General features: G+C 40.9%; 61 protein-coding genes, 1 riboswitch and 1 other annotated feature (2 of these 63 running past the window's edge). Of the genes, 24 read left to right on the forward strand and 37 right to left on the reverse strand.

Annotated features, from left to right (window positions below; translation table 11 throughout):
• Positions 1-656: the 5' portion of a type II pantothenate kinase gene (gene coaW, locus QMF37_RS06305; RefSeq protein ID WP_071153409.1), read on the reverse strand. The gene continues 160 nt to the left of window position 1, outside the view; only the first 656 of its 816 coding nucleotides appear in the window; its start codon is at positions 654-656; its stop codon lies off the left edge, out of view.
• Positions 657-870: 214 nt separating this feature from the next.
• Here coaW and QMF37_RS06310 point away from each other — a divergent pair, with 214 nt between their 5' ends.
• Positions 871-1,347, forward strand: coding sequence for a DUF948 domain-containing protein (locus QMF37_RS06310; RefSeq protein ID WP_283477286.1), 477 nt, complete (start codon positions 871-873; stop codon positions 1,345-1,347).
• Positions 1,348-1,591: 244 nt separating this feature from the next.
• Here the strand turns inward: QMF37_RS06310 and QMF37_RS06315 are convergent, their stop codons facing one another.
• Positions 1,592-2,440 (reverse strand): mechanosensitive ion channel family protein, encoded by an 849-nt coding sequence (locus tag QMF37_RS06315; RefSeq protein WP_283477288.1) that lies wholly within the window; start codon positions 2,438-2,440, stop codon positions 1,592-1,594.
• 774 nt (positions 2,441-3,214) lie between these two features.
• Between QMF37_RS06315 and QMF37_RS06320 the strand changes: the two genes are divergently transcribed.
• Complete coding sequence (locus QMF37_RS06320) at positions 3,215-5,239, forward strand: sensor domain-containing phosphodiesterase (protein ID WP_283477291.1); 2,025 nt, start codon at positions 3,215-3,217, stop codon at positions 5,237-5,239.
• Between the two features lie 138 nt (positions 5,240-5,377).
• Complete coding sequence (locus tag QMF37_RS06325; protein ID WP_283477293.1) at positions 5,378-6,199, forward strand: GGDEF domain-containing protein; 822 nt, start codon at positions 5,378-5,380, stop codon at positions 6,197-6,199.
• Between the two features lie 51 nt (positions 6,200-6,250).
• Here QMF37_RS06325 and QMF37_RS06330 read toward each other — a convergent pair whose 3' ends face one another.
• From QMF37_RS06330 to QMF37_RS06350, 5 genes are all read right to left on the reverse strand, one after another.
• The gene (locus QMF37_RS06330; protein ID WP_283477295.1) at positions 6,251-7,330 is read right to left on the reverse strand and encodes a M42 family metallopeptidase; all 1,080 of its coding nucleotides are present in this window, start codon (positions 7,328-7,330) and stop codon (positions 6,251-6,253) included.
• Positions 7,331-7,346: 16 nt separating this feature from the next.
• Positions 7,347-8,948 carry an ABC transporter substrate-binding protein gene (locus tag QMF37_RS06335; RefSeq protein WP_481861820.1) on the reverse strand — a complete coding sequence of 534 codons (1,602 nt, stop codon included), beginning with the start codon at positions 8,946-8,948 and terminating at the stop codon, positions 7,347-7,349.
• A 287-nt stretch (positions 8,949-9,235) separates the two neighbouring features.
• Positions 9,236-10,240 carry a S8 family peptidase gene (locus QMF37_RS06340; protein WP_071153404.1) on the reverse strand — a complete coding sequence of 335 codons (1,005 nt, stop codon included), beginning with the start codon at positions 10,238-10,240 and terminating at the stop codon, positions 9,236-9,238.
• A 118-nt stretch (positions 10,241-10,358) separates the two neighbouring features.
• The gene (locus QMF37_RS06345; RefSeq protein WP_058386587.1) at positions 10,359-11,894 is read right to left on the reverse strand and encodes a solute symporter family protein; all 1,536 of its coding nucleotides are present in this window, start codon (positions 11,892-11,894) and stop codon (positions 10,359-10,361) included.
• The gene (locus tag QMF37_RS06350; RefSeq protein ID WP_481861819.1) at positions 11,891-12,283 is read right to left on the reverse strand and encodes a DUF485 domain-containing protein; all 393 of its coding nucleotides are present in this window, start codon (positions 12,281-12,283) and stop codon (positions 11,891-11,893) included. The genes QMF37_RS06345 and QMF37_RS06350 overlap by 4 nt, the downstream gene beginning before the upstream one ends.
• Before the next feature lie 256 nt (positions 12,284-12,539).
• Here QMF37_RS06350 and QMF37_RS06355 point away from each other — a divergent pair, with 256 nt between their 5' ends.
• Entirely contained in the window at positions 12,540-13,601 is a 1,062-nt protein-coding gene (locus QMF37_RS06355) for a saccharopine dehydrogenase family protein (protein WP_283477299.1), read from the forward strand.
• Positions 13,602-13,649: 48 nt separating this feature from the next.
• On the opposite strand, the gene QMF37_RS06360 is transcribed toward QMF37_RS06355, so the two are convergent.
• From QMF37_RS06360 to QMF37_RS06370, 3 genes are all read right to left on the reverse strand, one after another.
• On the reverse strand, positions 13,650-14,399 hold the full coding sequence (locus QMF37_RS06360) for an ABC transporter permease (protein ID WP_283477302.1): 750 nt from the start codon (positions 14,397-14,399) through the stop codon (positions 13,650-13,652).
• Positions 14,396-15,127, reverse strand: coding sequence for an ABC transporter ATP-binding protein (locus QMF37_RS06365; protein WP_283477304.1), 732 nt, complete (start codon positions 15,125-15,127; stop codon positions 14,396-14,398). The genes QMF37_RS06360 and QMF37_RS06365 overlap by 4 nt, the downstream gene beginning before the upstream one ends.
• Positions 15,128-15,192: 65 nt before the next feature.
• Positions 15,193-15,690 (reverse strand): ferritin, encoded by a 498-nt coding sequence (locus QMF37_RS06370; protein WP_058386591.1) that lies wholly within the window; start codon positions 15,688-15,690, stop codon positions 15,193-15,195.
• Positions 15,691-15,926: 236 nt separating this feature from the next.
• On the opposite strand from QMF37_RS06370, the gene QMF37_RS06375 reads away from it, so the two are divergent.
• Genes QMF37_RS06375 through QMF37_RS06385 form a run of 3 tightly spaced genes read left to right on the forward strand, consistent with a single transcriptional unit; the run spans position 15,927 to position 18,347 of the window.
• Positions 15,927-16,688, forward strand: a complete 762-nt coding sequence (locus tag QMF37_RS06375; protein WP_058386592.1) for a GTP cyclohydrolase II — start codon at positions 15,927-15,929, stop codon at positions 16,686-16,688.
• Positions 16,675-17,778 carry a bifunctional diaminohydroxyphosphoribosylaminopyrimidine deaminase/5-amino-6-(5-phosphoribosylamino)uracil reductase RibD gene (gene ribD / locus QMF37_RS06380; RefSeq protein ID WP_283477307.1) on the forward strand — a complete coding sequence of 368 codons (1,104 nt, stop codon included), beginning with the start codon at positions 16,675-16,677 and terminating at the stop codon, positions 17,776-17,778. Before QMF37_RS06375 ends, ribD begins: the two co-directional genes overlap by 14 nt.
• Positions 17,775-18,347: a 5' nucleotidase, NT5C type gene (locus QMF37_RS06385; protein WP_078080073.1), complete on the forward strand. Its 573-nt coding sequence runs from the start codon at positions 17,775-17,777 to the stop codon at positions 18,345-18,347. Before ribD ends, QMF37_RS06385 begins: the two co-directional genes overlap by 4 nt.
• Before the next feature lie 312 nt (positions 18,348-18,659).
• Here QMF37_RS06385 and QMF37_RS06390 read toward each other — a convergent pair whose 3' ends face one another.
• The 3 genes from QMF37_RS06390 to hisC all read right to left on the reverse strand — a co-directional run bounded on the left by QMF37_RS06390 (position 18,660) and on the right by hisC (position 20,458).
• Positions 18,660-18,806 (reverse strand): hypothetical protein, encoded by a 147-nt coding sequence (locus QMF37_RS06390; RefSeq protein WP_283477309.1) that lies wholly within the window; start codon positions 18,804-18,806, stop codon positions 18,660-18,662.
• Between the two features lie 79 nt (positions 18,807-18,885).
• Positions 18,886-19,185, reverse strand: a complete 300-nt coding sequence (locus tag QMF37_RS06395) for a hypothetical protein (protein WP_071153401.1) — start codon at positions 19,183-19,185, stop codon at positions 18,886-18,888.
• A 163-nt stretch (positions 19,186-19,348) separates the two neighbouring features.
• A complete protein-coding gene (gene hisC, locus QMF37_RS06400) occupies positions 19,349-20,458 on the reverse strand; it encodes a histidinol-phosphate transaminase (protein WP_283477311.1) in 1,110 nt (369 codons plus the stop codon).
• A 266-nt stretch (positions 20,459-20,724) separates the two neighbouring features.
• Here hisC and QMF37_RS06405 point away from each other — a divergent pair, with 266 nt between their 5' ends.
• Complete coding sequence (locus QMF37_RS06405; protein ID WP_283477313.1) at positions 20,725-21,462, forward strand: SurA N-terminal domain-containing protein; 738 nt, start codon at positions 20,725-20,727, stop codon at positions 21,460-21,462.
• Between the two features lie 39 nt (positions 21,463-21,501).
• Here QMF37_RS06405 and QMF37_RS06410 read toward each other — a convergent pair whose 3' ends face one another.
• On the reverse strand, positions 21,502-21,783 hold the full coding sequence (locus QMF37_RS06410) for a DUF6509 family protein (RefSeq protein WP_058386598.1): 282 nt from the start codon (positions 21,781-21,783) through the stop codon (positions 21,502-21,504).
• Positions 21,784-21,915: 132 nt separating this feature from the next.
• Here QMF37_RS06410 and QMF37_RS06415 point away from each other — a divergent pair, with 132 nt between their 5' ends.
• Both QMF37_RS06415 and QMF37_RS06420 read left to right on the forward strand, forming a co-directional pair.
• Positions 21,916-22,563 (forward strand): SDR family oxidoreductase, encoded by a 648-nt coding sequence (locus tag QMF37_RS06415; RefSeq protein WP_283477316.1) that lies wholly within the window; start codon positions 21,916-21,918, stop codon positions 22,561-22,563.
• Positions 22,564-22,657: 94 nt separating this feature from the next.
• On the forward strand, positions 22,658-23,041 hold the full coding sequence (locus tag QMF37_RS06420) for a nucleotide excision repair endonuclease (protein WP_058386600.1): 384 nt from the start codon (positions 22,658-22,660) through the stop codon (positions 23,039-23,041).
• Positions 23,042-23,072: 31 nt separating this feature from the next.
• On the opposite strand, the gene QMF37_RS06425 is transcribed toward QMF37_RS06420, so the two are convergent.
• Entirely contained in the window at positions 23,073-23,507 is a 435-nt protein-coding gene (locus QMF37_RS06425) for a GNAT family N-acetyltransferase (protein ID WP_283477318.1), read from the reverse strand.
• A gap of 149 nt (positions 23,508-23,656) precedes the next feature.
• Between QMF37_RS06425 and QMF37_RS06430 the strand changes: the two genes are divergently transcribed.
• Positions 23,657-24,511: a dimethylarginine dimethylaminohydrolase family protein gene (locus tag QMF37_RS06430; protein WP_071153398.1), complete on the forward strand. Its 855-nt coding sequence runs from the start codon at positions 23,657-23,659 to the stop codon at positions 24,509-24,511.
• A gap of 528 nt (positions 24,512-25,039) precedes the next feature.
• Here QMF37_RS06430 and QMF37_RS06435 read toward each other — a convergent pair.
• From QMF37_RS06435 to QMF37_RS06460, 6 genes are all read right to left on the reverse strand, one after another.
• Complete coding sequence (locus QMF37_RS06435; protein WP_283477320.1) at positions 25,040-25,633, reverse strand: anthranilate synthase component II; 594 nt, start codon at positions 25,631-25,633, stop codon at positions 25,040-25,042.
• A complete protein-coding gene (gene trpE / locus QMF37_RS06440) occupies positions 25,630-26,982 on the reverse strand; it encodes an anthranilate synthase component I (protein ID WP_078080070.1) in 1,353 nt (450 codons plus the stop codon). Before trpE ends, QMF37_RS06435 begins: the two co-directional genes overlap by 4 nt.
• 97 nt (positions 26,983-27,079) lie before the next feature.
• Positions 27,080-27,290: a binding site (T-box leader), on the reverse strand.
• A gap of 443 nt (positions 27,291-27,733) precedes the next feature.
• Positions 27,734-28,165 (reverse strand): hypothetical protein, encoded by a 432-nt coding sequence (locus tag QMF37_RS06445; protein ID WP_058386606.1) that lies wholly within the window; start codon positions 28,163-28,165, stop codon positions 27,734-27,736.
• Positions 28,166-28,172: 7 nt separating this feature from the next.
• Positions 28,173-28,520, reverse strand: coding sequence for an ASCH domain-containing protein (locus tag QMF37_RS06450; protein WP_071153396.1), 348 nt, complete (start codon positions 28,518-28,520; stop codon positions 28,173-28,175).
• 102 nt (positions 28,521-28,622) lie between these two features.
• A complete protein-coding gene (locus QMF37_RS06455) occupies positions 28,623-29,246 on the reverse strand; it encodes a cell wall hydrolase (RefSeq protein ID WP_283477323.1) in 624 nt (207 codons plus the stop codon).
• A 253-nt stretch (positions 29,247-29,499) separates the two neighbouring features.
• A complete protein-coding gene (locus QMF37_RS06460) occupies positions 29,500-30,036 on the reverse strand; it encodes a dihydrofolate reductase family protein (protein ID WP_071153395.1) in 537 nt (178 codons plus the stop codon).
• A gap of 453 nt (positions 30,037-30,489) precedes the next feature.
• Here QMF37_RS06460 and QMF37_RS06465 point away from each other — a divergent pair, with 453 nt between their 5' ends.
• Positions 30,490-30,990, forward strand: a complete 501-nt coding sequence (locus QMF37_RS06465) for a metallophosphoesterase family protein (RefSeq protein ID WP_071153394.1) — start codon at positions 30,490-30,492, stop codon at positions 30,988-30,990.
• A 63-nt stretch (positions 30,991-31,053) separates the two neighbouring features.
• Here the strand turns inward: QMF37_RS06465 and QMF37_RS06470 are convergent, their stop codons facing one another.
• Positions 31,054-31,923, reverse strand: coding sequence for an STAS domain-containing protein (locus QMF37_RS06470; protein ID WP_071153393.1), 870 nt, complete (start codon positions 31,921-31,923; stop codon positions 31,054-31,056).
• Positions 31,924-32,081: 158 nt separating this feature from the next.
• Here QMF37_RS06470 and QMF37_RS06475 point away from each other — a divergent pair, with 158 nt between their 5' ends.
• Positions 32,082-33,272, forward strand: a complete 1,191-nt coding sequence (locus QMF37_RS06475) for a hypothetical protein (protein WP_078080069.1) — start codon at positions 32,082-32,084, stop codon at positions 33,270-33,272.
• A gap of 58 nt (positions 33,273-33,330) precedes the next feature.
• Here QMF37_RS06475 and QMF37_RS06480 read toward each other — a convergent pair whose 3' ends face one another.
• From QMF37_RS06480 to QMF37_RS06500, 5 genes are all read right to left on the reverse strand, one after another.
• On the reverse strand, positions 33,331-33,729 hold the full coding sequence (locus QMF37_RS06480) for a thiol-disulfide oxidoreductase DCC family protein (RefSeq protein ID WP_058386612.1): 399 nt from the start codon (positions 33,727-33,729) through the stop codon (positions 33,331-33,333).
• Between the two features lie 55 nt (positions 33,730-33,784).
• Positions 33,785-34,147, reverse strand: a complete 363-nt coding sequence (locus tag QMF37_RS06485; RefSeq protein ID WP_071153392.1) for a nuclear transport factor 2 family protein — start codon at positions 34,145-34,147, stop codon at positions 33,785-33,787.
• Positions 34,148-34,230: 83 nt separating this feature from the next.
• Positions 34,231-34,758: a TraR/DksA C4-type zinc finger protein gene (locus QMF37_RS06490; protein WP_058386614.1), complete on the reverse strand. Its 528-nt coding sequence runs from the start codon at positions 34,756-34,758 to the stop codon at positions 34,231-34,233.
• 93 nt (positions 34,759-34,851) lie between these two features.
• The gene (locus tag QMF37_RS06495) at positions 34,852-35,784 is read right to left on the reverse strand and encodes a phosphotransferase family protein (RefSeq protein WP_058386615.1); all 933 of its coding nucleotides are present in this window, start codon (positions 35,782-35,784) and stop codon (positions 34,852-34,854) included.
• A 107-nt stretch (positions 35,785-35,891) separates the two neighbouring features.
• On the reverse strand, positions 35,892-36,794 hold the full coding sequence (locus tag QMF37_RS06500; protein ID WP_058386616.1) for a cation diffusion facilitator family transporter: 903 nt from the start codon (positions 36,792-36,794) through the stop codon (positions 35,892-35,894).
• A 105-nt stretch (positions 36,795-36,899) separates the two neighbouring features.
• Positions 36,900-36,947: riboswitch (PreQ1 riboswitch) on the forward strand.
• A 97-nt stretch (positions 36,948-37,044) separates the two neighbouring features.
• On the opposite strand from QMF37_RS06500, the gene queF reads away from it, so the two are divergent.
• Both queF and QMF37_RS06510 read left to right on the forward strand, forming a co-directional pair.
• The gene (queF, locus tag QMF37_RS06505) at positions 37,045-37,539 is read left to right on the forward strand and encodes a preQ(1) synthase (RefSeq protein ID WP_283477333.1); all 495 of its coding nucleotides are present in this window, start codon (positions 37,045-37,047) and stop codon (positions 37,537-37,539) included.
• Positions 37,540-37,551: 12 nt separating this feature from the next.
• Positions 37,552-38,199: a queuosine precursor transporter gene (locus QMF37_RS06510; protein WP_283477335.1), complete on the forward strand. Its 648-nt coding sequence runs from the start codon at positions 37,552-37,554 to the stop codon at positions 38,197-38,199.
• Positions 38,200-38,245: 46 nt separating this feature from the next.
• On the opposite strand, the gene QMF37_RS06515 is transcribed toward QMF37_RS06510, so the two are convergent.
• The 5 genes from QMF37_RS06515 to QMF37_RS06535 all read right to left on the reverse strand — a co-directional run bounded on the left by QMF37_RS06515 (position 38,246) and on the right by QMF37_RS06535 (position 43,814).
• The gene (locus QMF37_RS06515; protein ID WP_071153390.1) at positions 38,246-39,085 is read right to left on the reverse strand and encodes an endonuclease/exonuclease/phosphatase family protein; all 840 of its coding nucleotides are present in this window, start codon (positions 39,083-39,085) and stop codon (positions 38,246-38,248) included.
• 356 nt (positions 39,086-39,441) lie between these two features.
• A complete protein-coding gene (locus QMF37_RS06520) occupies positions 39,442-40,206 on the reverse strand; it encodes a MerR family transcriptional regulator (protein ID WP_283477337.1) in 765 nt (254 codons plus the stop codon).
• A gap of 62 nt (positions 40,207-40,268) precedes the next feature.
• Positions 40,269-42,008 (reverse strand): ABC transporter ATP-binding protein, encoded by a 1,740-nt coding sequence (locus QMF37_RS06525; protein WP_283477339.1) that lies wholly within the window; start codon positions 42,006-42,008, stop codon positions 40,269-40,271.
• 136 nt (positions 42,009-42,144) lie between these two features.
• Entirely contained in the window at positions 42,145-42,456 is a 312-nt protein-coding gene (locus tag QMF37_RS06530) for a DUF3817 domain-containing protein (RefSeq protein WP_078080066.1), read from the reverse strand.
• 164 nt (positions 42,457-42,620) lie between these two features.
• The gene (locus tag QMF37_RS06535) at positions 42,621-43,814 is read right to left on the reverse strand and encodes a class I SAM-dependent rRNA methyltransferase (protein WP_078080065.1); all 1,194 of its coding nucleotides are present in this window, start codon (positions 43,812-43,814) and stop codon (positions 42,621-42,623) included.
• A gap of 118 nt (positions 43,815-43,932) precedes the next feature.
• Between QMF37_RS06535 and QMF37_RS06540 the strand changes: the two genes are divergently transcribed.
• Complete coding sequence (locus tag QMF37_RS06540; protein WP_058386624.1) at positions 43,933-44,136, forward strand: hypothetical protein; 204 nt, start codon at positions 43,933-43,935, stop codon at positions 44,134-44,136.
• 53 nt (positions 44,137-44,189) lie between these two features.
• On the opposite strand, the gene QMF37_RS06545 is transcribed toward QMF37_RS06540, so the two are convergent.
• Positions 44,190-44,546 carry a SpoIIAA family protein gene (locus QMF37_RS06545; protein ID WP_058386625.1) on the reverse strand — a complete coding sequence of 119 codons (357 nt, stop codon included), beginning with the start codon at positions 44,544-44,546 and terminating at the stop codon, positions 44,190-44,192.
• 183 nt (positions 44,547-44,729) lie between these two features.
• Here QMF37_RS06545 and QMF37_RS06550 point away from each other — a divergent pair, with 183 nt between their 5' ends.
• Entirely contained in the window at positions 44,730-45,392 is a 663-nt protein-coding gene (locus tag QMF37_RS06550) for a GntR family transcriptional regulator (protein ID WP_058386626.1), read from the forward strand.
• Between the two features lie 100 nt (positions 45,393-45,492).
• On the opposite strand, the gene brnQ is transcribed toward QMF37_RS06550, so the two are convergent.
• A complete protein-coding gene (brnQ, locus tag QMF37_RS06555; protein WP_078080064.1) occupies positions 45,493-46,863 on the reverse strand; it encodes a branched-chain amino acid transport system II carrier protein in 1,371 nt (456 codons plus the stop codon).
• 469 nt (positions 46,864-47,332) lie between these two features.
• Between brnQ and QMF37_RS06560 the strand changes: the two genes are divergently transcribed.
• Both QMF37_RS06560 and QMF37_RS06565 read left to right on the forward strand, forming a co-directional pair.
• The gene (locus tag QMF37_RS06560; protein WP_071154119.1) at positions 47,333-47,698 is read left to right on the forward strand and encodes a CidA/LrgA family protein; all 366 of its coding nucleotides are present in this window, start codon (positions 47,333-47,335) and stop codon (positions 47,696-47,698) included.
• The gene (locus QMF37_RS06565; protein WP_283477346.1) at positions 47,698-48,387 is read left to right on the forward strand and encodes an LrgB family protein; all 690 of its coding nucleotides are present in this window, start codon (positions 47,698-47,700) and stop codon (positions 48,385-48,387) included. Before QMF37_RS06560 ends, QMF37_RS06565 begins: the two co-directional genes overlap by 1 nt.
• Before the next feature lie 126 nt (positions 48,388-48,513).
• On the opposite strand, the gene QMF37_RS06570 is transcribed toward QMF37_RS06565, so the two are convergent.
• Positions 48,514-50,118, reverse strand: coding sequence for an ABC transporter permease (locus tag QMF37_RS06570; protein ID WP_283477347.1), 1,605 nt, complete (start codon positions 50,116-50,118; stop codon positions 48,514-48,516).
• The gene (locus QMF37_RS06575) at positions 50,118-51,029 is read right to left on the reverse strand and encodes an ABC transporter ATP-binding protein (protein WP_283477348.1); all 912 of its coding nucleotides are present in this window, start codon (positions 51,027-51,029) and stop codon (positions 50,118-50,120) included. Before QMF37_RS06575 ends, QMF37_RS06570 begins: the two co-directional genes overlap by 1 nt.
• A gap of 377 nt (positions 51,030-51,406) precedes the next feature.
• Here QMF37_RS06575 and QMF37_RS06580 point away from each other — a divergent pair, with 377 nt between their 5' ends.
• The 5 genes from QMF37_RS06580 (at position 51,407) to QMF37_RS06600 (ending at position 56,145) form a co-directional block, all read left to right on the forward strand.
• On the forward strand, positions 51,407-52,255 hold the full coding sequence (locus QMF37_RS06580; protein WP_071154117.1) for a transporter substrate-binding domain-containing protein: 849 nt from the start codon (positions 51,407-51,409) through the stop codon (positions 52,253-52,255).
• Positions 52,256-52,487: 232 nt separating this feature from the next.
• Positions 52,488-53,186: a 5-oxoprolinase subunit PxpB gene (gene pxpB, locus QMF37_RS06585; RefSeq protein ID WP_283477349.1), complete on the forward strand. Its 699-nt coding sequence runs from the start codon at positions 52,488-52,490 to the stop codon at positions 53,184-53,186.
• On the forward strand, positions 53,170-54,150 hold the full coding sequence (locus tag QMF37_RS06590; protein ID WP_283477352.1) for a 5-oxoprolinase subunit C family protein: 981 nt from the start codon (positions 53,170-53,172) through the stop codon (positions 54,148-54,150). Before pxpB ends, QMF37_RS06590 begins: the two co-directional genes overlap by 17 nt.
• Positions 54,147-54,917 (forward strand): LamB/YcsF family protein, encoded by a 771-nt coding sequence (locus QMF37_RS06595; protein ID WP_283477354.1) that lies wholly within the window; start codon positions 54,147-54,149, stop codon positions 54,915-54,917. The genes QMF37_RS06590 and QMF37_RS06595 overlap by 4 nt, the downstream gene beginning before the upstream one ends.
• Before the next feature lie 22 nt (positions 54,918-54,939).
• Positions 54,940-56,145, forward strand: a complete 1,206-nt coding sequence (locus tag QMF37_RS06600) for an NRAMP family divalent metal transporter (RefSeq protein ID WP_058386636.1) — start codon at positions 54,940-54,942, stop codon at positions 56,143-56,145.
• Between the two features lie 50 nt (positions 56,146-56,195).
• On the opposite strand, the gene QMF37_RS06605 is transcribed toward QMF37_RS06600, so the two are convergent.
• A protein-coding gene (locus QMF37_RS06605; protein ID WP_071154114.1) for an ABC transporter ATP-binding protein crosses the window boundary here: on the reverse strand, positions 56,196-56,822 show its 3' portion. It continues 405 nt past the right edge of the window; only the last 627 of its 1,032 coding nucleotides appear in the window; its start codon lies off the right edge, out of view — the gene reads right to left on this strand; the stop codon is at positions 56,196-56,198.

Below are 56,822 nucleotides of genomic sequence, written 5' to 3' on the forward strand. Positions count from 1 at the left end.
GTCGAGCTTCTACATTGTCGAGCCGCTTGTACACTCACTGTGCTGACTGTTTCACCAACTAAACCAATAACCGTCGCTAATAGCTCTTCTTTCGTCAAATCTTTTGAAATGGCAAACAAGTTTTGTCCAAAGTTACTAGCTGTCAGCTCTCCTGAGATAGGAGGCTCTTTGCCTTCATAGATATGCTTAACTTTCAAATCGATTCGTTCACGGGAACCTTGTCTGGCTAGAGAAACAATTTCGTCGTAGCGGGTAACACCGGTCAACAAATGGCTCAAGCCAATCAACGTTCCTCCACCAACACCCGTGCCGCCCAAACGTTCATGGACATTATCTTGAATGCAGTGGATAGAAGTGCCGGTTCCAACATTCGTCACCAAATAAGCATCTTCTAAACGACCCATCTCTTTGAGAAGAACTTGTACACCTAGATGAGTAGCTTCAAACTCGACCATTTCCTGTGCTGGTTGGTTGAGCAAAGAAACCAGTACGCCCGACCTTCCACCTGTTACACAAACTTCACTGTCACCAAGGCCGTTTACCCAGTCGGCAACTTGCTCAATTTCAGCAATTGGGTGTTTTTCAAAATGGATTTCCCCTTTGTTGGTATACGCCACTTTGATTAACGTACCGCCTGCATCTATTCCAACAATCATTTCCGCACCTGCTCTTTCTCGCATCTCCCTAGAAAAATGCCAGATAATATTATAGACATATGATGAAATTCTACCATACTCATTTATATTATGGGAAAGGTTTCAAATGCGCTCTAGAAATGAAAATTCTTTTCTTCTATAATAGGATGTTAATCACTGAAGTTTAACGGGTATAACATACTCAAGACATGAATGGAATAGAGGAGGAAAAAAGATGGACTATGCACTGTGGCTTTACATAGCACTCGCAATCTTTGTCGTGGCACTGATCATCGCAATTATTGGTGTGGTTATGCTGATAGTAGGCATGAAAGAACCGCTGAAAAAGATGAAAGGTTCCGCCAACAATTTAACAGATCGAATGGGCAAACTTCAACTCGAAACAACAAGTCTGTCACACAATGCCAACGAGCTGAAAGAAGATATGCAATTGAAATCCGAAAAAATCACTGCTTTGATTGATGCCGGAAAAGGTACCGTGAACTCAGTTATCGACTTAAATGCTTCAGTTCGGGCAATTACAGGAAATATTGCATCACGCGTAGACCATAATCGAGACAATATTGCGGAAGTTAACCAGTGGAGCAACGGAGCGATGAAGCTACTCGTTGCATTGGAAAACCGCAATATAACCAAAAGAAGCGACGTTACTCATTCTTCAACTTCCTTCTCTGATACTAAAAACTATTAGTAAATAAGTAATCGAACGTAAAAAGGCAGCCATTTTGGCTGCCTTTTTCACTACCTCAAAACTGTTTTTATCGCTTTTTTTATTTCTGTTTATATCGGTTGAACTAGTGATTTCCAGTTGCTAAGGATTTGCGCCATATCTTCTCGTTCACAACGAAAAAATAGACACTACCTTCTTACTCAACAAGTTACTTAGCGCCGGCGCGTCCACGGGCTGGGGTTCTATTGTCCAACTTATACTGCAGTTAACTTTCTAAAGACCCACCATTTTTTTGGATATTTACTTGATGAGGAAATGGAATTTCAATACCGTTTGTATCCAACGCCTCTTTAATAGCTTTACGCAAATGGCGCTCTACCGCCCACTGCTCGCCGTTTTTTGCTTTTGCAATAACGCGTAAAGTCACGTCCGACGCACCAAATGTCTGTACCCCAATAACATCAGGTCCTTCAACGATTCCTACGTCTTCGGTTGCCACATGCGTGCAAGCTGCTTGTATGACTGCCATCGCTTCGTCAATGTTTTCATCGTAGGAGATACCAATATCGACTAACGCTCGCATATTGCCACGCGAATGATTGCTGACTGTCATAATGTCCCGGTTCGGAATATAGTTCAAGGTGCCATCAAAACTGCGGATCTTTGTTGTTCTTAATCCGACTGCTTCCACAATGCCATCGATACTCCCAACCGTTACGTAATCATTAACATCCAGTTGTTTTTCGAGCAATAAAAAGAACCCTGTAACCACGTCACTAACAAGTCCCTGCGCTCCGAAACCTATCGCCAGTCCAATAATCCCCGCGCCCGCAATGAGACTTGCAACAGACAAACCGAATATATTGAATACGGTAGTCACCAATATAAAAATTAAAATGTAAGAGAAAATATTTTCAGATAAGCTCTGAAGCGTTAACGCACGACCTTTTGTAACGTCCCCTTTTACTAACAGCTTATCGAAGAAACGATCTATTAGTTTTTTCCCAATCGCTCTTACTAAAACAAAAGCAACTAAAATCCCAATAATTTGAGCTGCAATTACTCCTGCGCCAAAAAGAAGCGCTTCCCAATCAAAATTCTTAACATCTAACAAAAAATCATCCCTTCTTTTTTGTGGTAAAGCACTATCTTTATACCACAATCGTATTCCATACTCATATTCCTTTATAACATAGATGGAGAGTTGATTTCATTTCTGGGTAATGTTTTTTGGTTTCTTTTCTTTTGCAAACTCTTCACTTACCGTATCTTCAGTAATATATTGTGAGAAATTTAGTTTGTCTCCTGAAATGAGAGTTTCAACCTTATACATAAGCCACCTCAAAAAAGACATCAGATAGAGTATCGATTTGGACTTCTTGAAGTGAAGGGTATCTTACACATTAGCGACTACTGACATATGTGTCGATTATCTTTGAACACTGAAATTGTTGATACACCCCTAATCAATCTATAATTAATCCACTGAACAAGCTTAAAACAGTTCTTTTGACCTTTTTTACATGCAAAAAAAATAAAAAAATCTTCTTTTGCTTTAAATCGGGATTATTCGATTTCAATATTCATAAGGAAATCATATATCGCAAAAAAATACCTATTTCAAATTAGGTATAAGACTCATATAATTAGTTACTAATACCGAATACAATAAGTATATGTATTCACTCTACCTATACTATAATTATTAAATTTCTTTGAAAACTGCAATTAGATAGATGTAAGTCTCTTTCAATAGTGACAAAAGAATTGCACCTATTTTAATGATTACAACTATCCATTCCCTTAGCTGTATTTACGTTATTTGAAAGTCTTTAGCAATGTTTTTAACATATGAAAGTAAATTTGAGATTGGTGGGTATGATTACGTATGCAAAATACAGAGTTACAACTATACAAATCAACCGAAATACTAGGAGACTTCATCATTATCCTTAGTAGTGATGGCATCATTGTCCATTCCAGTCAAAATTGGAAAAAGTATTGTCAGAAGCATCAAACGGAAAATGCTCTTTGGGAAGTTGGAGAAAACTACTTTAATAGCTTAGAAAAATCGAATAAATTTAACGAACTCCAATGTTTAAAAGATGTCTTAACTGGAGTCGAAGAAGAAAAATTTCAGTTATCCTTATTTTATACACAGGAAAAAATAGATTATTTATCTGTGCATTATCAACAGTTTTTATTCACTAATAATTCAAAGGGAATTATTTTGCATAAACAATTGGTAACGAATAAACCCGCACCCCCTTCTTTAGACACAGAAGTTATTCTTGAAAATATGACGGATGCCTTTTTTCTTCTAGACGATCAAATGAAGTTTTACTTTTTAAATTCAGAGTCAGAAAAGGTTTTTCAATGCAAAAAAGAAGACATGCTTGGCCGTACCCTTTGGAATTGCTTTCCTGCAGCTGTAGGAACTGAATTTTATTCAAAATGTAATCATGCTATGGAAAAACGAGTTACTGTTCAGTTTAAAGATTTCTATGCTCCGTTAAATAATTGGTTCAATGTCAAAGCATCCCCAGTTAAAGATGGTGGATTGGCTGTATATTTCCAAAAAAATAATAGTGACTATAACATAGAAGCCGAACGCCAAAAGATTCCCTATACCGATTATTTAACTAGTTGGCCGACTCGTACAAAGTTTGAGGAGGAACTAGAAAAAATTCTATATGAAAAGAAAGCTTTTTCTCTCTTTTATATCAACTTAGATAACTTCAAATACATCAATACACTTTATAACCATCGAACAGGTGACGAAATCATCAAAAGCATAGCGAAAAATTTGGAGAAACTACTTGATCAGAAAGATTTAGTTGGACGCCTCGACGGTGACGAACTAGTCTTTCTTCACTTGCATCGAGGAGACGAAAACATTATACACTTTGCAGAAAAGGTTAGAGAACTCTTTACCCATCCTATCGTTCTAGAAGATCTCCGCTCAATTACGGTGAACGCGAGTATTGGTGTCTATTCTTATTTACAAGGTAACTATAGTGTTGAAAATCTAATTTCTTTCTCAGAGACCGCTATGCGTGCTGCTAAAAAGCAAAACGGTTCTTCTTGCTGCTTTTTCCAGCCAAGTATGAGAGTTGATTTGAACCGACGACTAGTAATTGAAAAGAGCTTGTCAGGAAATGTAAAAGAACTTGGCTTCTACTTTGTCATTCAACCTCAAATTAATTGTGATACCGGTGAACTTGTCGGTGTTGAAGTACTGTCAAGATGGAATCACCCAACACTCGGACCTATTTCCCCGATTGAATTCATTGCGATTGCAGAAGAAACAGGTACTATTTCAAATTTAACAAACTGTCTGCTGAAGGATGTCTTTTCTTTTATTAATTGCACAAAAAATCAGGGTGATATTTTCCCTAAAACTGCTATTAATGTGACAGCATCCTTACTTTCAAGTAAAACATTCTTTAAAGAGTTGTTTCTACTTATGGAGCAAAATCAGATATCCTCTGAACAAATTGAAATTGAAATTACCGAAAGTGTAGAATTGACCTATTCGGAAATCACTCTGGCTAACTTGATAACTTGTCAGTCAAAAGGTATATCAATTGCTTTAGACGATTTCGGTACTGGCTTTTCGATGCTATCGTATTTAATGGACTATCCAATCGATAAAATTAAACTAGATAAATCGTTTGTTAGCAAGATTGGTCAGGATGAAAAATCCGAAGCTGTTCTCAAATCTCTTATTCAATTTGTAAAAGGGGTTGGCTGTACATTACTAGCAGAAGGCGTAGAAACACAAGAAGAATCTCTATTCTTACAAGCGAATGGATGCCCTATTCACCAAGGCTACTTTCACGATAAGCCTTTGCTACCAAAAGATTTCTTAACAAAATATATAGGTGTTTTGAATCAGAAAAAAAGGGAATAGTGTGTAGGGAATATCACACAAACTTATCGCTTATATAGAAAGATGCTGATTGTATTGGAAACGCAAGTTAATACTTTTCTGTCAATTGACCCAAAAATAAATGATTCTATCCTGAATTCTTTAAAGGATCAAATCTGTTTGATCGATTTGAATGGGACCATCTGCTTTACAAACAAAGAATGGAATCGATTTGCCGTAACAAACGGCGGTACTTTATCGAACTGTGGTATTGGCATAAATTATCTACAGCATTGCACAGAAGAACCTGCTGTATTTCAAGGGTTGCAGGCGATCTTAACAGGAAACGCAGATTGCTTCAATTTTGAATATCCTTGTCATTCTTCTTCAACAAAAAGATGGTTTTCGATGCAAGCTACCCCTCTTCAAGCAAATGAAATTGCGATTGAATGGATAGTCATTCGTCATGTAGACATTACAAAACAAAAACTTCTTGAACTCCAATTGAAAGAATATGCAGAGAAGGATTCACTGACTGCACTTTTTAATCGACGTTATTTCCAAGAGCAACTCACAAAAGAAGTAAATCTGGCTCTTCAAAACAAGACGCCGATATCTTTGTTGTACATTGATATGGACGATTTCAAAGGCATTAATGACACGCACGGTCATCCCGTCGGTGACAAAGTTTTAAAAAAGTTGGCGCTTCAGATTACAAATTCCGTCAGACTCTCTGATACTACAGCACGTATAGGTGGAGATGAGTTTGCGATACTGTTACCAAACACCAACAAAGTAGAATTAGAAATGATAGCGAACAGACTAAACCAAGAAATTCAGCAACTAAAAATCCAAGGACAGAATTGCCAAATCAACGTCACCGTATCAATAGGCGGTAAAAGTTTTACTAACGATTTCTCACTTAACTCCATGGTTGAATGGGTAGACGATGCGTTATATAGAGCAAAAGATAAAGGCAAAAACCAAGTAGTTATCGTTTAACTACTCATGCAAAAAGCCAAGCGCCTGATAATAGGCGCTTGGCTTTTTTATTCACGTGTCTAAAAAATCCTTTCCGACTAGTCTCTTTGAAGCAAAAATGAACGCTTCTACTAATCGAACTGTATTCTCTAAATCATCCAAATCAATAATTTCAATAGGTGTGTGCGTATAGCGCGAAGGAATAGATACTACGCCTGACGAAACTCCGGTCGACGTCATATGAATAGCTCCGGCATCCGTGCCAATACCCATAAAAATTTCATGTTGATGCGGAATGCTCTGTTCTACTGCGACTTTTTCTAAAAGTGATGTAACCAGCGGATGTGATATCAATGACTTGTCAGCGATTTTAATACAAGGACCACTCCCGAGCAGTCGCGTTCCTGTCATTAAAACATCGTACGTATCACTAGTCGGTGTCGTATCGATTGCTAACGCAAAATCCGGTTTGAGATTCGGTGATAATACAGAAGCCCCCCTTAACCCCACTTCTTCTTGGACCGTAAAGACACAGTAAATGTCTCCGTGCTTGTCTTTTTTGTTCGCTTGAATCTTGTTGATTAGTTCGATCAATACAGCACATCCTGCGCGGTCATCAAGTGCTTTGCCAACTACGCGATTGCGTTTTTTATCTCCAACTAACTTCAAGCCGCTGCCATAGCTAATTGGCTGGCCAACTTTAATGCCCATTTCAAGAACTTCTTCGGCCGTAGATGCACCGACGTCGATGTACAAATCACGATGAGAAGTAATCCGGTTCGGGTTGTCCCACTTCACATAATGGACAGATAAAGTGCCAATTACTCCTTCAATATACCCATTCGCACCTTTAATCGTTACAGACTGCGCTAACAGCACACGGTTATCGAATCCACCGAGTTGTTCAAAACGCAAGGTCCCATTCGCTTCAATTTTTTTGACGATAAAACCAATTTCATCTGCATGTGCTGCCAATAGAATAGATGGCAACTGAGAATCTGTTGCTTTTATTGTCGCAATTAAGTTACCTAGCGCATCGACTTGCAACCTATCTACTTTGTGCTGTATTTCCTCCTTGATAAAGCGCTGAACATCTTGTTCAAAACCACTTGGTCCTACTAATTCACATAGGTTTTTCAGCAATTCGTACAAAGATCATCCACTCCCATTATTGATTTGATAAATAGACATCCGTCATTAAATCATTACTCATCGGATGTGGTTTATAATCTTCGACATAGTCGCTTTGTGCGAGCGGTGGAGTCGTATAAGCGAGCATTACCCACGGTGCGTCTTCTTGGAACACTGCTTGCGCTTCTTTATAAAGCTCAGTCCGCTTGTCTTGATCAATGGTTTCACGAGCTTCTGTAATTAATCCAGTAAATTCATCGCTCTTATAGAAGGCAATATTCTGTGCCGGCACTTGTGCATTGGTTTTACTTAAGTTGGGGTACAAGAAATTATCAGGATCTGCCATGACACCCGTCCAACCGTACATAGCCATACTATGCTTGCCATTTTTGGTATCTTCTAAATAAGTTGCCCATTCCATCGAGACGATTTCAGCTGTAATTCCAATCTCAGCCAAATCTGACTGGATTGCTTCAGCAATTTTCATTGGTTCCGGCAAATAAGGACGCGGATTGCTCATTGTGTACAATTCCGTTTTAAAACCATCTGCGAATCCTGCTTCAGCTAATAGCTTTTTCGCTTCTTCGACATTGTAATCGTATTTTTTCAACGTATCATCATGACTCCATAGTGAAGGAGGCAATGGACTCGTTGCAGTGTCCGCTAACCCATTATAGAATGCATCTACAATTTCTTCTTTATTGATTGCCATATTGATTGCTTTTCGGACTAATGGATCATCAAACGGTTCTTTTTCCATATTGAAGGCCATGTAGCCGATATTGAAGCTTGGACGCTTCTGCAGCTCCAGCCCTTCTGTTTCTTCTACAATATTTGTATCACCCGCGTTCATTCCATCTAAGACATCAATTTCTCCCGTTTGCAGAGCGTTCAATCGTGCTGCATTTTCAGGGATTACTTGATAGATAAGTTTATCCAAATAAGGTTTTCCATCCATCCAGTACTCCGGATTTTTCGCTAAGGTAATGGTACTGTTACGGCTCCACTCTTCAAACTGGAACGGTCCAGTGCCTACCGGATGCTCGTACAATTTGTCACCATACTGCTCAATAGCAGCTGGACTTGCAATCCCGAACATCGAAATAGCTAAATAACTAAGGAATGGCGCAGTTTTGCGTGTCAATTTGATTTCGAGTTCATGCTCCTTTGTTGCTTTGACAGACTCGATTAAGTGGTTTTCGTCTCCTTTAAATCCGCCGTAGAGGAATGGATAATAAGCGAAATCTCCTTGGTGGTAAGGATTTTCAGGGTCCATCCATCGTTCAAAGTTAAAGACTACAGCGTCTGCATTAAAGTCAGTTCCATCGTGGAATTTGACGCCTTCACGCAATTGGAATGTCCAAGTCAACCCATCTTCACTCGAACTATACTCAGTTGCTAATTTCGGCTGCAATTCTAAATTTTGATCGTATTCCAACAACGTTTCGAAAACATTGTGAGTGACTCGGATGGACTCACCATCTGTTACATTGATTGGATCCAATCCGACAGAGTCAGCTCCGCGACCATAAATCAATGTGCCACCTTGCTTATCTTCTTCTGTCATTTCTTTTCCATCATTTTCGGAACTTGTGGTTTCCGTCTGTCCAGAACAAGCCGTAAGCAGTAAAACCAACATCAGTAAAAGATAAATGGATCGATGCGTTTTTTTCTTCACTCTTTTTCCTCCTCGACTGTTTTTAGCGTCTTTCTTCTGCATAACGGAACTTAATCTAGTCAATTCACAGACAAAAAGAAGATATTTAAAGTATAATCATTTAAAAACGAATTATCAAATTAATATTTATTTATTCTGTTTATTAAGTTTTTAAGAGATACGTTCGTGAACCTCTTCTTTTAACGCGCTCATTTAATTTTTAGCATAAAAAAGCCATCCGCGCGTCTTGACTAGGATGGCTTTGCTCATTATAACTTTCTTGGATCTGTTTTTTCATTTGCACGATACGATTTGTTCATCACTTTAAACAATTGCTCGATTTTATTCAAAATATCCAATGACAACAAGCCATTTCCTTCTGCCGTTTTTGGATAGCCAAGCGGCATCGTGCGCCGAACTAGTTGAGCGTATAATTCAGCTTCTGTCAGTTCACGGGCAAATTCTTTTTCTGCAATATTTTTAATTAAGGCTAAAGCGCCAGAGACATGCGGTGTCGCCATTGAAGTGCCTGACAAACTGGCGTATTTTCCTCCTGGGAAGGTTGAATAGATATCGACACCTGGAGCTACCAAATCAATTTCATCATTCGTATTACTGAAATTCGCAATCTTGCGCTGAAAATTCACTGCTCCTACTTGAATTACTTCTCCGTATGCTCCTGGATAAGCAAATTCGTTCGTATCGTATGCGTCATCTCCTTCATTGCCTGCCGCACAGACAACGGGTATTCCTGCACCTACAGAACGCTTGATTACGTCATGAAGTTCAACTACATCTTCTGGACCACCGAGCGACATCGAAATGACTGTTACTGTCTCTCCGTTTGGCCCTCTCCAATCAATCGCAAATTGAATGCCGTCGATAATTCCTTGATATTCTCCGCCACCTTCACCCGCCAACACTTTGATTATCAGCAACTGAGCAGATGGTGCCACTCCCGCTATTCCCCCTTCTTTTCTATAGGAAGCTGCGACTGTTCCGGCTACATGTGTGCCATGACCATTATTATCATCAAAATTCGATGCATCTCCATTAAAATCTGGTGTAAAATTCTTTCCACCAATGATTCGGTCTTGCAAGTCAGGATGATCCTTTTGACAACCTGTATCTAAAATGGCAATGATTGTTCCCTGTCCTTTTTCTGCCGCTTCCCAAACTTCTGGAGCTTCAATCATGCGCACTCCTTCTGGAATTTGCGGGGGTCTTTCAGTTATTTCTTCTACGCGGTAAGGAATTAAATGTAACTTCGCCATTTATGTCACTCCCTTAACTTCCGATTTTTTTCTTACTGTCCTAATTCGTCGCAGTCTTTCTAAATCCTTTATTATTCACAAAAAATCGATACCCGTTAAGGCATCGATTTCCCTTTTTTTATAATTGTCTAAAGCCGCCGGTATTTGCACGGACATTGACCTCGGAGTATTTCTTGAGATCGCGTTCTTTTGATAGCATCGTTCCGACCCAACCGCCGATAAATCCAAGCGGCACAGAGAACAAAGCAGGATTGGTTAATGGGAAGATCGGATCACCGACAAAAATTGCTGCTCCCGCTTCAGGACTCATTACGCTCGGGCTGAGTGATACGAGCACCAAAGCCGAAATTAAGCCCGTTAAAATCGCTGATACCGCACCGGTTGTATTAAAGCGTTTCCAGAAAATCGTGTAAATGATAACCGGTAGATTAGCGCTAGCTGCAATACAAAATGCTAGCGATACTAGGAATGCAACGTTCAAACTTTGGGCGAAAATCGCTAGCAGGATAGAAAACGCTGATACGCCAAGAGACGCATAACGAGCAGCCAACATTTGCTGATGTTCGGTTGCTTGGCCTTTTTTGATAATTTGACCATAAATATCATGAGCAAACGCTGATGCACCTGTCAAAACTAGTCCTGCTACTACTGCAAGAATCGTTGCGAATGCCACTGCTGAAATGAACGACATCAATACGTCGCCACCTAGCGCTTGGGCAAGAAGCGGTGCTGCCATATTTCCGGCTGGGTTTGTCGCAGTAATCAAATCAGATCCGACAAAAGCGGCTGCCCCAAAACCAAGGAAGATGGTCATGACATAGAAAATCCCAACAATCCATGTAGCCCACATCACTGAGCTTCTTGCCGTTTTGGCGTCTTTAACAGTAAAGAAACGCATCAGAATGTGCGGCAGTCCTGCAGTTCCCAAGACCAAAGCTAGCATTAATGAAATGGTATCTAGTGGAATTTTGTATTTTACGCCAGGACTTAAATAAGCTTCTCCGTGCGGCGTTGCCGTCTTCATTTGCGTAAACATTTCTAAAATATTGAAGTTGAAATTCTTCAGTACGAGGAAAGACAAGATAACCGTACCAATCATCAACAGCACCGCCTTGATAATCTGCACCCAACTTGTGGCTGTCATCCCACCGAACAATACATAAATGGTCATCATAATGCCAACAAGCAGAACAGCCCATATGTAATCAATGCCAAACAGCAATTGAATCAATGCCCCTGCCCCAACCAATTGGGCAATCATGTAGAAAATAACGATGGTAATGGAACTTAACGCTGCTGCTCCGCGAACTTTTTTCGCATTAAAGCGTGCGTTAATCATGTCAGCAAGCGTATATTTCCCTAAATTACGGAGCGGTTCAGCCACGATGAAAAGAACGACCAAATACGCTACCAAATAACCGATAGAAAACAAGAACCCATCAAAACCAAACAAAGCGATGGCTCCCGCAATTCCTAGAAAAGAGGCTGCTGACAAATAGTCCCCAGCAATAGCTAGTCCATTTTGCCAACCAGTTAATCCGCCTCCTGCTGTGTAGAAATCACTAGCAGAATTCGTTCGTTTCGCTGCAAAATAAGTAATAACAAGCGTAATCCCAACAATAAAAACGAAAATGGCTATAACCGTAACATTCATTTAGGTTCCTCCTCGTCATAGTCAAATTCCTTCAACGTGGCTTTAGCCATTTCATCGAACTTCGCCGCACGTCTCATGTAAACAGTTACAAGAATCCACGTCATTGCAAACAATCCGAAAGCAAAAACCCATACCCATGTGATATCTCCAATAAAAGTTGCGTTCAACCAAGTTGTATACGAAATAACAATATTAAACAAAAGATAAAGTCCTAAAAACAGAATTGTTGTCGGAATTAAAAAGCGCTTTTTTCTGCTCATTAATTCCCTGAAACTTGATGAATTTTCTATCTTTTCGAAATCAGGCATGCTACCAGACTGTCTAGCATGCACGTACTCTTCGTCGTTTTTTTTACTATTGGTTTCATTTTCTGCAATTTCCTTCGTCAAATCTCTCACTCCTTTTTATTTTTTCTGAATACATAAATAATTAAAGCACCCCTCATTTTTATAGTCAATAATTATTTCTAAAAAATGTAAATATATCACTTATTCTTTTCAGCTTTTATGCCTCGTCCTTAACATACAAATTCATTTTGCAAACAGTTTGTTGCCCTCTATTAATGCGATTAGTACAACTGAACAAAGGATTTCTTTAGGTTTTCCAGAATACCTATAGAGGAGCTAAAAGTAAGGAGCCGATAAAATGAAAAAATGGATGATTTATGGGGCAAATGGCTACACAGGTGAGTTGATTGCTAGAGAAGCGGTAAGGAGAGGTATGTCTCCTGTACTTGGAGGACGTAGTGCCAAAAAAATTCAGGCCTTAGCAGAAGAATTATTATTAAATTTTCAAGCTTTTCCATTAGATGAACGCGCAGCAGAGCAACTAGAAGAAATTGATTTGGTTCTTCACTGTGCCGGTCCGTTTCAACTAACGAGTGAACCGATGATTCAAGCTTGTCTATCTGCAAAAACACATTACTTAGACATTACAGGCGAGGTTTCTGTCTTTGAACATACTCATTTCTTACACACTCAAGCTGTCGAAAGAGCCATCATTTTATGTTCAGGTGTCGGCTTTGACGTCGTGCCAACAGACTGCATTGCCTTAAAATTAAAAGAAGAGTTACCGGATGCAGTTAACCTAGCACTCGGCTTTGATTCAGATTCTGGCGTTTCACCGGGAACATTTAAAACCATGATTCAAGGCTTGGGTTCTGGTAGCATGCATAGAAAAGAAGGTATCTTGGAAACCGTCCCGCTCGGCAAACAACAGCGGACCATCGATTTTGGTCGAGGTTCCCGCTCCGCTATGGGCATTCCTTGGGGCGATGTCTCGACTGCTTTCTACACAACAGGCATTCCGAACATCTCTACTTGGATTCCACTGCCCAAGTCACAAATCTATAGCGCCCGTCTAGTAGGTTCAACAGGACAGCTACTCGCGACAGACTGGGTGAAGCAAAAACTGCAAAAGCTAGTAGAGCAAAAAGTGACAGGTCCTGATCGCAAAAATCGCGCCAGTTCTCCTGCTTACATTTGGGGAGAAGCGATCAATCGTGAAGGCGTTAAAAAAGTTGCACGAATTCAAACGGCCAACGTCTATGATTTAACAATCTACAGTTCACTGGAAATTGTACGCCGCTTGCTAATCGAAAAAATTGAAGGCGGCTATTACACTCCAGCGGGTCTTTTCGGTTCAAGCCTTATCGAAGGATTGCCTGGTTCTGGATCTTTTGAACTCGATACGTTTTACCCTTCATAAGAAAAGGCACATTCGGTAATCGAATGTGTCTTTTCTTATGAATCAAAATCATTTTTTTATTAACTGCATGCGTTGGTTAAAAAGCGTCGGATACGACAAGAAACCAAGCATAACACTCGTTACAGCAGCGGTTGTCAGCAATAAGAACATGATGAGCAATTGGAATTGAACGGCTTGAATTGGATCTGCCCCTGCAATAATTTGTCCACTCATCATTCCTGGTAGCTGAACGAGTCCTACCGTTTTCTGGCTTTCAATTGTCGGAATCATGCTAGCTTTTATGGCTGTGATCAATTGTCTATGGATTGCCTGTTTCGGCGTTCCACCAAGAGACAAAATTAGCTCTGTTTGGTCTTGATTTGACTCGACTTCTGCTGTAAAACGATTCAGGAACAAAATCGACAACACCATGGAATTTCCGATAACCATTCCGCTAATGGGAATAATGTATTGGGCCGTAGCCGGTGTAATGGCAAAGCCGAGTAAAATACTTTGCGTCAATACTTCTACAGATAGTAAGGTGACGGCTACTTTTATCGTAATGCCTCGAATCGCCGCTCCTTTTTTCTGGGCGTTATGCGTAGCTGCTACAATCATTAAGCCAACCATCAAAAAAATATAGATGAGGCTTTCCGAATCAAAAACGAATTTCAAGACGTAACCGACTGCTAACAACTGCACAATCGAACGTAAAGTTGCGATAATGGTATCTTTTTCTAAGCCGAGGTTTAGGGTCTTGGACAATAAGAGAGGAATCGCTACAAAAATGAGGGTAATGGATAAAGTTAAGTAACTCATTCTGCCTCCCCCTTAACAAACTGCCGAACTCTGTCATTGACAGGATCATTAAGTAAATCACTTTCTCCTGTTTCCACGACTTCACCATCCATCATTACCCACGTATAATCCCCAATTTCAAGCGCTTGTTGAAGATTATGCGTAATCCAGATGATCGTCGTGCCGTATTTCCGGTTAATTTTGACGATCAGTTCTTCAATTTCCCGTAAGGACGTCCGATCTAAAGAAGAAGTGATTTCGTCAAGCAGTAAAACTGTCGGTTTGTTGACGAGTGTTCTCGCAATTGAAACCTTTTGGCGTTGACCACCGGACAAGTCTTTCACTTTCCTGTCTATCAACTCTTCTTCTAGTCCAACGTCATGCAATAATTCAATTGCTTCCTCTTTAGATAAAGAGTTGCCTTGCAATTCTAGCGGCAAGCTTAAATTCTCATAGACACTGCCGGTTATCATCGGTGCACCTTGAAGCGCTATTCCGACTAAGCGACGCAGTTTGACGGGCTCATAGCTTTCAATCGGCCGGTCTTTTATATAAACTTCTCCCGATTGAGTCGACAATAAGCCGTTGCACAATTTTAAAAGCGTTGTCTTTCCTGCCCCCGATGGACCGACCAGCGTCGTAATTTTCCCTTCTGGAAAAGAGCCGGTAATCCCTTTTAACACAGGAGTTTTTGTAAATGAAAAATCAACGTGATTGAAATGAATTGCCGGCTTATAAGTTACCGTCATGAATCATCACTTCCTTTCAGACAGAAAAAACAGCACACCTTGTTCTGTGTGCTGCTTCGTTACTATTATGCTTCTAGCTTACGTTGTGCAAACTCATCGTCCATTTTCAGGAAGTATTCTCCACCTTCTTCGATGGCTTTTACTCTCGCAATGATGTCGCGGAACGATTTTTCTTCTTCCATTTGTTCTTCAACAAACCAATCAAGGAAAGACAGTGTCGCATGCTCTTCTAGTTCACCAGCTAATGTTACCAATGCGTAAATATTGCTCGTTACGCTTTTTTCTTGAGACAATGAGTTTTCAAGAACGTCCAACGCGCTGACAAAATGATTTTTGGGTTCAGTCAAAGCTTGTAGAACCGGTTTTTCATCCATCGTCACTAAATAATGATAAAATTTCATTGCATGGTAATGCTCTTCTTTTGATTGGATAAGATAGAAGTTTGCAAATCCATGAAAGCCTTTTTTCGAAAAATATGCGGCCATCGCAGTATAAGCATGTGCGGCCTGTAATTCGTTATTAAATTGATCGTTCAATGCGTTCGTCAGTTTTTCTGATAACATGTTTATTCCTCCTAGGCTCTTATTTATAATTATTATAATGTAGACAATATAACATAGCCTATCGAATTAATCAAATCAAATGAGAATATTTGTTTCTAATTGATAATAAATATCAATTATTAAGGAATTATACTTTATTTAAATGATAATAATTATCGTTAAGTACAAACCACTCACTTTTATCAACAGATTGTAGTACGATATATTGTATAAGAATTATATAAGGGGATGTTGGCATGCACGATATGAAATTAGATCCACAAGTCTTTGCCCTATTAAAAGAAAAAATCCAAATGATCCAGACTGAAGAAGGCGCCGTTTACTTGGTCGGCCCCATCCGTCTTCCTGTTGACTTATATAACGAAACGTTTATATTTAATTGGTATTGCTGGTTGAGCCTCGATGAAGTGACTGAGGATTACGAGAGCATTATTGAAAAACTGAACTCCGCAAACCTTGCTGAGTATCAGCAATCGAGCGTCCTCGTATACGGTGATTTTGAGAACAATGAAGATGCCTTGATTCGTATGCATTCTATTTGCCATACAGGCGATATTTTTGGCAGCAAGCGCTGCGACTGTGGCTTTCAATTAAAACAATCGATGAAACGAATTACTGACCATGGCACCGGTGCGTTATTTTATTTGGCGAATCATGAAGGTCGTGGCATTGGTTTGTTCAGCAAAGCGATGGCTTATGTACTTCAAGAAAATGGTTACGATACGGTCGAAGCTAATGAAAAATTAGGATATGTAGACGATTCAAGAAATTACGGTGATGCTATTGCTGTATTGCAATCATTGCGTACCAAGCCCGTAACGTTAATGACGAATAACCCTAAAAAAGTTGCAGCTATTGAAAAAGCGGGACTTAAAATTGCTTCAAGAACTTCCCTATGGGGAGACGAGTCTCAATACAACACGGATTATTTGCAGACCAAAATTGAACGCTCAGGGCACCTTAAAGACGAGGAGGACATGATGCATGTCAAGCCATGAATTCTATATGGACCTTGCGCTCAGTAATGCACAAGCTTTAAAGGGCCAGACAGATCCAAATCCATTGGTCGGCTCTATCATTGTCAATAACAGCGGAATTGTCGGTATTGGAACTCACTTGAAAGCCGGCGAACCTCATGCCGAAATCCATGCACTTCGCATGGCGGGTGATAGGAGTCATGGCGCTACGATTTACGTAACGCTTGAACCTTGCTCCCATTTTGGGCGGACGGGACCGTGTGCACAAGCCATTATCGATGCCGGCATCAAAAGAGTTGTCGTGGCCACGTTAGATCCGAATCCACTGGTTTCCGGAAACGGTGTCCGGATGCTTCAAGATGCGGGTATCGATGTAATCGTCGGCATACGCGAGGAAGAGTCACGAAAAATGAATGAAGTGTTCAATAAATTCATCGTCGGTAAAACCCCTTTCGTAACCTTGAAAGCCGCTTCTACACTTGATGGGAAAATTGCTACTCCCTCTCTTGACAGCAAATGGATTACTTCTGAAGAAGCTCGATTGGATGTTCATCTATTACGGAGTCAGCATATGGCCATACTGGTGGGGGTGGGTACGGTAATTGAAGACGATCCTGAATTGACGGCTCGAATCCCAAATGGCCGCAATCCGCTTCGTATTGTTTTAGATTCCACATTACGTATTCCGCTTGATTCAAAGCTTTTGACAGATGGAATCGCAGATACTTGGATTTTCACAAGTCGAAATTGCGATAGTGATAAACGACAGGCATTAGAGAAGTTAGGTATTTCTATTTTTGCAACGAGTCACGATACGCAAGTGGATGTTTTAGATGTTGTTCGGACACTTGGTGAAAAAGGCATTTCATCGCTTTTTATCGAAGGTGGCGGTACCATCAATGCCGCATTTCTAGAAAATGACTTAATTGATAAAGTCGTGTTTTACTTTGCTCCTAAAATAGTCGGAGGCAAATTAGCACCGACTTTTATTGAAGGAACAGGTGTGGACTGGATGAAAGATGCCATCGATTTACGTGATGGTGAATTCAGCAAAATTGGCAAAGACTTTAAATTTACAGGCTATCCTGAAAAGCGAGGCAGCAGCATATGAAATTGGGTTTTGACATAGACGATACATTGATTAATTTGCGTGAATATGCCTTTCATTATTACCAACAGCAATTAGGTAAACGTGTGGACATCGATATTTTCCACACCTTGAATCGCGTCGAAATACATGAAGCGTTCGGATTGAGTGATGAAGAAGGCAAGGATTTGTGGAATCGCTCTTTGGATTTTTTGTATTTCACGGACTGTCCCCTCTACTTCGGGGCACTTGATCTATTGAAACAACTCGAATCAGGTGGTCACGACATCTACTATATAACATCACGTCCCCCAGAGTATGCTGACAATACGTTCAACTGGCTGATTGAAAAAGACTTCCCTATCGTAAGAGAAAACTTTTTCTGTGGCATGAAAGATTCGGAAAAAGTGAAGATCATTCAAAATTTGCAGCTGGATTATTATTTCGACGACAAGCCGGCTGTCTTGGATACTTTAACAAATACTCCTGTAAAAGTTATCGTCAAAGATCAATCTTATAATCGGCACCTCGATTTGCCACGTGTTGAAAATTGGGATGAGTTGGGCGATTTGATCAATAGTGAAATAAAGTAAGTTTCCAATCAAAAAAACCATTGAAGAATCGATTATTTTCCTTCTATGGTTTTTTGATGTATTCTATTACTTTCAAAATCGGAACTTCACTTTAATCAACTTTATCTTCTTCGCTCAATTGGCATTGCCCAAAAGCATTATCTAAGGTATCAAACCTCCCCAAGCGATGAACTTTTCCATTGCTGCTTTCCATGAAAGTATAAATCGTTACATGGCCACTTTGGTTTTGCCAAGTAACCTTCTGCACGCAAATCACTTCATCCCCTGTTGTATACTGTGTTGCGTCTCCATATGAACGTCCAACCCCTCAATTCATTTCCTTAGAACATGATGACCTTCTGCCGTAGCTCTTGGACCTACCAATTCAACGTGGAGATCTGATATTTCTAGTACTGCTTTAACATCTTTGTCGTTTACTTTGGTTGTCCATCTATCTGCAATTTTAAGATTGTCCTCCATAACCATCTCTCCTCTGTTATAGCCTAGCTTTTCTGCAACTCGATAGAATCGAAAAAGAAGACAGGAAAACCTATCTTCTTTAGTAATGTTTATTTTTCAGTTTTTTAAACGTTTCCACAAAGTGATCTGGATCTGTATAGACTTTGTAAGTTAATACTCCCCTATGAGTATGCAGATACAACAAACTTGCTTCAGATGAAAAGGACTTATAAGATACATCCCATACGTTTGCTACTTGGAATTTCGTCGCAGAAGTTACCACGATATCTTCGTATAGGTGAATATTACATTCTGTATCGGTGATTTTTATTTCTCCAGATTCAATAGAACGCTCTGTATCAATGTAAGTGATGGACGACAATAAATTTACTTGGTCCAAGCTGGCATTCCTCCTATTCCTTAAGAATCTTTTCCTAGAAGTTTATCGTATAGGCAGGGTTTTAAGCAAAGCATACGTTTATACACAGCTCAAATCGTTAATGATGAATACACGAATTCGGTAGCCTATAAAAAAGATGCTCCTAGTTTCAGGAGCATCTTTTTTATGCTTGTTTAACTAATAATCCTTTTAAAACGTCAATAAAGAATTGATTTTCTTCTGTCGTCCCAACAGAAACACGGATGTAATCAGGTAAGCCCCAAATTTTCCCGTGACGAACAATGACACCTTTTGCCATTAGTTGTTTGTACAGTTCTTCGCCATCTTCACCCAGTTGCACTAATACGAAGTTGGCCATGCTTTCAACGTACGTTAACCCTAGGTCTTTAAAGGCTTTGTATAGTTGTTTACGTCCTGCTTTATTGGTTTCTTGGGAAGTCTGTACATGTTCAGTATCTTCAATTGCTGCAGTTGCTGCAATTTGTGCTAATGTATTGACGTTAAACGGTTCTTTTACTTTTAAAATCGATTGAATGATTGATTCAGGAGCGATTCCAAAGCCAACTCGTACTCCAGCAATACCATAAATTTTTGAGAAGGTCTCCAATGTTACGACTGACTGTCCCGCTTTGATGTATTCCACACCATTTGTGTAGTCCGCGGCATCAGCGAAATGATCGTAAGCCGCATCAATAACGACCAATACGTTATCAATCGCTTCTACTAATTTATCCAAATCTGATTTTGGTATATACGTACCTGTTGGATTGTTCGGCGTACAGATGTAAATAATTTTGGTTTTTTCTGTTACTGCTGCTAGTAACGCATCTACATCATATTCAAATCCTTCTTTGAATTTGACCGGTACAACTGTGGCACCCATAATATGTGCACCAAAATCATATTCACTGAATGACGGAGACGGAACAATGACTTCATCTCCAGCTTCGAGAAAAGCTTCAGAAATCAACGTAATCAATTCGTCAGCACCATTTGTTGTAATTACTTGTTGAGGAGTTACTTGAAATTTGTTAGCAATGGCTTTTTTCAATGCGCTCGCATCTGCATCAGGGTAACGGTTTAGTTCTGCCAATCCATTTTGAATCGCTGCTACCGCTTTAGGCGAAGGCCCTAATGGATTTTCGTTAGACGCCAATTTAATGACACGATCAAGTCCTAATTCTTTTTGCACTTCCCAGATTGGCTTTCCTGGTGAGTATGGTTGAATTTTGTCCAATGTTTTACGTGCTTTAATCGTATGTGAGCTTGTCATAGAGATTCCCCCAAAAGTATAAGTTATGTATCATTATCTACAGATTCCTACAATCATAACACGCTTAACGGACATTTCAAATCGAATCCACTAGCTAAATCGCCCTAGACATGCGGCTTACTCTAGCTTTCTAATTCTATTACTTGTCTATCTCTTATTATTATACCGAATTGCGACTTTATTTGCACAAGCACGTACAACTATTTGTGCCACCCAATAAAATATGTTTTACTGTTAAGCAGACAGACTGAAAGAGGAGTTTTTAAATGATGAAGAAAATGAAATTTGCGTTCGCCCCAATTCTTTTATTGCTAACATTAGGCGCGTGCTCTGATCAGGAAGAAACTAAATCCGAAGAAAATACTGCGCCTGAAACGACTGAAGAAACAGCAGGTGAAAACACTCCTACCGAATCAGCTTTGGAATTACCGGAGCAAAAAGATGTAGTTGTTGTCGTGAATGAGGAAGAAATTTTGGGCAAAGTTTATAATAGTGTGGCTCGTCAACTGGAATCGTCATTAACTGCACAAGGTCAAGATGTGTCCGAAGATGAAAATGCTGCCCTTGTAAAAGAACAGGCATTGTCCGTATTGATTGGTAACAAAGTAATCTTGCAAGACGCAGCAAAAAAAGGCTATCAAGCAGATGAAAAAATAGTTGAAGAGCGCTTAGAAGAACTAAAGAGTCAGTTTGAATCGACAGAGGTAATGGACAAAGCCTTAAAAGAAACTGGCTTTACGCTAGCTGACATGGAAGTTCAGCTTCGTGAACAGTCGATTTACGAGCAGTATGTTGCAGAAGAGGTAACAGCAGGAGAAGTGACAGACGAAGAAGTGAAAACAGCTTATGATGGCTTTGCAGAAACTTCTGAAGAAGAAGCACCCGCTTTTGAAGAAATGGAGCCGACAATCCGCACATCTCTAGAAGAGCAACAAACACAAGAGGCTGTAGTTGTTCAAATTGAAGAACTAAAGAAAACAGCTGAAATAGAAGTTAACATCTAATCAAAAACATCCTGCTCAAATTGAGCAGGATGTTTTTGACTATGCTAGTTTTTCTGAACAGTAAGCAAGAATTTCTTCTTCTTCCTCATCTTCAAGTCCAAACTCAAGTGCACCTCTTGTTTGCTTATCGATAAAGTTGTAATGTGCGATACGAGCTCCTGCCTCTTCTGCAGCAATAATAACACGCAGTTCTAAGCCGCCCTCTGTATATAACTCATCTTCTTCATCAACTTCAACATTCAACAAGAATTCGTAACGGTCACCCACCATAATTCCTGTAGGATCGTTAATTTTGTGAAACACATAATCTGTAATTTGCATTGTAACACCTCCGTTATTCTATTCTAGCTTGTCTACAGCTTTTTGGACAGTTGAACGAAGAAATAAAACGTTTATCGTGGAATTAAAAGGGAATATAAGTAGAGTGAAGACAATTAAAGGAGTGGATATCGAATGAACGTACTAGTTATTGGAGCAAACGGTCAAGTCGGCCGCAACATTGTCAAAGAATTATCCGAAGCAAATCATCAAGCAACCGCTATGGTCCGTAAAGAAGATCAAATTGATAAAATGAAAGAACTCGGTGCTGCTAATGTCGTATTGGGCGATTTAGAAAAAGATTTCAGTGCTGCTTTTGAAGGCGTAGATGCTGTAATTTTCGCAGCCGGATCTGGTCCAAAAACAGGGGCTGATAAAACCTTAACCATTGATTTATGGGGTTCTGTGAAAGCAGCTCAATACGCACAGGACAAAGGCGTTAAACGCTTTGTGCAACTTGGCTCAGTTGGCTCAGACAATCCGGATGCGGGTGGCGAGGCGATGAAGCCTTATCTAGTAGCAAAACGCACAGCAGATGATCTGTTGAAAGCTACTAATTTGGATTATACAATCGTTCGTCCCGGAGCTCTTTCAGACGAAGACAAATCAGGTAAAATCGAGATTTCTTCAAATGGGTTTTCTTCTCTTGAAGGAAGATCAATTCCAAGAGCAGACGTCGCTAAAGTCTTAGTAGATGTACTCGATCGCAACAATACGTATCACAAAACATTTGAAGTACTGCAAGGCGAGCAGCCTGTTAGCGACCAATTAGAGACTTTATAAGACATTTTCGAATGATAGGCGAAAAAGAGCGGATGGATTTCCGCTCTTTTTTGTGTTAAACTAGGCAATACGATAACTAGAGGACGTGATAAGCATGATTAATATTCAACCACCAAAAGCGGATGTGACGATTACACAGCGCAAACAAGAAATTACAGGTGACGAAGCTGTCATCAAACCATTATTCGGCTTTATCGATTTGCACGATGTTCCACGCGATAAAGGCGGCATCATTCAATTTTTTAACCATAGTGGAGAACTATTGTTTGTCGGAAAAGCCCGCAAACTACGCCAACGTGTAAAAAAACATTTCGAAGATTCAGTATCACCATTGAAGAATCATCGTGAAGAAGTCTACCGCATTACCGTTTCCATTATAGAAGATCCAATGGAGCGCGACATCTACGAAACGTATTTGATTAACACAGAAAAAGCCAAATACAATGTAGACAAAGTATTTTACAAAGAACAAGAATAAAAAAACGGAGGCCTTTTGGGCTTCCGTTTTTTTATTGTTTTGATGAATCCAAGAGCCATTTTTCCAAATAATAATGGCTATGGCCTACTGGATGATTGTTAACTACACCAATTTCCGAAAATCCTTGTTTCTTATAAAATTCAGGCGCTTGAAAACTGAAGGTGTCGACAATCATCAATCGATATTCTTTACTGCGCGCATAAATTTCTGCCCGTGCCATCAATTTTTCTCCAATGCCGGTACCTCTGATTGCTGGGTCTACCCACAGGAAATCGATGTGAAGACTTCGCCAAAAACCGGTGGTTGTTAAACCGCCTATAATCACCTCTTCTTCATTACGCACGATAAAACTCATTTGCTCAAATGGGGAGTTCGCTTCTCCCGGCAAATTGGCGACATTGTGTTCAATAATTTTCTTCCGGATAAAATCTCGGTCTTTCGCCACTTCCTGTTGAATAATTTTCATCGTAACAGTCTCCTCCTGTATCGAAAAACTTTCTTTTTACATTTTCTCATTTCCGCCTCTTTTTGTGTACCATCTCCTAATTAGCATGTTTTAATTTACTACCCAAAAGGAATAGTAAATTAATAACTATGTTCTTTGGAGGAACCTATATGTCATCAACTATAAAAGAAAGTCTATCTGCACGTTGCCAGAGCGAATACGATTCGCTTCGGCGTGTTTTGTTATGCCCGCCACGCTTTATGGAGATAAAAGATGTCATCAATGATGTTCAGAAAAGGTATAAGGACGAAAATATCGATATAGACAAAGCACTCAATCAACACAATGAATTTGTTCAAGCGTTACTTGATCGTGGTGTTCAAACCGATTTGATTGAGCCTGCTGAAAATTATCCGGAACAAGTATTTACACGAGATATTGGATTTACCATTGGAGACTCGGTGTTTATTAGCGAAATGGCCTCTGAAATTCGCCAAGGCGAAGAACAAGAACTTCGAAAGTGGATGCAAACACGTGACGTCAACTTCAAAAATTTGACAGGCCATCGCATCGAAGGCGGTGATGTCATCATCGACCGCGACACTGTCTTTGTCGGTATCAGCAGCCGTACTTCCAAAAAAGCTATCGATGATTTACAGCGTGAGCTACCGGATTTTGAAGTCCTGCCTATTTCGTTTAATGAAAAATACCTGCACCTTGACTGTGTCTTTAATATCTTGTCACCAACAGAAGCACTCATTTTTCCTGAAGCGCTCGATAGGGCTACTGTCGAAATGCTCGCTGAGCGCTATACATTAATTCGTGTCAATGAGAAAGAGCAGTTTGCTTTAGGCACTAACGTACTGTCTATTGGCAATCGCCAAGTTTTCAGCCAGCCGCAGAACACACAAGTGAATAAGCAATTAACTTCCCGCGGCTTCCATGTAATTGAAGTCGATTATTCCGAAATTATCAAATCCGGTGGTGCTTTTCGTTGCTGCACTATGCCTTTGATACGCGTGTAAAAAAAAACAACTGCCCCATAAGTCTCTAAAAAGACGATGAAAAAGAAATTCTTTTTCATCGTCTTTTTAGGACAAGCGCCCTGAAAGCAGTTAGCGAATGCCTGCTACTTTCAAGAGATTGTAGGTCCATGCCACAATCCGGAACGCCTTTTGCACTTTATCGAAGCCCCAGAGGAGAAATCACCGGAACGACCGATTGCCTTTGATAGGACCGAACACACTTTCTGCGTCAATTTTGCGTTATCTATTTAAAGAGGATGTCCACCATCACTTTTCCGTGCTATCCTTTTTGGGAAGTTAGCCTCGGATTTCACATAAAAATCGTTCTTTCTGTAAGGAGTGTATGGGAACTTTTGTTTTACAGAAATGGACGGTTTTTTATCTCCTGATTTAAGGTTAGAATGGCTGAGGCTGTGCCCGCGAAGCGTGCGTCGAAATGGACATCAGCCCTTTCTGACAATTGCCAAAAGAGGCTATCCCTGAAAGTAATGTTTTCATGACTTTTGGGACAGCCTCTTTTCATGTGTTCTATAAACGACTCGCTACTTCCTCATGGACCTGCATAACAAATTCTTTCATCAATGCTACCCCGTCCGGCGTACCAATCGACTCTGGATGGAACTGGATTCCATAAACCGGATAGTCCCGATGTTTAACAGCCATAATCGTGTCGTCATCGAGTGCCCGCGCTTGTACCTCTAAACAATCAGCCAAAGTTTCGGGCTCTAATACAAGTGAATGATAACGCATGACCGGTAATGGCAGTGGCATATTCTTAAACAACCCTTGCCGAACATGTGATACTTGAGACACTTTACCATGTCGAATAAATGGTGCTTCGACAACATTGCCGCCAAATGCTGCTCCAATTAGTTGCTGCCCCAAGCAAATCCCTAAAATTGGAATCGATTGGTGCACCTCTTGAATTAGTTTAATCGATTCAGGTAATTCCAGTGGGTGACCAGGTCCCGGTGAAAGAATAATTGCTTTCGGGTTTTTGGCTTTAATTTCCTCTAGTGTTAACACATCGGAACGGACCACTTCTACTTCCACTCCCATAGCAGCAACGGCCTGATAAATATTATAAGTAAAAGAATCATAATGATCGATTAATAGAATCATCCGAACACCTCCGTGAGTGAACGCGCTTTATGAAGCGTTTCCTCATACTCTGCTTGTGGGTCTGAATCAAAGACAATGCCTGCCCCTGCTTGGACATGAACCATTCCATCTTTAACGACAAAAGTACGAATTGCCAGTGCGACATCTAGATTGCCATTAAATCCTAAGTAGCCAATAGCTCCCCCGTAGACTCCTCTACGCTCTTCTTCAAATTCTTGTATCAATTGCATAGCACGTACTTTCGGAGCGCCTGACACCGTCCCCGCAGGCAAGCAGGATACTAAAGCATCTAACGGATGCATTTTTTTATCCAGCTGTCCTGTTACTTCCGACACCAGATGCATCACGTGTTGGTATTTTTCAATAACCATATATTTTGGCACTTCTACAGTTCCAATTTGTGCGACACGCCCTACATCGTTGCGGCTGAGGTCTACTAGCATTTTATGCTCTGCTTGCTCTTTTTCGTCACTAGCTAGTTCTTCTGCCAATCGATTGTCCTCAAGGTCAGTGTCACCGCGTTTTCGTGTGCCAGCAATCGGATTGGTTATCATGTGGCTGCCACGGATTGTTAACAAACTTTCAGGTGACGCACCGACAATTGCATAGCCATCAAAATCGATAAAGAATTGATAAGGAGATGGATTTTGTTTGCGTAATTTCCGGTATAACGCAAAGGCATCTCCTTTGTAACTTGCCGTTAAGCGCTGCGACAAAACCAATTGAAAAACATCACCTTTACGAATATGATCTTTTGCTTGTTCTACCTGTTTACGGAAAAAAGCATCACTCGTTTTGGAGTCGAATTGTAGTGATTCCTGATTTACTGCCATAGCCGCTTGTTCAGGAATAGCTAATTGTTGTTCAATTTCATCAAGCTTGTCTTCAAACGTTAAAATGGTCACATCATTTTTTACATGATCGAACACCACAATGGTTTCATAGATTTGTAAATGAATATCCGGCATCTGCAAGCTATCTTTTTTGGGTGCTTTGATTGGTTCATACACTTGAATCGCATCATAACCGATATATCCAAGGGCCCCTCCTGTAAAAGGCAATCCCTCTACTTCTGCTTCGTAACGAGGCATTCGTGCTTTGATCAATTCTAATGGTTTTCCCTCGTAGATTTTCTCAGCGCCTGTTCGAAAATCAATTTCACGCAATTGTTGACCGTGACCAATATAACCAACAGACGGATTTGCTCCGATAAACGAATAACGACCCGTAACACTTGTTTTTAATGAACTTTCTAACAGGCATTTACGTTCCCCAACTAGTCGGTTAAACACAGCAATAGGTGTTAAAGAGTCCCCATCAATTTTTCTCATTTTCATTTCTTTACTCATCTCAACTCAGCTCCATTTCTTAAAAACGCAGACCTTGCTGCACGTTTTACTCTCTTTTAAAACAAAAAAGCCCTCTGCAAGAACAGAACTGTTCCTTGCAGAGGACGGAATCACCGCGGTACCACCTCATGTTAAAGCTGACAAAGCTTTCACTTGATCCCTGATAACGTGGGGAAACGGATTCTTCTACTGCTTGTTCAAAGAATCACTCATAAGTCCATTCACTCAGACACCCCGTCAGTTTCCACCTGCCACTGACTCTCTTTGAGAGGTTGATCTGTGCTACTCTTCTTACTCATCGATTTAGCTCTACTATGCTCTGCTCAACTAGATTTCGGCGGTGTCGCTCCCGACACCTTCAACCGTAATCCGCACAAAAAAGGTTGTGCTTATCGTATTAAATCCACAGTGATTTGTCAACTATAAGCTGGAATCATTTAGACAATTCTGGATTTAATCATTGGAATCACAACAAGACAAGAGAGTGGAAATACAATTTGTTTAGGGTTATCATTTGGGAAGTAATCTTCGGATTGCACATCAAAATCGTCCTTTCTCCAATGGTGATGTGGTAACTCCCATTTACAGAAATGGACGATTTTTTGTATCCTTTTTTCGTTTTAGAACGGCTGAGGCCGTGCCCGCGGAAAGCGTCCGTCGGAATAGACATCAGCCATTTCTCATCCATACAAAAAAAGGCTGCTCCGAAAAGTCATTTTTCATGACTTTTGGAACAGCCCCGTCTTTTTCGTTACCAGAAATTCGGCTTGTCGACCATGAACCATAGCATCAATGACAACAAGAAAATGTAAATCCATAATGAGCGATGTAACTTCTTAACTAACTGCAAGTGGTTGAATTTTTCATTGCCAAATTTGCGTAGAGTCGGCGTGAACGCGCGTGCCAAGAAAAAAACAGAACCGACCATAACAGCCAGTGTACCTAAAATCCAGGAAGTTCCCCAGCCCCACGGTCCTTGCCAAATTAGCAGAACGCCTGTTGTAACCAATACATGACCTGCATGCTTAACGAGGCGTGTCGCCGATTTAAAAGTTACGATATGCGACTGAAGAACATCTCCAGAGGCTGTCTCCATTCGCTTAACTAGAGGAAGAAGGACAAAGAATGGTCCAATAGATAGCACCGCACTTAAAATATGAGCGAATAATATGAGCGAGTACATGTTGCAGTTACTCTTCCATCAAATGAAATTCGTGAACCCAAACAGTCATTTGAGGTAACCACGGCATACCTGCGTGAGTAGACAGTATTGATTGTTTGTATTCCTCAACACTAGCATATCCTTCTCGTGCCACTAGTTCATCTGTTAACTCACCAAGTGTTTGTTGGTAGACGTGATCTACTAAGAATTTCTTATCGTTTAGCACCATGATTTCTCCTACATCTGCATAACGACCATTCCGGCGTGTCGCCGATTTCTGACCAAGCAGAACCTTTTCGACATCCTGCTTGTTCGTTACGAGTCTTTCGATGCTACAAGTTTTCGGCGGCAATTGCTGCACGTTTTTTTCAGACATTTAAATTCCACCTCTCATTGTTCTTTCTCAGTATAACCCTTTTCTGCCCTGTTATTCACCTCAAAAAAAATCGCCCCGTAAAAACCAGGGCGATTCTCAAAACTATTTTGCAAATACATGCTTACCAATTTTCGTAATCGTCGTGCGTGAGAAAATCCATGTATCCGTAACACCGCTCGGATTATAGTAATAAGTTGAACCAAGTGATGGGTCAGATCCCTTCACTGCAGCCTTTACAGCCTGGTAAGACGATGCACTCGGTTTCAAATTATACTGCCCATCATTTATGGCAGTAAACGCATTACGTTGGAAAATAACCTGATCCGTACTGTTTGGAAACGCAGAAGAGTCGATACGATTTAGGATAACAGCTGCTACCGCAACTTGTCCGGTATAACTTTCTCCTCGTGCTTCTCCATTTACAACACGTGCCATCATCTCAACTTCTGTTATTTTTTTACGTGTTAATGGTCCCGTAAAGCCCGTAGCTGAGACATTAAAGTCACGCTGAAACTGCATAACTGCATTTTTAGTTACAGAACCATAATAACCTGTAGCTGTCGTATGGAAATAACCTAATTTCCCTAATGTAGATTGTAGTTCTTTTACATCTTGTCCAGAAACACCTTCGTGTAAATCTGGCGAATGTGCTTCCACAGACGTTTGAGAAAAACCTAAAAATAAAACCATAGACAAAGCAAACAATAGTGCTTTAAAATTTTTCATACTTTCTCTCCCTTCAATTCCAAGAATCAACAAACGACTCTTTTTAATAGTATATAATTGTAATTATATGAATTCAATCCGACGTAACTACTTTAAATTTATTGATAACTAGTCAAAATGAATAAGATACTGATTTTTTTATAAAAAAAGGTGCTTTCTCCTGCTAAATATTAGTTCTTTTCTCTTACGAAATCGAAAGACGAATGTTTAAAGCAAAACAGGTATCTGAAAATTTCTCAGATACCTGTTTTGCTTATAATTTTTTATAATGAAGCTGTACAAAGTCTCCATACGATTTTACCGATTTGAGCTTCAGAGAGGATTCCATATTGACCTCTTTGAATAACGGAATACCTTTGCCAAGTAATACCGGGGCGATGGAAATGATCCATTCATCAATTAGGTTTTCTTCGACAAAACTATGAAGCAATCCGCTACCGCCAACTACCCAAATATTTTCTCCTGGCTTTTCTTTAAGCGCTTTTACAAAGTCTGAAACCGTTTGATCTGTAAACGTGACAAATGCATGTTCCTCGGCAACTGTTGATGTAAAAACATAACTCATTTTATCTTGATAAGGAAATTGACCATTTTCCGCTGCCATTACCCAATCATACGTTCTGCGTCCTAGCACTACCGTATCAATGGTAGCTATGAATTCAGCGTAACCCATATCTCCTTCTTGTCCTTCCGCTGCTTTGAACAGCCAGTCCAGTGAGTCTTCTGTTGTTGCAATATATCCATCTACACTCGTAGCAATGTAACAAACCACTTTTCTGTTGTTTTCCATATCATTTCTCTCCTCCAATAGTTGCTGCCCCTCAAAAATTCCGATATTAAAAGCTGCTTCGAGACTGGTCTTGTAGTTTTTTTAGGTTGTGGATTTTCTTTACATACGTTGAATTAAAGAATCCAACAAATATGCCGCTTCGGCGCTATGGACAAGTCTTTGCTGGGAAGTGTCTCTGAAGAGATGGAGCAAAATAGCGAAGACGCCTTGGGGAACAAGCGAAGTGCTGAAATCCACTCGGGCGTTTAGCCCGAGTTAGTTCAGCGCGAGCCCCCGGCAAGAGAGCTGTTTTGCGGAATATCGACTACTATAGGTTTATTAGTTCAACATATATATTTCTTTTTTACTTCTCATTAGACACTCTATCTTAAACTTCAGATTGAGTAGCTAGGTTTCGACGATAAGGCATTTGTTTGGTAAAGTAAACAGAAGAGACTGACTGGAGGCGTTCAGATGAAGAAGATTGTTATTGTTTCAGATACACATATTCCATTTCGCGCTAAAAAACTACCTCAGCAACTGGTGGATGCATGCCAAGAAGCTGACTTTATCATTCACGCAGGTGATTGGCAAACGATGGATGTCTATCATGAATTAGCAGCTTATGCTGAAATTGATGGCGTCACTGGCAATGTCGATCCGTGGGACATTCTTGAAAAGTTTGGCCGTAAAAAGATTTTTACCTTCGGAGACTTGAAAGTCGGAGTCGTTCACGGTGACAGTGACGGTAAACCGACCGAACAGCAAGCTTATGACACGTTTAGCGATGACGATGTGGACATTATCGTTTTCGGACATTCCCATACACCCGTCATACGAGAAGTTGGTGGTGTGACATTATTTAATCCTGGCTCACCAACCGATAAGCGCAGACAGCAACAATATTCTTTTGGTTTATTAGAAATAGACGATTCGTGGGAACTCAAACACGTTTTCTTTGATAAAGAAAATTAGTCTGCGAGCAACTCATTTAACTAAGTACGGCAGTCAACTAGAACAAAGAAAAATCAGACCTCCTCAATGAGAGTCTGATTTTTCTTTGCACTCTTTTATCAATACGAACCCAAGCTGTTTTAAAGCTGTCTCTAAATTAGCTTCAATCATGACCCCTTTTAGTGCAGCCGCAAAATGTGGCACTTTTAACGCCATAAACGGCTGAATTCCCGTAATAACCGGTGTGACACCAATTACTTTCAGGATATTAACCAATTTTAGTAAGTATTCCCCAACAGTAGAGTTGATTTGTAAGACACCTGAAACATCGATAATCAAATAATCCATAGATTCTTGGCTACATTTTCCAAGTACGTGCTTGATGATAACTTCTGCACGCGAAGCTGTAATTTCACCAATGACAGGAACGATTGCTACACCTTTAGTTACTGGCACGATAGGCGCAGTCAATGTTTGAATTTGCTGATTGGCTTTCTCAAGTTCTAATACATAGGTCAATAAAGTCGACATCATTTCAAAAGTAGAAAGGTCTTCCTCAGAAAGTTTATGGGATTGATCATCTAGTCCACAAATCGTACCATAAACCGTACGATCGCTATAGTAGACTGGAACGCCGACGAATGTCCCTTGACCATAGTTTTTTGTAATAGCCATAGAACGAGTTAACTCACTTGCTGAAACATCTTCTATAATTAACGGAGTAGGTCCGTGGTTTATGCTCAAACTGCAGTAAGACTGAGGGAGTGGCATCGAACTCCCTTCTTCTACAAGGCTCTTACTGTTATTATGCGCTTTCATAATCTTATTTGTCTCGCCATCATTTTTAGCAATAAATAAGGAATTGATGCCAATTTGCTTGCTTAGCAACTGCAAAATATAGGCAGCTGCATCATCAAAGTTACCAAAACCTTTTGCTTCATGCGTAGTTTCCATTGCTGTTCCCCCTATCCGCTTTGCTCAATCTGTACGTAATTTTACCGAACTTGCCAGTAATAGCTTTCCGGTATGATGGTTATTTATTCTCTTCTAAAAAGGTTCGTTTTTATTGTTGAAAGGGTATATCCCTAACAATAGCATGCGGAGGTGTAAATATGGAAAACGAATTAGATATTCTTGTATTGGAACAATCCCATACATTCATTTATTTCAGGTGGACAGCGACCGAGGACGTTTGCCGCGTAAAGCGAGATGGGCAAATGGTTTATACCGGCACTCAAAATCGCTTTAAAGATGAAGGATTAAAAGAAGGTCACTTGTATACCTATACACTTGAACGCCTAGATGCGTCAGGACACTGGGTAGATAAAATCAAGCTACAAACAGCAACCGAAAAACGACAAACGAACAGCAACAATCGTTTAGCAGAGTTAGTTTTAACGACCATTGTTTCTAACAGTCGTATTTCTTTAGCTTGGGGAAAAATTGTTGGCATTACGGCTTATGATATCTATCGCAATGGAGCGTTTATTGAAACCGTTGAAAAAAATCAGTACACGGACCGACAAGTTTCGATGAACGAAGAAGCGACTTACTGGATTCGTGGCAACCGTCCAATCGTAAAGTCTCAAAAAAAGTTTAGCGACAAAAAAATTGCGTTAAATAAATTTTTTAATAGTTTACACCAAAAATCTCCGCAAAAAAAAGCAGCAACAGAAGACTTTTGGCTGACTAAAAAAATTGCTTCTCTCGATTCTTTATTGTCCGATAAAGAATCGACTCAACTAGTCCCAGCCTGGCAATTACGCTATACTACTTTTCTGCCAGATACCTTATTGAAAAACCCTAATCTCTTGTCCCCTTTTGCCTATTTTCAAGGGGATGGACGAAGCTTTGACGCTGAGTCACCACATTACAGGTCTCAAGTCAATCTTACTATTGACCTTAAAAAAAGTCCGACATTGGTATGGGACAAGCATATAGGACCCACCATTGGATACAATTGGCGAAAAAATTTTAGCAAAGCTGATATTGCTTCCTCTCAAAAAATTGAATTAGAGAAAGCAGCAGAAATCGAACAAAAAATGGCCATCACCTTAACGCATTGCGTAGGAAACCCACTCACAACGTCACCAAACATTGATTACGAACTATCAGCTGATTTTTATCAAAATGGCACGTATGACATTATTGGCGTACATGATCAATCGCCCAATCATGAAGTTTATTTGAAGTTTGAAGATAACCACGAATGGACGGCCATTCATCAAAAAGAAAGTGAAGGCCTCGCTTTTATGGCAGGACCTACTGCCAGTCACTATTGGCGAATATCCAATTTCTACTGAGATTTTCTATTCCTAAGAAAGCCCGAACCCGAGGATTACCGGATTCGGGCTTGTTCTATTATTTGTCCAGAAATCGTTTGCGTATGTGAGGAGGGGGCAGCATGCAGCTATCCAACTTGCCGAATACTTTATACCGATTTTTAGCGATAATGTCATACGCGCCGTCACGAACTACTCGTGGAAATGGTTTCAAGTAATGCGCCAATTTCCAGAGACCTGTTAAGTGATGCGAAATCATTAAAGCCCCTTCAGATTTCACAAACGCCTGTCCATCCTTGATCAATACTAAACTATCGACATCTCCCGGTACTTTGAATTTCCTTGAAAGTTCTTGGCCAATCTCACTTTGCAACGAAGCAAACTGATAATAGCCAGCGGGATCATGATTGATGATAAATTGAACGCTTGAATCGCAAAAATTGCAGTCTCCATCAAATAATACGATGGCATGTTCCATGAAAAATTCCTCCTTCGACAAAATAGTTCTGTTATGTGAATAGCCTATTCTTTCTTTATTCAAACACGTTGCTAGCTGAAACTGTTCCTTGATGGAAAAATAATCTCCAGCCATTTTCTCGTTTTTTCCAGACAGAACTCCGGTTCGTCAGCTTTCCCGTCTTTAAGTTGGTTATTTGGTACGTGGTCAGCACAGCATCTGAACCTAATTTGTGCATTTCGAAAAAATGAATAGCCATTGGGTCGGGATTTGATGGAAAATCCCCTTCAAAATCCTGACGTTTAATAAGACCTCCAGAACTGCCAAATTCAAAAAACTCATCGTCCAGCACTTCACTTAACTTATCGGTTGAAACCCAACACTCCGGCTCCAAGTGGCTGCATTCAAGCCTATAAATTTCTTCTTTCAATCTATCCATACTTAACCCCCTAGCTGTTATTTCCCGGGAAATCGTGCTGTTTTTTAAATCCCCTCCTTGCCTAACGGCAGGAGGGGATGGTTTTATTTATCGTCTTTGAAAAAATCTTGTGAATCTTCGCTTGGTTGATCTTGCGGTGTATCCGACGAGCCAAAATCCTCTACATCTTCAAAACTATCTTGGTAGTCTCGAATGCCATCGTCTTCTTTTTTGACAGGCTGTGCTGTGGAAGCCTGTAGAACATCTTCTTCAGATGGGCGACTTTCCAAATCCGGATGTTGATCTGCGTGATCGATACAAGTCAACGCGGTTGGCAATGCTTCCAACCGTTCAAACGGAATTTCTTTGCCACACACTGAACACGTCCCGTAGCTACCGTCTTCAATTGCAGCTAGAGCTGCTTTAGCGTCTGCTAATTCTTCTTCTTTAAACTGAGTCATCGCCAGACCGCGTTCTTGATCGTATAAATCTGTGGCATTGTCAGCAGGATGATTATCGTAGTTTGAGAGCTCGGTCGTCTCAAACTCTTCTGTATGCTCTACGCGTTCTTCTAGTGATTCTACTTGTTCTACTAATTGCTTTTTCAATTTCTTTAGTTGTTCATCTGTCATCCAATTTCCTCCTCAAAAAACTCACTTATTGTTATATTGCCTTTATCGGGGAAATCAAACCTGAAATGATACTGACTCTTTTAGCAGGAGGACTTAAAAGTCATCAAATCGATCCAAAAGACTTAATAAATAATCATCTAATCGGTGTCGTACCAACTCGTCAGACAATCCTTTCATACCGAACGCTTTCCACCCTGGGTACACAGTAGGTGATCCATTTAAGGTGTCTATTAGTGAAACCAGATCCCAATACGGATCGTAAACAAATAGATTCCCAGCATGCCGCTGATACGCTGCCAGAAACTCATTAGCAACAGAAATTCCATACATCTGAGCTAGGTTGACACGGCAATGGCCAACATCGATTCCTGCGGGCCCTCGACATGCGTTGACCCAGTCTACGATAGCACTAATTTCGCCGTTTTCCCACAGCACATTAGCTGGATGGAAATCTCGATGAATGAAACACTCCCGCACTTTAGGACGGTTTCCAGAAACAATGTAAAAAGCTCGCATCCAATCGTTTTGAACTTTGGACCACGTCGGCTTTTCAAGTAAGAACGCATCGTTATAAGAAAAATATTCGTATGGAAAGTCTTCTGCCTTTATTTGATGCAACTCTGCCAAAGCCGCTGCCAGTCGATCTGTCCATTTGTTATCATGAGTTGGTTGAAGTACGACAGAGCCAGACTCTTTTGTCATGAATACTGCAGGCACGCCATTTTCTTGTCCGGTTTCGTCATAAGCGATTAAGTGAGGGACAAGAAGGCCGGACTGCTCAGCGTACTGAAGGCTATCTGCTTCATGTCTTGCTAAATCAGGCTCTTTTTCCAACCAATCGGCTTTATGAAAAAGTCGCAGAACGTAAGAAAGCACTTGGTCGTTCTCTTTGACAGTTAGCTCAAATAGCTTTGAAGAGGTTCCGCCCGTCAGCGGATCAACGTCGATGATTTCTACTTGCTCGTTTAGTTGGCTTTTCACCCATTCTATTGATTGCTTTTGTAATCCATACTGTTCGCCTGCCATTCTTGTCGCTCCTTTCTGCCTATCTTTTACCTTTAGTTTACCATGAAAAATATGGATGCTATCCGTCAATGATAGAGAAATTAACAGATAATCCACTCTTTTTAAATTTATACCTTTAGTGAGTCGTGTACAGTGTCGGTTTTTTCAATTTGGATGGTGGCATGTTCAATTCCGCACACATCATAAACCAATTTCAAAGCTTCTTGAAGAACCTTTTGCTCTTGTATATTGACATCGACATCAATGTGGCATGTAAACAAGTCCATGCCAGATGTAATCGTCCACACGTGAAGGTCATGAACGTCTAACACACCTTCGATTTCAAGCAGCCGCTCTCTCACTTGCTGCGTATCAATCGTCTCAGGTGTTCCCTCCATCAAAATATGAATGCTATTTTGAAGAATGCCCCAGGCGCTCCGCAAAATCAATAACGCAACAGCGACCGAAATCAGCGGATCTGCTATCGTCCAGTCAAATAACAGAATAAGCATACCCGCTACTATGGCGCCTACTGAACCAAGCGCATCTCCGATAATATGCATATAAGCACTTTTCATATTAAGATTGCCTTGAACATCGGCACCACGGTTTAACACCCACGCGCTCAATACGTTAGCAGCAAGACCAATTGACGCAATGACTAGCATCCAACCTCCTTGAACTTCCGCAGGCTCATATAAACGCTGGACAGCTTCATAAATGATAAAACCTGCCATAACAAATAACGTAATGCCATTAATAAAGGCGGTAAGAATTTCAAAACGGTAGTAGCCATAGGTTTTGTTAGCAGACGCTGCTCTTCCCGCAAACCAAATAGCTGACAAACTCAGTACCAGTGAAACCGTATCCGACAACATATGACCGCTGTCTGCAATTAAAGCCAAACTGTTTGTGAAGAGTCCGCCGAAAAACTCTAGCAGCATGATGCCGGCTGTTATGATAAGTGCAATAGATAAAGCTTTTTTATTGCCGCTTCTAACTGTTTCAAAATGATCATGATCATGCCCCATGCGATCCTCTCCTTTGGCTGTTGCTAATATGTTAACAAATTTGGTCGATTGACAACGCATAGTAAGTCTTATACGATAGATGAGTAAAAAGTAAATACCCCGGCAACGGGAGAGGTTCATAGCATTTCACCCTCTATAAAAAACTATGGATTGTCGAAACTCAGCCAAATCCACATGCGATTTGGCTTTTTCTTTTGTCCGTTTTTTATAACCCTCTTCCTAACCGGGCATCTAAAAGGAGGCCGTTTTTATGGTAGGAAGAAACGAAGAAACGCTCGAGCATTTAGAATTGCTTGGCAATCAAAACACCAAGTATAAGTTTGAATACGATCCAGACATTTTAGAACCCATCGACAATCTGCACAGCCGTGATTATTTTGTGAAATTTAATTGTCCTGAGTTTACGTCCCTTTGTCCGCAAACTGGGCAACCCGATTTCGCTACGATCTACTTGAGCTTTATTCCCGACAAAACATTAGTCGAAAGCAAATCACTGAAGCTTTATTTATTCAGTTTCCGCAATCATGGAGATTTTCATGAAGATGTTGTTAACATCATTATGAATGATTTAATCAAATTGATGGATCCTCGGTATATCGAAGTTTGGGGAAAATTCACGCCACGTGGCGGTTTGTCGATTGATCCTTACACAAACTATGGCCAACCTGGAACAAAATACGAAGAAATGGCATCGTACCGGATGATGAATCACGACATGAATCCCGAAACGATTACCAATCGATAAGGAGCTCAGCAAATGTTACTTTATTTGAACGGCGCATTTGTCGGCTTGTTAATCTTATCGAATATACTCGCGGTGAAATTATTCAGTATCGGCGAATGGGCTGTTTTACCGGCTGCTGTCATCGTCTATGTTTTCACTTTCCCGATCACAGATACGATTGCAGAAGTATATGGCAAAGAAGCTGCAAGACAAACCGTTACTGCAGGATTTGTTACACAGCTTTGTGCACTGGCGTTTATTTTTCTTGCTATTCATTTACCAGCTGCTTCTTTTTTTACGAATCAAGAATCATTCGAAACCATCTTTTCTGCAGGTTTTCGTGTTACTATAGCCAGTCTCGTTTCTTACTTTATTAGTCAAAACCTGGACGTCACTATTTTCCATAAACTGAAAGAAAGACATGGTCATTCCAAGTTGTGGCTTCGCAATAATGCCTCAACAATGGTCAGCCAATTGGTCGATACGAGCATTTTCATCACCATCGCTTTTTACGGCACTTTGCCAACTAGTGTATTACTTGGCATGATTGTGACACAATATGCATTCAAATGGCTCGTGGCTGCAGCGGACACGCCCCTGGTATATTTACTCGTCAAGTTATGCAAACGCGATCTAGCAGACCATCAAATTTACGGACATCAAAAACCGGAAACTCTCTAATAGAGAGCTTCCGGTTTTTTCATCATATATGCTGAAGTTTGACTGTTTAGACCTTTGCCCGTTCTTTTTGCAAACCATCTTTACTGTGTACTGTCGCACCAGTCAGGACCATATCCGCTACAATCGGCATATGATCGGAAACGGCCGTCTCAATAACGGCTACCTGTACGACATCAATAGCGCTATCTGAAAAAATATAGTCGATTCGTATTGCTGGAGACAAAATCTCAGCTGTTTCTTTATTTGTGTAAGGAGAGGGATATGTGTAGGCATCGCCTCTTTTCATTGTCAAAAAAGCATCGTTGAACTGGCTGTTGAGTTTTTGCATATAACCGTTCGAAGGTGGGGCATTAAAGTCCCCAACAAGAATTTGTGGAAAGCGGCTTTTTTCTGTAAGGGTCAAAATTTCATCAACACTAACTGCTAGCTCTTCATCTTTCAGCGCTAAATGAGTATTAAATACACTCAAATAACTACCTTCCACTTCAATGATGGTTTCTAACAGACCCCGTTGTTCATTATTTCCAAATGGACACGGAACTTGAGTCAATAAATGATTTTCGACGTATTTGATTGGGTAGTTACTCAAAATGACATTGCCATATTGATGATTCGGACGTTCTGAATCTTCAGGTGCAAAACTCATATTGGCTCCGTAAGCCGCATGCATGCCAAGTCTTTTGCTCAACCACTCTACTTGGTCCACAAATGAACTGCGAGCAGAAAAATAACGATCAACTTCCTGCAAGGCAATAATGTTCGCACAGGATTCCTCGATAACTCCTGCAGTCCTCTCCAAATCGACGACTCCATCCATCCCCAACCCATGAGCAATATTAAAAGACATGACTTTGACAATTGGTGCTTTCTTTTGATTCCCGTGCATGCAAACCTCTCCTTTTCGATGAACACAAATCGTTGGCAGCTGTTTAATTGGCTTTAGTATAACAAGTGCTTATGAAGTGGCTGTGACAAGAGTGTAAAGATTTCGTAAACGGAAAATCCGAGGCGTTCCGACTTGCTTCCATTTCAGAAGAGTTTATGCACGTTCAGTAGAGTTTACGCACGTTCAAGAAAATTTATGCACGTTCAGTAGAATTTACGCACGTTCAAGAAAGTTTACGCACGTTCAGTAGAATTTAGAGATGCGCAGCAAAAACAAAGGTTCCGCTCTAAACCAATCGCAACATAAAAAATGCAGGCAGCCTATTAAGTCTCGGCTGCCTGCACTTGAACAAATTTTTATTCTTCTGATGATGTATAAACCACAATGGCGTCCCTCAAAAATTCAGCGGCTCCATAGTTTACTTTGTTGTAATACGCAGCAAATCGCTCGTCTGCCACATAGATCTCTGCGAGTCCTCTATGCGCTTTTTTGCTATAGGACGGCCACGTAAAGTTTAACCACTGGCGATGTAACGCAGCCATTTGCTGAGCCGCGTCGCTCGACGGGTCTTTCGTTTCGATAGCGTTTGCCAAGCTGTTTAATACTTGTTGCTCTAAACTTTTAAACGCCAGAAACTTCTCTTCGCCCATCCCTAACATGTTGGCATTCGATTGATCGACTAGACTATCACCATATTTACTGCGTGTTTCATTGCCATATTGCTGTTCGTTGTCGTCCACACGTTTTTGCTGAAAGCCTTGAAATTTCTCTTTGTCCCCCATCATGCTCTCTCCTTTTTTCGTGGAAATGGTTTTTTCCACATTGATAATCAAGAGATCCAATTGCAGCCGTTTCGCGAGAAGTGTTTCCCGGTGTGCTTTTAAAGCTTTGGCACTATCGAAGCCAGAGTCATTAACGATGTTCTTTATCTGTTCCAGTCTCAATCCGAGTTCGCGGTAAAATAAAATTTGCTGCAGCTTATCGACTTCCCGCGCGCCATAAATTCGATATCCGGACGCATTTTTTCTTAACGGCTTCAATAAATCAATTTCATCGTAATAACGCAAAGTCCGCGTGCTAACTCCGGTTAACTCCCCCAACTTTTGCACGGTATAGTCCATTTCTCCACCTCCTGATGAATCTACCCTACACCTTGACGTTGCGTTAAGGTCAAGCAGGTTAATCAAGTTAGTTGCTGTGTGGCAAAATCGCGGTACAGCGCGTGACTCGCTATTAGTTCTTGGTGAGTTCCAATTCCGGTAACACGCCCTTTTTCAATAAAAACAATTTTATCCGCATCCACAATTGTCGACAGTCGATGAGCGATAACCAAAGTAGTCCGCCCTTCCATTAAGCGACTTAAGGCCTGTTGAACGATGCCTTCTGACTGACTATCTAAACTCGCTGTCGCTTCATCCATCATCAAAATTTTGGGATCGCGTAAAAAAGCTCGGGCAATGGCAATTCGTTGGCGCTGACCGCCGGATAACTTAACGCCGCGTTCCCCGACTTCTGTATCCAGTCCATCAGCAAAGCCACGTATGAAATCTTCCGCATAAGCCATGCGTGCAACTTGCCACAATTCTTCAGCTGAAATTACTGCCGAGTTTGGCAATCCGTACGTTAAGTTTTCGCGAATGGTGCCACCCATCATAGCACTTTCTTGCGACACATAACCGATTTGATCTCGCCAAGACGTGATTGAAATTTCATCGATTGGCATGTTCCCTATCAAAATCTCACCTGACAGTGGTTCGTAAAAGCGTTCAATCAACCCAAAAATTGTAGTCTTTCCACCACCACTTGGTCCTGCAAATGCAATCATTTCACCGGGTTGTGCTTCAAATGAGATATCAGCTAGAACCGGCTCTCCTTCCCCATAAGAAAAACTTAACTTATTAATTTGTAACGATTTCCCGACAATATCTAAAGTTGATTTTGGCTGTTGTTCTTCTAATGGCAATTCTAAAATGTCGATAATGCGTTCTGTCGCACCTTTGGCTTTTTGAAGCTCTGTGAAAAAGCGCGCGAAAGTCGCCATCGGAACAATAATTTGAAATAAATACAATAAAAATGCAACGAGCGAACCTGTCGACATTTCCCCATTTGCTACACGAATTCCGCCGTAGCCGATGATTGATACGATAACGACCATGACGACCAAATACATTAACGGTGCAATCAATGCGTAAATTTTGGCTTCTTTCATACCAAGCGCAAACAATTTATGGATGCCTTGTACACCTTTTGTTTCTTCTGTATGTTCAGCCGTTGAAGATTTCATCAACCGAATTTCACCCAAAGTTTGTTGCACATGACCCGTAAAATGAGCAGTCTCGTCTTGTAAGTTACGAGAAATTTTGGCCATTTGACGGCCTAGCGGTACCATAACGACAACTGTTAGCGGAACCGACAACATCATCAGAAGCGTCATTTTCCAGTCCAGAATGACCAAAATAATTACTGCCCCAATTATAGAAATAATGCCGGTAACGAAAGAAGGAAAATGATCCGTGATTAAATTCCGAACAATTCCCGTATCATTGACAACTCGACTTACCGTTTCTCCACTGGAATGCTGATCAAAATAACGGACACGCAAGCGGATCAATTTTGCCCACATGCGCTCTCTCAAGCCAGCGACTACTCGTTGTCCGACCATGCTGAGCAAGTAAATCGAAATGCCATTAATGACAGCTTGCACAATAAAAGCCGCAACGATTCCAACAATCAGCGGAACACTTAAGTCATTAAGGGAAAAACCATCAACTAGATTTTTTGTTAATAACGGTACCACAAGTCCAACAAGCGTAGTAATCAGACTAGCCGTCAAACCAATAGCTAGCGCAAGTTTCGGGATTTTCAATGTCAACAATAGCGAAATAAACGGCTTTAAACTCTTTTCTTTAGCGTTCTTTTTCATCATAGGAGCCCCTGTTCTGTCAGTCGCATGAAGCGAAGTTACTCTAGTTTATTACATTAAATTTATAGCTGTTCTACATACACTAAAAACACCTGCAGAAAAATTCCACAGGTGTTTCCATTTATAAAATCGGTGTTTAGGCAGCTGAAGTTTTCAGCTGTTGCCAATTTTCAAGACGTTTATCTAAAATGAAATTACCAAACGGAACGAATGCTGAAACAACGGCACCTACAGAAAAACGGAACGGCCATTTAAAAACAAACGTCATATAAATGGTAATTAAAATATACATACTGAACAAAGCCCCGTGAATCGGTCCAATCACGCTAACCGCTTCTGGAAAATCAAAAAAATATTTTAACGGCATCGCAATAAACAGCAAGATTAGCAGTGAACCGCCTTCAACTACGCCCATAAAACGAAATGTGCTTAACGCATTTTTAAACATGAACTATCCCTCGCATTCTGCTTTCATTATAAAAGCGAAAGGGGAACGCTGTACAGGGATTAGCGGGAGAACGCGGGAACTTTCTACAAAAGTACGCAAAATTTCGACACAAACCATAAGTCGTTCCTTAGTTAACTAGGCTAGAATAAAGAAACCTTTTTACGTTATCCTAGTTTCACAAAAAGAACTTTCAAGTAATTGCCTTCTTTAAATTCTTTGTGCACGCGGAAATCGCTAGGTAATGTGAATTCCTCAACAATGCTGTATTTCCCACCAAGTTCCTTAAAGGCTTTGTCGATAAATCCTTTAAATTTCTTCATGCCAAAAGAAGCACTATTGGTCGAAGCAACGATAACGCCGTTTTTTTCTGTAATGGCGATTGCCTCTTTCATCAAGTTCGTATAATCCTTAGACGTACTAAACGTGTATTTTTTTGAACGCGCAAAGCTTGGTGGATCTAAAATCACGACATCAAACCTTAATTCTTTTCGCTTAGCGTATTTAAAATAATTAAAGACGTCCATAACCAAAATATCCTGATTTTCAAAATCAATGCCATTCACACTGAATTGCTCAATCGTTTTACTAGAACTTCTCTTCGCCAAATCGACACTCGTCGTTTTCCGTGCCCCGCCAAGTGCGGCTGCTACTGAAAATGCACCAGTGTAGGAAAACGTATTGAGTACTGTTTTGCCTTTGGCGTATTTTTGCTTGATCACATTTCGTACATCACGCTGGTCTAAGAAAATTCCTGTCATCGCTCCGTCGTTTAAGTAAACTGCAAAGTTCACACCATTTTCTTTGACGACTAACGGAAATTCACCGCGTTCGCCCGCAACAAAATCATCTTCCTCGATATACTGACCTTTTGTATCGAATCGTTTTTTCTGGTAAATGCCTTTGCATTCCGTCACATTTTGAAGTGCGGCAATGACTTGATCTTTAAACGTATAAACCCCTTCACTATACCAGCTAAGCAAATAAAAGCCGTCATAATAATCAATGATCAACCCTCCGAAACCATCACCTTCACCGTTGAAAACGCGAAAAGCGGTCGTCTCTGAGTTATTAAAAAAAGCTTGTCTACGAGAAATCGCAGTCGTCAACTTACGTTCAATAAATGCTTGATCGACAGTTTCATTTTCATCATTGGTCAGCACCCAGCCATACCCCTTATTTTGCAAGCCGTAATAGCCTTTTGCTAAAAAACGTCCTTGTTTATCAACAAGTTTCAAAATACTTCCTTCAGTTTGGAGAAATTCTGCATTTTCTAAAGCTTCTTTCGTCACTAAAGGATAACCGTTAGCGTAACCTGTCTTAAATTTATCGTTTATTTTAACTGAAATTTCCGAATTCATAATCTCTCATCCTATCTGTCAACCACTGTTTTGCTTTATAATTAGTGTATACGATAGCTGACCGGATTCCCACCCTCGCCATGTGAATTTTCCAACACACTCAGTAGGAGGAATTGCCATGAAGCAGAAGTTTTATGTTTACAATATTCTATTAACTAATGGGGAATACCTGGAGAACATCCGCGTTGAAGGACCTCTTGAAGACCACTTTCCAGGGGTTTCGGTGAGTCTTTTTTCTGTTGAAAATATCGAAGGGAAAACGATTGTCTTAAGCGTATTCCACATTGTCAAAGCCGATTTAATTAGCATAGAAGAGTCATAAAGCAGATTCAGACTACAAAAAGCGTTTTGCATCTGTCATGCAAAACGCTTTTTCTATTCCTGAATCCAGTCCCAAGCATTGTTCATTTCATCTAATGTAAAATATTTCACTTCGAGTTTCGGTAATAATTTTTCTATTTCTGCTGACTTTTCTTTTATGTGGCTGGAACTGATTACAGCAAATTTATGAAAATGATTCCATGCATCCATGTTTACTTTCATGCTTTCTTCTAGTCCTTCAAAAGATGCGCCTTGTCTTTCGCTTATAATGGCATAAATATTGAATTTTCCTTTATCCGCATATTTTTCTTGAATGATTTTATCAATTTTCATCGCATCCTGGTATGTGGCTGCTCCTTCGAATTCAATAGCGATTGTTTCTATGTCTTTGCTTGGTACAAATGACAACATCTTTATTCCTCCTCGTCAGTAATAGACTTGTTGTTAATTTTCATATTCCCCATTTAGAAGCTAACAAACGGCTATAGCGAGATTTTTTAATGCTATCTACCGATATATTGCATGAAATATTTTGTTGATGGTGCCAATTACTGTATAATAGAATCTATTACGCAGTAAAAAGGGGAGCTTGTAATGCCTATTCCAGTTAATCACGCTAAGCCAGTCCGCGTGTCAGCTAAAGAAAGTGCTTATCTTCAATTACAGCAATGGATTATTGATGGTACGCTACAGCCTGAAGAAAAATTAATCGATACAGAATTGGCGCAAGCATTGAGTTTAAGTAGAACTCCAATACGCGAAGCGCTGCAGCTGTTGGAAGTTCAAGGGTTTGTAGAAATGTTTCCAGGAAAAGCTACACGCGTCACTACTATTAAAAAAGGGGACCTCAAAGACTTGTTGCCACCTCTCGCTGTTTTGCAAGCCTTGTCAGCAGAACTTGCTATTCCTAATCTTGACGAGCATGTCTTTCGTTTGCTCGAAGAAACTAACCAACGATTTATTGAAGCCATTGAAAGCCAAAATGGTTTTTCAGCTTTAAAAATTGATCAAGAGTTTCATCAAATTATTGTCGATGCTGCAGATAATCCTTATATCCACTCAATCCTCAGCAGTCTCCAGTCTCATGTAAGACGACAATTTTTTCATCATTCATTGATGTTAACTAAGAGCTCATACGATGAGCACGTCGAAATTATCCAGACCTTAAAAGAAAAAAATCCAACTAAAGTGACACAACTTATGAAATCCAATTGGATTCGTACGATTGATGAGTTGTCGACTGAAAAACTTCTGTAAACTAATTAGAAAAAGCTGCATCAAAAGCATAGACGCTTTTGATGCAGCTTTTATTTTAGAAGCAAACCTGGTTTACCAGACCCGCCATTATTGCTTAAAATTATGCGTTATGCTGAGCCGATTGAACTTTTACAGTTTTTTTGGTCCGAGCAATAACCGTTGTGATCGCGATAATGATTAGCGCAGGCAAAAGCCAACCAAGACCGTTACTGTATAATGGCAACGTAGCTGCGTAAAAATCGATAATCGACTGCAACCATGCTGGATTGTCGACTCCGATTGAAGAAGTTAAGGTTTTCAATCCATCAATGACGCTAATAAATAATGTAACAATGATTGTCGATACATAAACCAGTTGCGCATGTCTGAACAACGGCGACAAGAACGCCAGGATGATCAAGACAATCGCTAATGGATACAAGAACATTAACACAGGAATTGAATAGGTAATGATGTTCGCAAGTCCCGCATTGGTCACGACCAATGAAAAGACAGAGAAAATCACAACATACGTCTTGTAACCGATTTTCGGCGTTAATTTGTGGAAAAATTCAGCGTTTGCCACTGTCAAGCCAATCGCTGTTGTTAAACAAGCTAGGATGATGATGACAGCAAGCAACATGGCACCAAAAGTTCCGAAATAATAATCAGAAGCCCCACTGAGTACGGGTCCCCCTGTTTCCATAAGACCTAAAGTAGCTGTACTCGTTGATCCTAAATAAGCAATTCCTGTATAGACAATTGCCAATAAAGCTGATGCAACCACGCCACTTTTCAAGGTAGCCATCAATACGCCTTTAGGCGAATTCACGCCCATTTTGCGAACAGCCGAGATGACAATAATTCCGAACACGAGAGAAGCAAGTGCGTCCATCGTGTTATAGCCTTCTGTAAATCCAGTAAAGAAAGCGTCGCTTTTATAAACCGGCTGTGGTGCTTCTTGGTTGCCCATTGGTTTCACAAAAGCGGCGACCAACAAAACGCCCAATGTCAGCAAAATAGCTGGTGACAAAACTTTTCCGATACTATCAACTATTTTTGTTGGGTTTAATGACACAACAAGTGAAACGCCAAAAAAGATCAATGAGAAGATAAGCAAACCGATCGTTGCGTTTCCTGCTCCAATAAACGGAGCCACTCCAACTTCATACGAAACTGCACCCGTTCTCGGTAACGCGAAGAAAGGTCCAATTGTTAAATACAGCATTGCCGTGAAAATCAGTCCATAAACGGGATGCACACGGCTTGATAAATCCTGCAAATCATTGCTTTTCGAATAGCCAATTGCCAATATTCCAAGTAACGGCAAGCCGACACCAGTAATCAAAAATCCGAAGATTGCAATCCATACGTTTGTTCCTGCATATTGTCCCAGCTGCGCCGGAAAAATTAAGTTTCCTGCTCCGAAGAACAGCGCAAACAACATCATCCCCACTACTGCATAAGACTTAAACGATAACTTACTGTCCATTACTATTTCCTCCTGTAGATTAAAACCATGGTTTCGTCTTTAGTATTTACAATTTCAATATAACACGTTTCTTCTTTTTAAAACGTATACGATATATTGCATAAAATAATAATACAACATTGAGTCCAAAATGCAAGCTTTTCAACGGAAGTTGTTTTTAAATTCCGTCTATTTAGTCAATTTTCATTTTCGGGTTATTCTCCCAATATAGTATCTATACTGTTAAGTGTATAAATAATCAAAAATCATATTTCTCGATGTGGATACACGCGCACCGTAACGCAATAAAAAAAGGTAAATGACTTTAACACTATCCACAAAAAATACAGCTTGGATTCTCGCATCGTTATTTCTGATCTGATTAGACAAACACAGCCTCTACTCTCGCTTTTCAAATGAAATGCTGTAAAATAACTTAATATGGAAAGAACAGGGGTTTTTTATTACTAACCGGAAGGCGGCGTTCTCTTTGAAAATCATCTACATCTTTCTTCAGCTTTTCGCCATCACTGGCTTTTATTTATTAGGTGAAGCAATTCAAGCCCTCTTCAACATTCCGCTGCCTGGCAGTATTATTGGTTTTCTTTTATTGTTTGCTGTTCTTATGCTTAAAATTTTTCCACTAAAATGGATTGATTCAGGTGCACATTTTCTATTGGCTTTTTTACCACTTTATTTTATTCCTGCTACTGTTGGTGTCGTTGAATACGGAGAGCTGTTTTCGGGAAAAGGAATTTTACTAATTCCCATTGTCATGGTTAGTACGTTTCTTACCATCGCGGTATCCGGCTGGGTCAGTCAATATATTGCCGCGCGAAAGGAGCCGTCTTCATAATGGAAGTTAATCTAACTGCTGTTTTCTTTGCCGCCTTGACTATTGCTGTTTATTTTCTTACGAATGTTGTTTATGTGAAATATCAAAAAACGCTATTGAACCCAGTACTTGCTTCTACAGCAATCCTATCGGTTATATTGGTAGTCGGCAACATCCCTTACGATACGTATTTAATAGGTGGTGGCTGGATCGGTACCCTTTTAGGGCCGGCAGTTGTCGCGTTAGCCATTCCTCTTTATAAACAACGCGATTTGCTTTTCAGTAATTTACTCCCTATTTTTTCAGGCATTATTGCAGGGGTGGCAGTTGGCATGACGAGCGGAATATTGTTTACTCAGCTATTCCATTTTTCAGAACAACTGATTTTGACCGTTTTACCAAAATCATTGACGACACCCGTCGCGATGCAAGTGGCAAGCGACCTTGGTGGTATTCCTTCTCTAGCTGCGGTTTTCGTTATGGTTGCAGGGTTTACCGGTTATATTATCGGCCCGTTCTTTTTAAACTGGTTGCATATCGATTCGGCAATCGGTCGCGGCATCGCACTCGGTACTTCCTCACACGGCATGGGCACAGCAAAAGCCTTTGAATACGGTCAGCAAGAAGCTTCGATGAGCTCTGTTGCCATGACCTTAAGTGCTGTACTTGGGGCCTTACTAGGTCCTGTTGCGGCGTTTTTGCTCCTGTAAAACGGCAAAAAGAGGCTGTCTCATAATCCTCTAAAATAAAAAAGACGGAGAAAAAGGGCTGCACTCAAAAGTCGTTTTTCGTGACCTTTTGGGACAGCCCTTTCTTTTATTGCTTTCAATTCGTCGTTATTTCCCAATATCCCTCCGATTAAATCCAATCATGCCAATGACAATGAAACCAAAGGCGACCAAAATCAGTATGGCTGCAGTCAAATAGTCCATCTCCTCAATCGGAAGTTGAGGCACATGACCATAAGGTGTTAATTTTTCTACCCAGTCTGGAAATCGAAACAGGCTGCCCATGTAAACGACGATAAAAGAAAACAGTAAATATAGCCACACCACACCCGTCCATTTAGAAGCCCAACCAAGCAACAGCGAGGCGACCCCGACCATAACAAGAACTGCTGGAAAATAAACCATCGCCGAACTGTAAAACATGGCGAGTGACAGATTTTCTGCCATTACCAAATTTCCTACCAGCCCCATACTAACAGGCGCGATACTCAACATCACAACTGCCGTTAAAATGGCCATCGCTAGGTAACTAGTCATTATGTGGTTTCTGGAAACTGCACGACTCAAAATATGCTCGAGTCGATCGTTCTTTTCTTCTGTTTTCAATTTCAGAATGGCTATTAATACCGGAATGCTTCCTATAATCGCCATAACCGCCATAAGTATTGGAATGAATTGCTCTATCAAAGAAGAGCCCGTTGTCTGAACAATCATTTGTTGCATAATATCAATTTCATTAAAAAACGATTCTAAATCACCGAGAATTGAACCATAAGAAACGCCGATGAGTAGCAAACCTAGCCCCCATACAAGTAAACCGGTTCGCTGAAGCCGAAAAACAAGCCCAAACGAACTGAGAAGTAATTTTGAAGCTCCCTCTTTTCCTGTCCGTGAAGCCAAAAAGCCTGATCCGAGATCTCTGATTGAATTGAGGTACAGAGCTAATCCCATCAATAGCAACGCAACTGTCACGGTTAACCCTATTGGCCACCAATAATTATTGACGTAAGCTTCTGTTCGCAAAATCCAGTTGAGTGGCGACAACCAAGACAAGGTTTCATTTGTCACGTCACCGATAGCGCGAATGATATAGGCTAGCAACAAAACAACAAAAGACAATCCCAATGTCGTTCTAGCGTTTGAAGATAGCTGCGCACAGACAGCTGCCACACCAGCAAATATTAATCCACTCGCGCCCAAAGCAGAACCGTATACTAACGATGCTTCAAACCCCATACTTTCTATACCTAGCATCGTTAACGAAACAGCAGTCAATAGCGCCAATACTACATTGACTCCAATCAACACCAGTAAAATAGACAACAAATTCGATAGTCGGCCTACTGGCAAAGAACGAATCATTTCGATGCGACCATCTTCTTCATCTGTGCGTGTGTGACGAATTACGAGCAAAATGTTCATTAAACCGACCACTATCGCGGTCATTAAAAGCATTTCATGAGCAGTCATAGCTCCGATTGTGTAATCATTAAACCCATACCCTGGTCCCACCATCGCAGTCATGGCAGGATTCCGCATCGTTTCAGCCATCGCCTGCCTTTCTGCATCCGTTTGATACAAGCCAACAAAAGCTAGGGAAACAATGACTGAGACAGCAGCGAACGATGTCAACCAGATAGGTAGACGCAGACGATCGCGACGGAGAATAAAAAGGATTAACGTTGCTGTCCCTTCAAAAAGATGTCGCTTCATTATAATCCGCCCCCTGCTCCTGTCGGTTTACTGGCTCCTTCGTAATGACGCATAAATAGTTGCTCCAAAGTCGGCGGTGAACTTTCGATGCGAATTACGCCGAACTGACTAACGTACCGAATTACATGCTCCATTTCTTGCGTGTCCACGTGGAAAGACCACGCATTTCCTTTCTGCTCAATGCCACTCACGCCTTTAAGTCCTGCCAAATCTTGAATTCGTTCTTTTGTTTCCACTAGCAAAACTGAACCTGTTAAATGGCGAAGCTCGTTTAACGAGCCCGTTTCAATGATTTTTCCTTCACGAATAATCGCGACTTTATCACAAAGCTTTTCGACTTCAGATAGGATGTGACTGGACAATAAAACGCTCTTCCCGTGTGTTTTCGCTTCGATAATGTATTCCTGGAAAACTCGCTCCATTAAAGGATCAAGACCAGAAGTCGGTTCATCTAGTATATACAAATCTACATCTGATGACAGCGCTGCAATCAACGCGACTTTCTGCCGATTTCCTTTAGAATAAGTTCGGCATTTTTTTGTTGGATCTAAGTCGAATTTTTCGATGAGGTCCTGTCGGCGATTCAGGTTGTTACCTCCGCGCAGTTTGACAAACAAATCGATAACTTCTCCTCCTGTTAAGTTAGGCCATAAATTGACGTCGCCAGGAACATAAGCGACACGCTTGTGGATTTCCACCGCATCTTTCCACGAATCCTTACCAAAAATTTCAGTTCGTCCTTCTGTAGCTTTTAAAATACCAAGCAAAATACGCAAGGTTGTAGACTTACCTGATCCATTAGGTCCGATAAACCCGTAAACTTCACCTTTTTCTACTTGAATATTCACTTTGTCCAGCGCTGTAAAATCCCCAAATCTCTTCGTCAAGTCAACTGTTCTTAAAATGGTCATGGAGATCCCTCCTATGTTTGCGTAAAATAATTTAGTCAAAATATCGAGATATTTATAAAAGTAACAGCTGATTCATTCTTAATGGAACTGGTCCGCTAAGCCAGTTGATAGAATTGGTTTTATTCCTATCACCGAGCTTTACAATTTTTGAATTTCACGTGTTCTTTCGCAGCATGTTCTACGTTTACATTAAAGCTTCCGGTCATGTCGGTCAATAACCCTCTCTCATTAAACTGATTTTTCCAACTATTTGTTGTGTGTGATTCTAGATTATTTAACTGCGATTGACACTCTGTTAATTTTAAAATCTGACCATTGCCACTACTCTTCAATAATGCTATGTTTTAATTGCTAAAAAATTATAGGAGGAATAGTAATTGAAAAACTCATCTTTCGGTAAAAAAGTATCCGTAGTTGCTGGTTTAGCCGTATTATCGCTGCTTGCAGCTTGTGGAAATAATGACGATACAGCTTCTGAAGAAAAGGCATCCGCATGGGATGAAATCCAAGACAAAGGTAGCTTAACAGTTGCCACATCAGGTACCTTGTTTCCAACATCCTACCGCGAAGAAGGGTCAGACGAATTAACTGGCTTTGAAGTAGAGGTGGTTCGTGAAATTGGTGAGCGCTTGGAATTGGACATTGAATTCACAGAGCTTGGTTTTGATGAAATGTTAACGTCTGTTCAAACAGGACAAGTCGATCTGGCTTCAAATGATATTGAAATCACAGAAGACCGCGCAGAAAATTTCATCTTCTCTACACCGATTAAATATTCGTACGGAACAGCAATCGTCCGTTCAGAAGATTTATCAGGAATCAAGACATTAGAAGATTTGGAAGGCAAAAAAGCAGCCGGTGCTTCAACTTCTGTCTACATGGAAACTGCACGCGAATATGGCGCTGAAGAAGTCGTCTACGACAACGCGACAAACGAAACGTATTTACGTGACGTCGCCATTGGACGAACAGATGTCATTTTAAATGATTATTACTTGCAAACTTTAGCCATTGCAGCGTTTCCAGAGCTGGATATCGTCATCCATCCAGATCTAAAGTACAGCCCTTCCGAAGTTGGCGTCGTCATGAACAAAGACAACGACGAACTAGCTGAGAACGTCGATCGCGTTATCGAAGAAATGCTAGAAGATGGCACAATCGCCGAAATCTCTGCTGAATTCTTTAACGGTGCCGATGCTACCCAAAAAGTGAATATTGACGAATAAAAGCAAGAAGTCGCGGTCATCTGAGCGGCTTCTTTTTTGTTGTTTATTTATGATTTAAGATGAACTTATTCCAGTTAATGGATATACTGTCCGAATCAGCACAAATACTGTCGAGTTTAGCCGAAATACCGTCCAAATTTGTAAAATACTGTCCAAAAGCGTTCAAATACTGTCCAACCTCCCCTATACTAGAATGAACGAGTAAGAATAATCAGGAAACGAGGAGATCTAGGTGAATATTTCTTTTTCGCCACTCGGCGACCAAGCAATTGTCATCGAGTTTGGCCATGAAATCAATAAACAAACTGAACAAGCGGTTAGGAGAGTATCGACTTTACTAGAAAAGCAAAAACCCGATTGGATGATTGAATTTATTCCTGCGTTCGTAACCGTAACGGTCTTTTATAATCCCATCTTGGCGCTTTACGATAAAGTGAAAATTGAACTAGAAAGACTGCTATCACATCTAGGTGAAGATTTGGCAGTCAAAACCACTACCATTGAAATTCCCGTGTGTTATGGCGGCGAGTTTGGGCCAGATCTTGAATTTGTAGCGCGACATAACAAACTGACTCCACGTGAAGTTATTGATATCCACACTTCCGGCACTTATTCAGTACATATGATTGGTTTTGCACCCGGCTTTCCCTTTATCGGTGGCATGTCTGAAAAAATTGCAGCTCCGAGACGCGATTCTCCGCGTCTCCGCATTCCGGAACGGACAGTGGGCATTGCCGGCATGCAAACGGGCGTCTACCCGATTGAAACTCCTGGTGGGTGGCAATTGATTGGCAGAACGCCGATTCGACTCTTTCTTCCTGAAAACGATGTTCCGAGTTTACTTCGTGCAGGTGACCAAATTGTTTTCAAAGAAATTTCCAAAGAAGACTATGATGCATGGGAGGAAAAGCCAGATGCTGAAAATCCTTAAAAGTGGGTTACAGACTTCCGTTCAAGACTTAGGTAGGACCGGATTTCAGAAATACGGCGTGATTGCTAGCGGCGTCATGGATCCTTTCGCACACCGTCTAGCCAATTTATTAGTCGGTAACGCGGAACAAGCAGCGACCCTTGAAATTACATTAGTGGGACCAACTATTGAATTTACCGAAAATGCGGTCATTGCTCTGTGCGGTGGAGATTTGAGCCCTCAACTAGATGGTGCCCCGGTAACTATGTGGCGGATGCATCCGATCACCAAAGGCAGTACCCTAACGTTTGGTAAGCCTATAATTGGCGCGCGGAGTTATTTAGCAGTAGCTGGTGGCATTAATGTTCCCGAAATAATGAGCAGCAAATCTACGTATCTGCGTGCCGGAATTGGTGGATTTTGTGGACGTGCCTTAAAAAAAGGGGATGAAATTCCGATAGGAAACATAACCCAACAACAATCCCTAGCATTCCAGCATACTAGCGACAATGAGTTCGACTGGCTAGTCCCGCCGGCTCGTTATTTTGAAGAACCCGTTCTTCGAATGATCAAAGGAAAGCAATTTGATTTATTCAATGAAGACAGTAAAAACCGAATTTTTAATGACGTGTTTACCGTTTCTTCGGATTCCGACCGCATGGGTTACCGACTCGAAGGCGCCGGTCTAGCTTTGGAGCATCCCACCGAATTGATTTCAGAGGCGGTGGCTTTTGGTTCTGTACAAGTTCCCGCCGACGGCAATCCGATTGTCCTGCTTGCAGATCGTCAAACAACGGGCGGCTATCCGAAAATTGGACAGATTATCTCTGTCGACTTGCCGCTCATTAGCCAGTTGAAACAAGGGCAACATCTACGCTTTAAAGAGATCTCTTTACTAGATGCGCAACAGCGCTTGGTTGAACAAGAACAATACATTCGGCAAGTCAAAGCCGCAATTCAATTAAAACAGGAGGAATGGACATGACTTTTAAAGTAGATTTAAACTGCGACATGGGTGAAAGTTTTGGCGCTTACCAGATGGGCAATGACGAGGAAATACTTAATTACGTAACATCAGCAAACATCGCTTGTGGATTTCATGCTGGTGACCCTTCAACTATGCGAAAAACCGTTAAACTGGCGCTTGAGAAAAACGTCGGCATGGGGGCTCATCCCGGGCTTCAAGACTTAGTAGGGTTTGGACGTCGCAACATGGCTCTGTCTCCTCAAGAAGCTTACGATTTGGTCGTTTACCAAATCGGTGCTTTATCCGGCTTTGTAAAAGCTGAAGGTGGCCAGTTGCAGCACGTCAAAGCGCACGGTGCTCTTTACAACATGGCGGTTAAAAACGCGTCATTATCTGAAGCGATTGCAGAAGCTGTCTATAAAATCGATCCGGAATTGGTACTGTTCGGACTGTCGGGCAGTGAAATTATTAAAGCTGGAGAAAAAATCGGCTTACGCACTGCGAATGAAGTCTTTTCAGACCGAACTTATCAAATTGACGGCTCGTTAACACCAAGAACTGAGAGCAATGCCTTAATTACCGATCCACAAATCGCCATCAATCAAGTCGTTCGCATGGTCAAAGAAAACAAAGTCGCCACTGTTGAACAAACCGATGTTGCACTTGAAGCAGAGACGATTTGTATACACGGAGACGGCATCAACGCACTTGCTTTTGCCCTTCAGATTTCAAAATCCTTAAAAGAATCGGACATTCATATTGTGAAAATAGGCGACTTTGTTTAAGACAAACTAAGGGGGGATTTTGATGAATAATGTAAAGAAGATGAAGAATACGAATCGTAGCGTTTTGCTTGGTGCGGCTTTCTTAATGGCCACTTCCGCGATTGGACCTGGCTTTCTAACACAAACAACCGTTTTCACCGAAACCTTATTGGCTTCTTTCGGATTTGTTATTTTAATTTCCATCATTATTGATATTGGTGCACAAACGAATATTTGGCGCATCATTGCCGTGTCTGGAAAACGCGCTCAAGATATTGCCAATGATGTCTTACCAGGCCTTGGCTATTTTCTGGCTTTACTAGTAGTGATGGGTGGACTAGCCTTTAATATTGGGAACATCGGTGGAGCTGGACTCGGCACAAACGTGTTATTTGGAATCGATCCGAAAACCGGCGCCATTTTAAGTGGTGTGCTCGCCATCGGTATTTTTGTCGTAAAAGAAGCCGGACGAGCAATGGACCGCTTCGCGCAAGTTCTCGGCTTTGTTATGATCGGGTTAACCGTTTATGTGATGATCACTGCACAACCGCCGATCGGTGAAGCCATTACGAAAACATTTATTCCAGATACGATTGATATCTTTGCGATTGTTACGTTGGTCGGTGGAACAGTTGGTGGATACATCACTTTCGCCGGTGGACATCGTTTAGTGGACGCAGGATTGACTGGTAAAGAAGCATTGCCCGAAGTCACGAGAAGCTCAATTTACGCCATTGCTATTGCCTCACTTATGCGCATCATTCTGTTTCTAGCAGTTCTCGGTGTTGTTTCTCAAGGACTTTCATTGGATCCGTCTAATCCACCCGCTTCGGTTTTCCAGTTAGCAGCGGGGAATGTCGGCTATAAAATGTTTGGAATTGTGATGTGGGCTGCAGCTGTCACTTCCGTTGTAGGAGCAGCTTACACTTCGGTATCATTTATTCGGACATTCAGTCCACTTCTTGAAAAATATCATCGTGCATTAACCATCAGTTTTATCCTTATTTCTACACTTGTTTTCGTCATTATTGGTAAGCCTGTAGTCATATTGGTTCTGGTCGGGTCTGTAAATGGATTGATTTTACCCATTGCACTCGGCGTTATGCTAATTGCTGCGCATAAAGTCAAAATCGTTGGTGACTATAAACATCCTTTATGGATGACCATTTTTGGACTCATCATTGTGGTAGCCATGTCTTGGATGGGTGTTTACACCTTAATGAACGGCATTCCCGCCTTGTTCAAATAAAATATAAAAAAACCAGTAAGGCCAACTTCGGCTTTACTGGTTTTTTGCATTTAAGATGAAGAATGTCCTGCTTCTACAAATTCAGAGCGATCAGATGATGTGGTAACCCGTGAGTCCTGAAGCCAGCAAGCCACAGAATGCCCTGTTTCAGATACCGTATCTTGCGGTGTATACGTATGGCATACCGTCATTGTATGCGGGCACCTTGCCGCAAACGCACAGCCTTCTCCTAGTGTTGCCAGATTAGGTGGCGACCCGGCAATCGGCAGTAACGGCTGCTCACGATCTTCAGTTAACTTCGGCATGGATTGCAACAGTCCGAGCGTATACGGATGCTGCGGATTGTAGAAAATTTCATCCACCGTCCCTTGCTCAACAATTTTGCCGCCATACATAACAGCTACGCGATCTGCCATATTGGCGACTACACCCAAGTCATGTGTGATTAAAATAATGGCCGTATCCGTTTTCTTTTGCAGATCTTTCATCAATTCAAGAATTTGTGCTTGAATTGTTACATCGAGCGCAGTTGTCGGTTCATCCGCGATCAATACTTTCGGATTACAGGCAAGTGCCAGCGCAATGACCACACGCTGCCTCATTCCTCCAGAAAACTGATGCGGGTAATTATCCAGCCGTTTTTCCGCTTGCGGAATTCCAACTAGCTTTAGCATATC

It is taken from the genome of Planococcus sp. S3-L1, assembly GCF_030063085.1.
Taxonomy (GTDB): domain Bacteria; phylum Bacillota; class Bacilli; order Bacillales_A; family Planococcaceae; genus Planococcus; species Planococcus kocurii.

Excerpts from the sequence above, each read along its gene's own strand:
- QMF37_RS06310 (WP_283477286.1), top strand. The coding sequence starts at position 871 with ATGGACTATGCACTGTGGCTTTACATAGCACTCGCAATCTTTGTCGTG.
- QMF37_RS06320 (WP_283477291.1), top strand. The coding sequence starts at position 3,215 with ATGCAAAATACAGAGTTACAACTATACAAATCAACCGAAATACTAGGA.
- QMF37_RS06335 (WP_481861820.1), bottom strand. The coding sequence starts at position 8,948 with ATGTTGGTTTTACTGCTTACGGCTTGTTCTGGACAGACGGAAACCACA.
- QMF37_RS06340 (WP_071153404.1), bottom strand. The coding sequence starts at position 10,240 with ATGGCGAAGTTACATTTAATTCCTTACCGCGTAGAAGAAATAACTGAA.
- QMF37_RS06345 (WP_058386587.1), bottom strand. The coding sequence starts at position 11,894 with ATGAATGTTACGGTTATAGCCATTTTCGTTTTTATTGTTGGGATTACG.
- QMF37_RS06355 (WP_283477299.1), top strand. The coding sequence starts at position 12,540 with ATGAAAAAATGGATGATTTATGGGGCAAATGGCTACACAGGTGAGTTG.
- QMF37_RS06360 (WP_283477302.1), bottom strand. The coding sequence starts at position 14,399 with ATGAGTTACTTAACTTTATCCATTACCCTCATTTTTGTAGCGATTCCT.
- QMF37_RS06365 (WP_283477304.1), bottom strand. The coding sequence starts at position 15,127 with ATGACGGTAACTTATAAGCCGGCAATTCATTTCAATCACGTTGATTTT.
- QMF37_RS06370 (WP_058386591.1), bottom strand. The coding sequence starts at position 15,690 with ATGTTATCAGAAAAACTGACGAACGCATTGAACGATCAATTTAATAAC.
- QMF37_RS06375 (WP_058386592.1), top strand. The coding sequence starts at position 15,927 with ATGCACGATATGAAATTAGATCCACAAGTCTTTGCCCTATTAAAAGAA.
- ribD (WP_283477307.1), top strand. The coding sequence starts at position 16,675 with ATGTCAAGCCATGAATTCTATATGGACCTTGCGCTCAGTAATGCACAA.
- QMF37_RS06385 (WP_078080073.1), top strand. The coding sequence starts at position 17,775 with ATGAAATTGGGTTTTGACATAGACGATACATTGATTAATTTGCGTGAA.
- QMF37_RS06390 (WP_283477309.1), bottom strand. The coding sequence starts at position 18,806 with ATGGAGGACAATCTTAAAATTGCAGATAGATGGACAACCAAAGTAAAC.
- hisC (WP_283477311.1), bottom strand. The coding sequence starts at position 20,458 with ATGACAAGCTCACATACGATTAAAGCACGTAAAACATTGGACAAAATT.
- QMF37_RS06405 (WP_283477313.1), top strand. The coding sequence starts at position 20,725 with ATGATGAAGAAAATGAAATTTGCGTTCGCCCCAATTCTTTTATTGCTA.
- QMF37_RS06410 (WP_058386598.1), bottom strand. The coding sequence starts at position 21,783 with ATGCAAATTACAGATTATGTGTTTCACAAAATTAACGATCCTACAGGA.
- QMF37_RS06415 (WP_283477316.1), top strand. The coding sequence starts at position 21,916 with ATGAACGTACTAGTTATTGGAGCAAACGGTCAAGTCGGCCGCAACATT.
- QMF37_RS06420 (WP_058386600.1), top strand. The coding sequence starts at position 22,658 with ATGATTAATATTCAACCACCAAAAGCGGATGTGACGATTACACAGCGC.
- QMF37_RS06425 (WP_283477318.1), bottom strand. The coding sequence starts at position 23,507 with ATGAAAATTATTCAACAGGAAGTGGCGAAAGACCGAGATTTTATCCGG.
- QMF37_RS06430 (WP_071153398.1), top strand. The coding sequence starts at position 23,657 with ATGTCATCAACTATAAAAGAAAGTCTATCTGCACGTTGCCAGAGCGAA.
- QMF37_RS06435 (WP_283477320.1), bottom strand. The coding sequence starts at position 25,633 with ATGATTCTATTAATCGATCATTATGATTCTTTTACTTATAATATTTAT.
- trpE (WP_078080070.1), bottom strand. The coding sequence starts at position 26,982 with ATGAGTAAAGAAATGAAAATGAGAAAAATTGATGGGGACTCTTTAACA.
- QMF37_RS06445 (WP_058386606.1), bottom strand. The coding sequence starts at position 28,165 with ATGTACTCGCTCATATTATTCGCTCATATTTTAAGTGCGGTGCTATCT.
- QMF37_RS06450 (WP_071153396.1), bottom strand. The coding sequence starts at position 28,520 with ATGTCTGAAAAAAACGTGCAGCAATTGCCGCCGAAAACTTGTAGCATC.
- QMF37_RS06455 (WP_283477323.1), bottom strand. The coding sequence starts at position 29,246 with ATGAAAAATTTTAAAGCACTATTGTTTGCTTTGTCTATGGTTTTATTT.
- QMF37_RS06460 (WP_071153395.1), bottom strand. The coding sequence starts at position 30,036 with ATGGAAAACAACAGAAAAGTGGTTTGTTACATTGCTACGAGTGTAGAT.
- QMF37_RS06465 (WP_071153394.1), top strand. The coding sequence starts at position 30,490 with ATGAAGAAGATTGTTATTGTTTCAGATACACATATTCCATTTCGCGCT.
- QMF37_RS06470 (WP_071153393.1), bottom strand. The coding sequence starts at position 31,923 with ATGGAAACTACGCATGAAGCAAAAGGTTTTGGTAACTTTGATGATGCA.
- QMF37_RS06475 (WP_078080069.1), top strand. The coding sequence starts at position 32,082 with ATGGAAAACGAATTAGATATTCTTGTATTGGAACAATCCCATACATTC.
- QMF37_RS06480 (WP_058386612.1), bottom strand. The coding sequence starts at position 33,729 with ATGGAACATGCCATCGTATTATTTGATGGAGACTGCAATTTTTGCGAT.
- QMF37_RS06485 (WP_071153392.1), bottom strand. The coding sequence starts at position 34,147 with ATGGATAGATTGAAAGAAGAAATTTATAGGCTTGAATGCAGCCACTTG.
- QMF37_RS06490 (WP_058386614.1), bottom strand. The coding sequence starts at position 34,758 with ATGACAGATGAACAACTAAAGAAATTGAAAAAGCAATTAGTAGAACAA.
- QMF37_RS06495 (WP_058386615.1), bottom strand. The coding sequence starts at position 35,784 with ATGGCAGGCGAACAGTATGGATTACAAAAGCAATCAATAGAATGGGTG.
- QMF37_RS06500 (WP_058386616.1), bottom strand. The coding sequence starts at position 36,794 with ATGGGGCATGATCATGATCATTTTGAAACAGTTAGAAGCGGCAATAAA.
- queF (WP_283477333.1), top strand. The coding sequence starts at position 37,045 with ATGGTAGGAAGAAACGAAGAAACGCTCGAGCATTTAGAATTGCTTGGC.
- QMF37_RS06510 (WP_283477335.1), top strand. The coding sequence starts at position 37,552 with ATGTTACTTTATTTGAACGGCGCATTTGTCGGCTTGTTAATCTTATCG.
- QMF37_RS06515 (WP_071153390.1), bottom strand. The coding sequence starts at position 39,085 with ATGCACGGGAATCAAAAGAAAGCACCAATTGTCAAAGTCATGTCTTTT.
- QMF37_RS06520 (WP_283477337.1), bottom strand. The coding sequence starts at position 40,206 with ATGGACTATACCGTGCAAAAGTTGGGGGAGTTAACCGGAGTTAGCACG.
- QMF37_RS06525 (WP_283477339.1), bottom strand. The coding sequence starts at position 42,008 with ATGAAAAAGAACGCTAAAGAAAAGAGTTTAAAGCCGTTTATTTCGCTA.
- QMF37_RS06530 (WP_078080066.1), bottom strand. The coding sequence starts at position 42,456 with ATGTTTAAAAATGCGTTAAGCACATTTCGTTTTATGGGCGTAGTTGAA.
- QMF37_RS06535 (WP_078080065.1), bottom strand. The coding sequence starts at position 43,814 with ATGAATTCGGAAATTTCAGTTAAAATAAACGATAAATTTAAGACAGGT.
- QMF37_RS06540 (WP_058386624.1), top strand. The coding sequence starts at position 43,933 with ATGAAGCAGAAGTTTTATGTTTACAATATTCTATTAACTAATGGGGAA.
- QMF37_RS06545 (WP_058386625.1), bottom strand. The coding sequence starts at position 44,546 with ATGTTGTCATTTGTACCAAGCAAAGACATAGAAACAATCGCTATTGAA.
- QMF37_RS06550 (WP_058386626.1), top strand. The coding sequence starts at position 44,730 with ATGCCTATTCCAGTTAATCACGCTAAGCCAGTCCGCGTGTCAGCTAAA.
- brnQ (WP_078080064.1), bottom strand. The coding sequence starts at position 46,863 with ATGGACAGTAAGTTATCGTTTAAGTCTTATGCAGTAGTGGGGATGATG.
- QMF37_RS06565 (WP_283477346.1), top strand. The coding sequence starts at position 47,698 with ATGGAAGTTAATCTAACTGCTGTTTTCTTTGCCGCCTTGACTATTGCT.
- QMF37_RS06570 (WP_283477347.1), bottom strand. The coding sequence starts at position 50,118 with ATGAAGCGACATCTTTTTGAAGGGACAGCAACGTTAATCCTTTTTATT.
- QMF37_RS06575 (WP_283477348.1), bottom strand. The coding sequence starts at position 51,029 with ATGACCATTTTAAGAACAGTTGACTTGACGAAGAGATTTGGGGATTTT.
- QMF37_RS06590 (WP_283477352.1), top strand. The coding sequence starts at position 53,170 with ATGCTGAAAATCCTTAAAAGTGGGTTACAGACTTCCGTTCAAGACTTA.
- QMF37_RS06595 (WP_283477354.1), top strand. The coding sequence starts at position 54,147 with ATGACTTTTAAAGTAGATTTAAACTGCGACATGGGTGAAAGTTTTGGC.
- QMF37_RS06600 (WP_058386636.1), top strand. The coding sequence starts at position 54,940 with ATGAATAATGTAAAGAAGATGAAGAATACGAATCGTAGCGTTTTGCTT.